Raw genomic sequence first — 55322 nt, forward strand, 5'->3', positions numbered from 1 at the left:
TGTCTCGCGGGGAGGTGTCGACCCCGCTGCCTCGACGGATGGTGCGGTGGTGGTGCGCATGTCGACTCCTTAAACGAGCGTTCGTTCTGTTTGCTGCTCCAGAGTGCTCCTCGATACCTGGCGTTGTCAAGAACGTTCATTCTGTTTTAAGGTGCGGCATGCCCAAGGTCACCGACGAGCACCGCGCTGCCCGCCGCGAGCAGATCCTGGCCGCCACCCTCCGGTGCGTCGCGGCAGAGGGCTTCCACCGCACCACGATGGCCGACGTGATCCGCGAGTCAGGCCTGTCCGCCGGGGCCGTCTACGGCTACTTCAAGAGCAAGGACGAGATCATCCTGGCCATCGCCGAGTTCGGGCTCGGCATGGTCGACGCCGAGATCACTGCGCTGTCGAGCCAGGACCCGGTCCCCTCCCCCGAGCAGGTGCTCGAGCACCTGGCCACGATGATCGTGGCCCAGGCCGAGTCGGGCGACGCCGATCTCACCAAGGTCCTCGTCGCGGTCTGGGCCGAGGCGGTCCGCGACGAGTCCGTGCGCGCCATCGTCAGCGAGCGGATCCGGCACCTGCGGAGCAGCTATGCCGCCCTCGTGCTCAAGCAGCAGAAGGCGGGGCTCATCGACCCGTCGGCCGACCCCCAGCACGTCACGCAGGTCCTCGTCGGCGCCATGCCGGGGTTCATCCTGCAGCGTCTCGTCCTGCAGGACATCGACCCCCAGGGGTATGCCGCGGGCCTGGCCGGCCTGCGCCGCCCCGGGGGCTGACGACAGTCACCTTCCGTTCAGGAAGGTGTCGATCTCACGGCGGGTCGGCGCCGTGGCGGGACCCTTCCGGGTCACCTTGATGGCGCCAGCGGCGTTGGCCCGGTGCGAGGCCTCGACGAGATCGGCACCTGCGGCGAGCTCGGCCACCAGGACACCGGTGTGGGCATCCCCCGCGCCGTTGGTGTCGACCGGTTCCTGGGGGAACCCGGGCAGGTGCACCACCTCGCCGGCCCCGGCGTCGAGGACGTAGCAGCCCTCGGGCCCGTCGCGCACGATGACCCTGGCGCCCGCGGGCAGCAGGTCGCGCACGGCCAGCACGGACCGTGCGACGTCCTCGACCCCGGTGAGCTCCGCCGCCTCCTGGGCATTGCTGGTCCAGACGGCGGTGACCGCCAGCGTCCGCTCCCGCACCGACTCCGGCAGCGTCGCGAACGCGGCACCGGGGTCCAGCACGACAGCGGCGTTCCCCTCAAGGGTCCCCAGCCAGGTCAGCAGCGGGTCGCGGGTGGGCTCAAGCAGGGTGTAGCCGGTCACGCACACGAGGTCGCCGCGCGCCGCCCGGGAGCCGGCCAGGCTCTGCGGCGTGATCTGCCGCTCGGCGCCCATCGTCGTCACGAAGGTCCGCTCGGCGCTCGGCTCCACCAGCACGACGCACACCCCGGTGTCCAGATCGGGGACCGGCTCGCTGGACAGCGTCACACCCTCGGCCGCCAGCACCTCCCGGATCAGGTCGCCGTTGGGGCCGGTCCCGTGGGCCCCGGCGTGCACCGCCTCGGCCCCGGACCGCGCGGCCGCAGCGAGCACGCTCACCGAGCCCCCGGCATACCGGGTGTGTGAGGCGGCCATCACGTTCCCGCCGCGCACCGGCAGACTTCCCACCTCCACCACGAGGTCGACGAGGGCCTGCCCCGTGTGGATCACCCTGCTCACCCGGGTGAGACTAGGGCATGCGCTTCTCCCAGGTCGACGTCTTCTCCGCCGAGCCCTGCCGCGGCAATCCCCTCGCCGTGGTCCACGACGCCCAGGAACTCACCGATCAGCAGATGGCGCGGTTCGCCCACTGGACCAACCTGTCGGAGACCACCTTCCTGCTGCCGCCCACCCAGGCGGGCGCGGACTACCGGGTGCGGATCTTCACGGTGGCGTCCGAGCTGCCGTTCGCCGGGCATCCCACCCTGGGCAGCGCCCGTGCATGGCTGAACGCCGGCGGCACCCCCGCGACTGACGGCGAGGTGGTCCAGGAGTGCGGGGCCGGACTGGTGCGGATCCGGCAGGAGGGCGAACGGCTGTCCTTCGCCGCGCCGGGCTTCCTCCGCGACGGGCCGGTGTCCGAGGAGGACCTCGGGCGGATCGTGAGCGCCCTCCGGGTGCGGCCGGAGCAGGTGCAGCACGCCCAGTGGATCGACAACGGTCCCGGCTGGGTCGGCGTCGTCCTCGGGTCTGCCGAGGAGGTCCTCGCACTGCGCCCGGACTTTTCCGAGATCGACGACCTCGACATCGGGGTGATCGGCCCGCACCCGACGGGCGGACCGGCCGACTACGAGGTGCGGGCGTTCGTCCCGGGGCAAGGAGTGGCGGAGGATCCCGTCACCGGCAGCCTCAATGCCGGATTCGGCGTGTGGCTGACCGGCGCCGACCTCGCCCCCACCTCCTTCACGGTCCGCCAGGGCACCGCCCTGGGCCGCGCCGGGAACGTCACGGTGCGTGCCGAGGACGGGCAAGTGTGGGTCGGCGGGGAGGCCCGCGTGCTCATCAGCGGGGACGTGTCCCTCGGATGACGGATCTGCACGCGCTGTTCAGCCGCGCGGCCGACGAGGCAGCGGCCATCCGCAGCGCGCTCCCGCACCGGCCGGTCCGTGCCTAGCCCATTTTCGTAGCGGGTTTGTCGTGCCAGAACGCGTTTTCGTAGCGATTCTGCGCGTCAGGCACCCACGCGGACGCCGTCGAGGTAGACACCCCGGAGGCGCTCCCGCAGCCCGGCGAGGTCGTCGAAGGCCCCGTCCAGCACCACCACGTCCCCGACCTTGCCGACCTCGAGGGTGCCGAAGTCCTCCGCCACCCCCAGCAGCTCGGCCGCCTCGCTGGTCGTCGCGACCCAAGCCTGCAGCGGGGTCATGCCGCAGTCCGCCATGTGGCCCAACTCCTCCAGGTTGGTGCCGTGCACGCCCACCCCGCTGTCGGTGCCCATCGCGACCCGGACCCCCGCCGCGACCGCCCGACGCACCGAGTCCTGGTGCGCCTCGTGGACCATCCGCGCCTTGGCGATCACCGCGTCGGGCATCGCTACCCCCTGGTCCACCATGTCCAGCACCGCCCGGGGCGCCGACAGGGTCGGCACGAGCCAGGTCCCGCGCTCCAGCATCAGCTCGATGGCCTCGTCGTCCAGGTAGACCCCGTGCTCGATCGACCGGACCCCGTGACGGGCGGCCGTCTTGATCCCGTCACTGGCCTGCGCGTGGGCCATGACGTGCAGCCCCGCCGCGTGGGCCTCGGCGACGAGCACGGCGATCTCCTCGTCCCGGAAGTGGCCGCGGCGCGGGTCGCTGCGCGGGGAGATCACCCCGCCGCTGGTCGCCACCTTGATCACGTCCGCCCCGGCTCGGATGATCTGCCGGACCACCCGCCGCATCTCCTCGGGGCCGTCGGCGACCGCGGACGGTCGGCCCGGGTGCGGGACCAGCAGGCCCGCGTGTCCCCCGCAGACCTGCCAGTCGTCCCCGTGACCGCCGGTTTGGCTGATCATGTCGATGGACAGCTGCATCCGTGGTCCGGGGACCAGCCCGGTGCGCACGGCCTCGGCCACCCCCAGGTCGGCACCCCCGGCGTCCCGCACCCAGGTGATCCCGGTCTCCAGCGTGCGGCGCAACCAGTGCACCGACTGGTAGTAGGCGTAGGAGAAGGGCGTCTGCAGTGCCGTGAGGACGTTCGCCTGCTCGAACAGGACGTGGACGTGGCAGTCGAACAGCCCCGGCAGCACCGTGGCGCCGGCGCAGTCCACCACCTCGTCGGCGTCCGCCCCCAGAGTCGGCCCGACGTCGACGATCCTTCCGTCCCGGACCAGGACGTCCGCTTCCCCCGGGTCCGCCCCCGTCCCGTCGAGGACCGTGCCGCCGCGGAACAGGATGCTCGTCATGGTCGCCACACTAGCCAGCGACAAAAATGGGTGGGAGGCGCGCCGTGGCGCGGCCGTGGGCCGGTCTCGGCATACGATCGAGGGCGATCCCCATCCAGCACGGCACCACCCAGCACGGCACCAGGAGTAGCACCGCATGGCGCGACGTCCCCGTTCGTCCGGACCCGACCTGTTCGACGTCGAGGAGAAGATCATCGACATCGACGTCCAGGAGGAGATGCAGGGCGCGTTCCTGGAGTACGCCTACTCCGTCATCTACTCCCGCGCCCTGCCCGATGCCCGCGACGGGCTGAAGCCGGTGCAGCGGCGCATCCTGTTCGGGATGCACGAGCTGGGTCTGCGACCCGACAAGGGCCACGTGAAGTGCTCCCGCGTGGTCGGCGAGGTGATGGGTAAGTACCACCCGCACGGTGACGGCGCGATCTATGACGCGATGGTCCGGATGGCGCAGCCGTTCACCATGCGGCTGCCGCTGGTCGACGGGCACGGCAACTTCGGGTCGCTGGACGACGGCCCGGCTGCCAGCCGCTACACCGAGGCCCGACCCGCCCCGGCCGCGCTGTTGATGACGGGGGGCCTGGACGAGGAGACCGTCGACTTCGTCCCCAACTACGACGAGCAGCTGATGCAGCCCGACGTGCTGCCCGCGGCCTTCCCCAACCTGCTGGTCAACGGCGCCTCGGGCATCGCAGTGGGGATGGCCACCAACATGGCGCCGCACAACCTGGCGGAGGTCATCGGCGCCGCCCGGCACCTGATCGCCCACCCCAAGGCCACGCTCGAGGACCTGATGCGGTTCGTCCCAGGCCCGGACCTGCCGCTGGGCGGCCGGATCGTCGGGCTGGACGGCATCCGCGACGCCTACGAGACCGGTCGCGGCTCGTTCCGCACCCGGGCGACGGCACGGATCGAGAACGTCACGCCGCGCCGCAAGGGCATCGTGGTGACCGAGCTGCCCTACCTGGTCGGCCCGGAGAAGGTCATCGAGAAGGTCAAGCAGCTCGTCCAGTCCAAGAAGCTGCAGGGCATCTCGGACATCAACGACCTCACCGACCGCAGCAAGGGCCTGCACCTGGTCATCGAGGTGAAGAACGGCTTCAACCCCGACGCCGTGCTGGAGCAGCTCTACAAGCTGACCCCGATGGAGGAGTCCTTCGGGATCAACAACGTGGCCCTCGTGGACGGCCAGCCGCGCACCCTGGGCCTGCGCGAGCTGCTCCAGGTGTATGTCGATTTCCGCACCGAGGTGGTGCGTCGCCGGACGGCCTACCGGCTCCGGCGCAAGCAGGAGCGGCTGCACCTGGTCGAGGGACTGCTCGTCGCGATCCTGGACATCGACGAGGTCATCCAGCTGATCCGCTCCAGCGACGACGCCGCGGCAGCCCGCGAACGGCTGATCGCGGTGTTCGACCTGTCCGAGCTCCAGGCCAACTACATCCTGGAGCTGCAGCTGCGCCGGCTCACCAAGTTCTCCCGGATCGAGCTGGAGTCCGAGCGGGATGAGCTGCAGCGGGAGATCGAGCGGCTCACCGCCCTGCTCGAGGACCACGACCTGCTCCTGACGCTGGTCTCCGACGAGCTGGCCGAGGTGGCCCGCGAGCACGGCACGCCCCGGCGGACCGTGCTGCTGGAGTCCGCCGGGGTCAAGGCGACCGCGGCCGCGGCCACCCCCATGGAGGTCGCCGACGACCCGTGCTGGGTGCTCCTGTCCTCGACCGGCCTGCTGGCCCGGACCTCCACCGACGAGCCGCTCGGCACCGGAGGGTGCGCGCCGCAAGCACGACGCGATCGTCTCCCGGGTCCGCGCGACCGCCCGGGGCGACGTCGGGTTGGTCACCTCGGCGGGGCGCCTGCTGCGTCTGTCCGCCCTGGAGCTCCCCACCCTGCCGCCGACCAACGGCGCCCCGACCCTGTCGGGCGGCGCCCCGCTGGCCGCGTTCGTCGACCTGCCCGCCGGCGAGGAGCCGCTGGCACTGTGCACCGCTCACCGGCGAGGGGCCGGGCCTGGCCCTGGGCACCCGCAACGGCGTGGTCAAGCGCGTCAACCCGGACTACCCGGGCAACAAGGACAGCTTCGAGGTCATCAGCCTCAAGGACGGCGACGCCGTCGTCGGGGCGGTCGAGCTGGCCACCGGCGAGGAGGACCTGGTCTTCATCACCTCCGAGGCCAGCCTGCTGCACTTCCCCGCCTCGGGAGTGCGTCCCCAGGGCCGGGCCGGCGGCGGGATGGCCGGCATCAAGCTGTCCGGCGGCGCGCGCGTCGTCGGCTTCTGGGCGGTCGACCCGCAGGCCGACAACGTGGTCGTCACGGTGGCCGGGTCCGCGGGGGCACTGCCCGGGACCGAGGCCGGGTCGGTCAAGGTGACGCCGTATGCCGAGTACCCCGCCAAGGGTCGGGCCACCGCTGGGGTGCGGTGCCAGCGATTCCTGCGCGGCGAGGACGCCCTGCTCGTCGGGTGGGCGGGGTCCGCTCCCCCGATGGCGGCCTCCGCCAACGGGGTCGCCGTCGAGCTCCCGCCCGCGACCGGCAAGCGGGACGGCTCGGGGACCCCGGCCAAGGCACCGATCGCCCGCGTCGCCGCCGGCTGAGCGCGGGTCGCACCAGGAGGCGGGTCCGCTTAGCGGACGCGTGCCTTCACCCACTCCCGGGTCCACGGACTGTCCGGCGGCACCTGCTCGAAGGTGTCGAGCACCACGAGGTGCCCGGAGATCCCGAGGCGGTCGCCGATCACCGGCAACACGTCCCGAGCGAAACCCGTCGGGATCGTCCTGGACGACGATCCACCCGTCCCGTTCCGGCCACTCTGCCCGCCCGTGCGCGACCACCCAACCGCCGGCATACCGCGGATCTCGAGACGGCCAGCGACCCCGTCGTCCTCGCCCGGCACCTGCCGGGTGATCAGCGGACGCTGGCCCGGGCGCCCGACCATGGCCAGTCCGTTGTTCAGGTCCTGCTCGACCTCCTCGTGACGACGTCGCAGGTCGGCCTCGGGCAGGTCGGCGGTGCCGGGATAGAGGACGCGCTCCTCGAGGCTGACCATGCCGAGGGCCCCGGAGGTAAGGAGCAGGTAGGGCTCCCGCACCATCGTGGCGGAGTCTGCCCGGAGCCCGCCCTGGTCGTCGGCCAGCAGGAACAGGTGCTCCCCCACCGTGTCACCTGCGCGGCTGATCGCCCGGCCGGCCCCGAACAGCCCCCACCCCACCAGCGCGGCGACCAGCACACCGAGCACCAGGTCACCCACGTCATACCCCATGGAGAGCAGCCACAAGGACGACGAGCAGCGTCAGCCCGCCCAGCACCCACAGCACAACCGCCGGGATGAGGCAGCACAGCGCGAACGGGCTGATCGGCTCGACCGTCGGGATCCCCCGGCCCGCCTGGCCCGGGCGTTCGCCGGCCCAGCGCACGGCATACCGGGCCTCGGACAGTGCGATGACCGCAGGCCACGACAATGGACACCCAGAGCAGCAGGACCGCGAGCCCCAGGGGCCCGAGCATCGCCAGTGCGACCCAGGCCTCGTCGATGTCGAGCCACACCACCAGTTCCTCGAAGATGAGGTCGGAATCCCCGCTCGGGGACACCGCGATGGCCAGCACCACGGTGGCCACCACCACCAGGGCGAAGAGCCCAAAGGCCCCGTTGCGCAGCAGCGACAACCATCGTCCCCACGCCTGGGACCTCAGCCCGCGCGGGTGGTCCCGGTGCATCGCCTCGAGGAGCTGCACCCCGTCCTGGTAGCTCGCCTCGCTCACCACCGGGTCGTTGGCCAGCAGGCGGTCCACGGCATCGCCGGGCCCTGCGGCGTCGAGCAGCCGGTCGATGGCGTCCGGCCCGAGCCAGTGCCGGGCCAGGGCAGCGGCCCGTCGTTGCTGCGCCGGAGTCATCTCGTCCCTCCTCGTCATGGACCCGAGTCTGCCGCACCCCGCCGAATTGCATAATCATGCACTGGCACGTATATCCTCTCTCCCGTGAGCAAGGTACTGAAGACACTTCCCGTCGGCGAGCGCGTCGGCATCGCCTTCTCCGGAGGGCTGGACACCTCCGTGGCGGTCGCGTGGATGCGCGACAAGGGCGCCATTCCCTGCACCTACACGGCCGACATCGGCCAGTACGACGAGCCGGACATCGACTCCGTGCCCAGCCGCGCCACGGCATACGGGGCGGAGATCTCGCGACTGGTCGACTGCAAGGAGGCGCTCGTCGAGGAGGGCCTGGCCGCGATCACCTGCGGGGCCTTCCACATCCGATCGGCCGGACGCGTCTACTTCAACACCACCCCGCTGGGTCGCGCCGTGACGGGCACCCTCCTTACCCGGGCGATGCTCGAGGATGACGTGCTGATCTGGGGCGACGGCTCGACTTACAAGGGCAACGACATCGAGCGGTTCTACCGCTACGGCCTGCTGACCAACCCGAACCTGCGGATCTACAAGCCGTGGCTGGACGCCGACTTCGTCAGCGAGCTGGGCGGGCGCAAGGAGATGTCGGAGTGGCTGGTCGACCACGACCTGCCCTACCGCGACAGCACCGAGAAGGCGTACTCGACCGACGCCAACATCTGGGGCGCCACCCACGAGGCCAAGACCCTGGAGCACCTGGACACCAGCCTGGAGACGGTCGACCCGATCATGGGCGTGAAGTTCTGGGACCCGGCGGTCCAGATCGCCCCCGAGGACGTCACGATCCGCTACGAGATGGGCCGGCCGGTCGCGATCAACGGTCAGACGTTCGGCTCGGACGTGGAGCTGGTCATGATGGCCAACGCGATCGGCGGGCGGCACGGCCTGGGCATGTCGGACCAGATCGAGAACCGCATCATCGAGGCCAAGAGCCGCGGCGTGTACGAGGCGCCCGGGCTCGCGCTGCTGCACATCGGCTACGAGCGGCTGGTCAACGCGATCCACAACGAGGACACGGTCGCCAACTACCACAACGAGGGTCGTCGTCTCGGGCGTCTCATGTACGAGGGCCGCTGGCTGGACCCCCAGGCGCTGATGATCCGGGAGTCGCTGCAGCGCTGGGTCGGCACCGCGGTGACCGGCGAGGTCACCCTGCGGCTGCGGCGCGGCGAGGACTACACGATCCTCAACACGGACGGGCCGGCGTTCAGCTACCACCCGGACAAGCTGTCGATGGAGCGCACCGAGGACTCGGCATTCGGGCCCACCGACCGGATCGGGCAGCTGACGATGCGCAACCTGGACATCGCCGACTCCCGCGCCCGGCTGGAGCAGTACTCCTCCGTGGGGATGGTCGGTCAGGTGCGGGTGGAGCAGATCGGCGAGGCCAGGACCGAGCTCATCGGCGTGATGACCGAGGGCGGCGCCGAGGCCATTGCCTCCCGCGGCAAGGTCAGCGGCGAGGACGAGTGGCTGGACCGGGCGGCGATGGAGTTCGGCACCGACTGACGGGCTCAGCCGGACTCAGCCGGACTCAGCCGGGCCAGGCGGCGCGACGTCGGCCACGTGGTCGCCTGCCCGGCCCGGAACCGCACCGGCCTACTCTCCCACCGCCGCCTGTGCCCGCAGGGAACGCAGGGCGTTGTCGGTCTGCTCGAGCACGATCCGGCGCAACGCGGCGGGCGACTCCTCGTGGGCTGCCAGCCACTCCTGGGCCGCCAGCACGACCGGGTGCTCCTCCGGCTGCTGGCCCTGACCCAGGTCGGCCCGGGGGAACAGACCGGTGACCAGGATGGTCGCCATCGTCATCGACCGACCCTCCCACCAGTCGGACAACGCCGCGAAGTAGGCCTCGGCATACCCGGCCGTCACCGACGCACCCGAGGGCTCTGCGAAACCCGCGACCAATGCGCGGAGCTGGTCGTTGGTGACCGTCTCGTCGGTGGTGGCCCGCTCCCACGCCTGCCGACGCGCCTCGGCACCCGGCCGGCTGGAGACGGCCCGCAGGTATGCCGTGCGCCCGCTCATCGTGTCGTCGGCGGCCAGCGCCGACTCCAGGTCGGCGACGGGGATCGCGTCCTGGGCGGCCAGGGCGCGGATCGCGGACCACCGCAGGTCGTCGTCCACCTCCAGTCCATCGGGGACCCCGCCCCCGTCGACCAGGGCCCGCAGGTCCGGGACACCGTCGGGGCAGGTCGCGGTCGCGCGGACCAGTCCGTTGGCCCACGTGCGCTGCAGGTCCGAGCCGGCGGGTGACTGGGCGAGCCCGGTCCGGCAGGCGGCCACGAGCTGGGCCCGCAGGTCGTCACGCTGCCCGGTGGGGGCGTACAGCTCGACGGCGTCGGCGGCGGTCCCGAGGGCCGCGGTGACGATCGAGGCATCCGGCTCCGCGAGCGCCTGCGGCAGCCCTCCGGCGAGGAACTCCCGGGCCGGCAGCAGCCCGTCGCGCAGCGTGTTCCAGCCGATCGACCAGAGCAGCCCCCGGGTGAGCGGTGAGTCGATGGTGGACAGGTGGTCCCGGACGGCGAGCGCCGACCGCTGGTCCAGCCGCACCTTGGCGTAGGTCAGGTCCTCGTCGTTGAGGAGCACCAGGTCCGCGGCGCGCCCGACCGCGTCCGGGACCTCGATCTCGCTGCCGGCGACGTCCTGCTCGATCCGGGCCGTGCGCACCAGCGCTCCGTCCACCACCTCGTAGAGGCCGATCACGAGCCGGTGCGGCCGGTCCACGGGCTGGCCGGTTGCCGGGTCCACCGCCACCTGGCGGACCACGAGCCGGGTGAGGGTTCCGTCCTCCCCCACCTCGGGCTCGGGCGTCAGCTCGGAGATGCCCGCGGTCTCCAGCCAGGCCTGCGCCCACGCGGAAAGGTCACGGCCGGAGGCACGCTCCAGCGGGGCCAGCAGGTCGGCGAACTCGGTGTTCCCGAACGCATGCTCGGCGAAGTACTCCCGCGCCCCGGCGAAGAACGCCTCCTGCCCCACGTAGGCCATCAACTGCTTGAGCGCCGAGGCGCCCTTGGCGTAGGTGATGCCGTCGAAGTTCTGCCGGGCCGCCTCCAGGTCCTCGATCCGGGCCACGACGGGGTGGGTGCTGGGCAGCTGGTCCTGTCGGTAGGCGAAGGTCTTGCGGTCGGCGGCGAACCGGGTCCAGGCGTCGTTGAACTGGGTCGCCTCCGCGGCCCCGTGCCAGCCCATCAGGTCGGCGAAGGACTCCTTGAGCCAGAGCCCGTCCCACCAGCGCATGGTCACCAGGTCGCCGAACCACATGTGCGCCATCTCGTGCAGGATCGTGGACGCTCGCCCCATGAGCTGCCCGTGCGTGGCCCGCCCGCGGGGCAGGAACTGCTCGGTGAAGGTGACCAGGCCCGGGTTCTCCATGGCGCCGATGTTGTACTCCGGCACGAAGATCTGGTCGTACTTGCCCCACGGGTAGGGGTACCCGAACGCCGCGTCGAAGAAGTCCAGCCCCTCCCGGGTGACCTCGAGCACGGCGTCCGCGTCCAGGTGCTCCACCATCGAGGCCCTGCACCACACCCCGAGCTCGATCTCCTGGCCGGTGCCATCCTCGCGGGTGGTCGCCCACCGGTCGGCGACCCGGTGGTAGGGGCCGGCCGCGACGGCGGTGATGTAGGTCGACAGCGGCGGTGTCGGGGCGAAGGTCACCGTCGCGCAGTCCCCGCGGACCTCGCGGTCGACCTCGGGCTGCCCGGAGAGGATCGCCCACCCCCGCGGGGCCGTCACCACGAACGTGAAGGCGCCCTTGAGGTCGGGCTGCTCGAAGTTGGCATACATCCGGCGCGCGTCGGTCGGCTCGAAGTGGGTGTAGAGGTAGGTGGCGCCGTCCGCCGGGTCGGTGAACCGGTGCAGCCCCTCGCCGGTGCGGCTGTAGGCACACTCGGCCTCCACCACCAGCTCGTTGCGCGACGCGAGACCGGGGACCGGCAGCCGGGCCCCGTCGTAGGCCGCCACGTCCACGGGCGCACCGTTCAGCGTGGCCCCGAGCACCCGGTCCGCGATCAGGTCGACCCAGGTGTCGGCGCCGCTGGCGTCGAAGACGATGGTGGTGCGTGAGCCGTAACTCGCGACGTCGGCGTCGCCCGCCCGGGTCAGGTCCAGCTCCACCCGGTAGCTCTCGACCGAGATCATCTGGGCGCGCGCCGCGCACTCGGCATGGGTCAGGTTGGTCGCTGGGGTCGCTGGGGTCTCGGGGGTCGTGGCAGTCACAACGCCCCAGTCAACCATCCCCCCATTTTCGTAGCGGGTTTGACGTCCCATCCCGCATTTTCGTAGCGAATCTGTCGCAGCGGAGCTACAGTCGAGCCATGCGCCACCAGCAGCAGACGACCACGCCGGATCCACTCCGGCGCTGACCTGCTGCATCCCACCAGGCCCCGGAGCGTGACTCCGGGGCCTTTGCCGTCCCCCTCGCGCTCCGGGCCACACCACCCTCAGGAGCACGAGATGTCCGACGCACCACACGACGACCCACACGACGACCCACACGACGAACCGCACGACAACCCCCTGGACCACCGCGAGATCAATCGCGACCTGCAGGTCTTCGCCACCGATCCCGACATCGGCTCGGGCCTACCCCTCTGGCTGCCGGCGGGCGCCGCCATCCGCCACGAGCTGGAACAGCTGGCCCGCGAGATCGCCCTGCGCGACGGGTGCCAGGGGGTCTACTCCCCCGTGCTGGCCAAGCGCGCCCTGTTCGAGCAGTCCGGGCACTGGTCGAAGTTCAGCGACGACATGTTCCCCCCGATGTCCCTCGGTGGCGGCGCAGCCGGTGACAACCCCCAACACCACCCCGGCGAGGACCTCGTGCTGCGGCCCGCCAACTGCCCGCACCACGCGAGGATCTACGCCGCCGGGCAGCATTCCTACCGGGAGCTACCGATCCGCCTCAACGAGATGGCCCCCATGTTCCGCGCCGAGCGCACCGGCGTGTTGTCGGGCCTGAGCCGGGTCCGCCAGATCACCCTCGACGACACCCACGTCTTCTGTCGCCCGGACCAGGTCGCCGAGGAGGCCGCCCGGGCGCTGCGGGCGGCGCTGCGGGCCCAGCAGGTCCTCGGCATGCGGGTGGACTACGTCCGGTTGTCCCTCGGCGACGACAGCGGCGCGTTCCTGGGCGATCCCCGACAGTGGGAGCACGCGGTGGCGGCGCTGCGGGAGGCTGCGGCGGCGGTCGACCTGGACTCCTGGGGTATGCCGTTGCGCGAGGCCGCGGGCGAGGCCGCCTTCTACGGCCCCAAGCTGGACCTTCAGGTCCGCGACGGACGGGGTCATGAGGAGACCATCGCGACCGTGCAGCTCGACTTCGTCCAGCCGGAGCGGTTCGACCTCGCCTACGACGCGGCGGACGGCAGCCGGGCGCGGGTGGTCATGATCCACCGCGGCACCGTCGGCTCCATGGAGCGCGTCGTGGCCTCCCTGCTCGAGCGCTACCAGGGCCGGCTCCCCCTGTGGCTCGCGCCCGTGCAGGTCTGCGTGCTGCCGGTCGGCCCCGACCAGGACCCGTCGGCGCGGGCGCTCGTCGAGGACCTGCGGGCCGCGGGGCTGCGGGTCCGCCTGGAGCAGGTCGGCAGCCTCGGTGCCCGCATCCGCTCCGCCCGGCAGCGGCGGGACTGCCTGCTCGCCGTCCTGGGCCCCCAGGAGGACGTCCGCCGACAGCGTGCAGATCACCGATGTCGCAGCCGGGTTCCGGGGGCAGGTGGCCCGCGGATCCCTGGTCCACCTGCTGCAGGACGCGTATGCCGATCGCCTGCCCCTGGTGCCCTGGTCGCCCGACCCGGCGCACGGCATACGACAGGAGGGTCCCTGAGAACTCGCGTGGAACTTGGAGGGGCCTATCACCCCCGAGATCCTCCACGCGAGATCAGAGCAGCGAGCCCTCGTCGGCGACGAGCCGCCCCGCGTGGATGACTGTGCGGCGACTCGGCCGGTCCATGACCGCCGACGTGGGGGTCTCGGCGTCGAGCAGGACGACGTCGGCGACGGAGCCCGGCTGCAGCTCCTGGTAGGACGCGTCGACTGGGTCCTGGGGTAGGCGGGCTGCGGACGGGTCGAGCACGGAGCGGCCGCCGAGCGTGGACACGGCCAGGGTGCGCTCGATCTGACGGTCCGCGCGGAAGCCGCCGGTGAACGCCAGCTGCCAGGTGCGGTCGAGCATGTCGGCGTTGCCGTAGGGCGACCAGTAGTCCCGTTGTCCGTCCTCCCCCAGACCCAGCCGGATCCCCGCGTCGAGTAGCTCGACCAGCGGCAGCGTCTTGGTCCCCGCCGGAGCCACCGTCGTGACGGCCACGTCCTGCCCGGCCAGGCCCTCGATGAGGTGGGCCCGGGTGGCGGCGTCCACCTGACCGAGCGCGAAGGCGTGGGCGAGCGTCACCCGGCCCTGCATTCCCGCGGCCCGGGTGTGCTCCAGGATCAGGTCGATCGTGAAGGCCCCCAACTCCCCCGGCTCGTGCAGGTGGATGTCGACCGGCACCTGGTGCCGCTGGGCCAGGTCGAACACCGTCCGCAGGTGCGTCACCGGGTCGCGGTCCAGTCCGCAGGGGTCGATCCCGCCGACGAGGTCGGCACCCGCAGCCAGGGCCTCGCGGAGGACCTCGACGCTGCCCTGCTCGCGCAGCAGCCCCGCCTGCGGGAAGGCGACGACCTCGATCTGGCAGCGATCGGCATACGCCTCCCGTGCGGCGAGCACGGCCTCGAGCCGTTCCATCCGGCAGTCCACGTCGACCTGGGCGTAGCTGCGCATCCGGGTCGTGCCGCGGGCGATCATCAACTCCACGGCGTTCGCGACGCGGTCGCCGATAGGCACCTCCGCGTCGCGCCAGTGCTCCCGGTCGTTGAGCATCATCGCCCACACGCCCGGCGACCCGGTGTGCGGCCGGAACGGCAGGCCGAGGCGGTTGGAGTCCAGGTGCACGTGCACGTCGGCGAAGCTGGGCAGCAGGAGCCGGCCCTGACCGTCCAGCACGGTCGACCCCAGCGGCGCGCTCGCCCTCGGAGTGTGCGTGCTCGAAGACGGCGGCCACCACGCCCGTCCCGCACCGCCACGTCGCTGAGCGGGCCGCCCCACGGACGGACGTTGCGGATCAGGGATACCTCACGCATCCCGGAAGCATCCCACGGTCAGCCGAACCAGGGCTCCTCAGCGGCCTCGTAGGTGCCGTCCTGCAGGGCGATGTCCAGCCAGACGTCCACCAGTTGCTGCCAGGCCACGTCGCCGTGCGGCAACAGGTAGCCGTTCTGGAAGAAGGTGAACGGCTCGTCAGGGTTGACCGCGCACAGCTCGTCCTCGGTGTGCGCCACCCACTTGGTCTCCGAGGCATCGGTGACCATCACGTCGGCATTGCCGTCGATGATCTCCTGGAAGATCGTGTTGTTGTCGTCCCACTTGGTGACCTCGGCGTCCGGGAAGTTCTCGTCGGCGAACGCCTCGTTGGTGCCGCCGACCGGCGTGATGACCCGCACGCCCTCCTGGTTGATGTCCTCGACGGTCTGGTAGTCCTCGACCTCCTCGCACCGGACGATCGGGGCCTTCCCGTCCTGCACCGTGGCCTGGGTGAAGAAGACCTGCTGGGCGCGGTCGGTGTTGAAGGAGATCCCGCCCACCGCGATGTCGCACCCCGCCTCGAGGTCGGCGATCAGGTCGCCCCAGGAGGTCTGCACCATCTCGACCTCGACGCCCAGGTCCTGCGCCAGGTCCTCCGCCATGGTCACGTCGATGCCGCTCCACTGCTGGGTCTCGGGGTCCAGGTAGGTGTAGGGCCGGTAGTCCCCGGTCGAACAGACCCGCAGCACCCCTGCGTCCAGCACCTGCGCCGTGGTGTCCTGCCCGGCGGCCGTGTCCCCGGCTGCTTCGTCGGCGGCGTGCCCCGCGGTGACGGCGGCGTGGTCGTCCTCGGAGGTGGTGTCCGCTCCCAGGCCGGCGGGGCCGTCCACCAGAGCGCACCCGCCGAGGGACAGGCCCGCCCCGAGCAGGGTGAGGGTTGCCAGCGTGCTGCGTGTCCTACGGTGTCGCACAGTGCCTCCTACGGCGCAGGGTCGGGACCGCCAAACTATCGCCTCCGGCGACAAGGGCTGGGAGGATGGCCCCGTGGAACACACCCTCGTCGTGGTCCGCCACGCCAAGTCGGACTGGGACGTCCCCGTCGGGGACCGCGAGCGTCCGCTGGCGCCCCGGGGTCGGCGACAGGCCCCCGAGACCGGTCGCTGGATCGCTGCCAACCTGGGGCCTGTGGACCTGGCCGTGGTCTCGGTGGCGGTGCGGGCCAGGCAGACCTGGGAGTTGGTGGCGGGCGAGCTGCCCCGGGCGCCGGAGGAACGCGTCACCGAGGACGCCTACACCTTCTCCGGGCACGACCTGGCCCGGGTCGTCGCCGGCCTGCCCGGCGAGCGTCCGCACCGCGCTGCTGGTGGGCCACAACCCGGCGGTCGCCGAACTGGTCGAGGACCTGACGGGTCGCTGGGTCCGGCTGCCGACCTCCGCCCTCGCCGTCGTGGCACTCCCCGCCTGGGACACGCCGCCGGGTGCCGGGAGGCTGCGCACGGTGGGACGCCCCGCGGACGAGGGCCTGACCCTCAGCTGAACGTGGTCCGGATCTGCCCGACCCCCTCGATCGTGCTGACCACGACCTCGCCGCGGGACAGGTAGCGCCGCGGGGAGCGGACGGCACCGACACCGGCGGGCGTGCCGGTGAAGATCAGGTCGCCGGGCAGCAGCCGGACGATCGCCGACAACCGCGCGACCAGCTCGGCGACGGGGAACACCATGTCGGCGGTCGTGCCGTCCTGCAGCACCTCCTCCCCCGAGGTGCACCCGATCGCCAGCCGGTCCCGGTCGGCCAGCTCGTCGGGCGTGACCAGCGCCGGACCGATCGGGGAGAACCCCGGGTAGGACTTGCCCATCGAGAACTGCGGCGGCTTGCCCCGGAACTGGACCGCCCGGTCGCTGACGTCCTGCCCCACGGTCAGCCCGGCCACGTGGTCCCACGCCTGCTCCGCCGATACCTCGAAGCACTCCTGTCCGATCACCACGACGAGCTCCACCTCGTAGTCGCACCGGTCGCTGGGCAGCCGCACCTCGGCATACGGGCCGGTCACCGAGGAGGGGAACTTGGTGAAGACCATCGGTTCGTCGGGCAGGTCCAGGTCGGCCTCCTCGGCGTGGTCGCGGTAGTTGAGGCCGATGCCGAAGACCTGTGGCGGCCGGGGCACCGGCGGACCGAGCCGCTCGGGGGCGAACGGCTCGCCTGCCGTGGCATCGGTGTCGGCCGACCCGGCGGCCCACTCCGTGAACTCCGCCCACCGCTCGAACACCGCCTGCGGTGACGCCCCGAACCGCCCTCCGCTGGCCCGTTCGACGTCCAGCGCACGATCCCCCTGCGACCAGCACCAGCCGTCCGTCCAGGTTCCCGATCCGCATCCCGCTCCTCCTCGTGGTGAGCTGCGCTCCATGCTGCCAGGGCACGCCCTACACCGGCTCGGCCACCCTCACCAGCAGGGCCCGCCCCGCCATCCCGACCGTGCGGGACAGCGTCTGGCGGAACTCGGTGTCCAGCTCCGGCACCTGCCGCAACCGCCACAACACCTCGGTGTTCACCCACGCGGCGTCCCGCGCCCTGGCCACGCTCCAGGTGCCGACCAGCGTCGCGACGGGCGACAGTTCCCGGTCCACCTCGAGCGCGATCCCGCGCAGGAACGACTGCCGCACCTCCTCGTGGACCTCGGCCAGCACCTGCGTCACCCGGTCGTAGTCGGCACGCACCCCGGGCGCCGACGGGTGCGTGCCCAGCTGCCGGCAGGTGTCGACGACGGCGACCGGCAGGTCGTGGTTGATGTGGGCGTTCATCCCGGCGATGGCGAACTGGATCGGGGCCAGCGGCTGGTCGCGGCACTCGAACAGGGGCGCCCAACAGCTCGGGGCCTGCGCCTGGCCGCCGCGAAGGGTGTCCAGGTAGAGGTGGGCGAAGACGATGTCCAGCCGCGCCAGGAACTCCCGGTCGCCGAAGTAGCCCCCGTCGATCCGGGCCTCGACCAGCTCGGTCACCCGCAGATACATGCGGTTGAACTCCCGTATGCCGTCACCCGGCGCGAGCTGCTCGCCCGCCTCCCGCAGTGCCTCCACGACCGCGTGCACCGTGGGCAGCTGGTGCGGCGGTGGTTCCATCCGGCCGGGCGCGGGGCGGAACCGCTTCCGCACGCCCTCGACGAGGTCTCGCCATCCCATGGATGATTCGACCACCGCGCAGGCTGCACCACAAGGCCCTGGCTCAGCCCCGGGGTGGCGCGTGGATCCCGGCCAGCATGCAGCGGGCGGACCCGCCGGCGTGCTCGATGGTGGGGACCTCGACGGGCAGGATCGCGTGCGCCGCCTCCAGACGGCGTTGCTGCCGCGGTCGCAGCGAGCGCCAGCCGCGGGCCGACATCACCAGCACCGGGTGGTCCCCGGCCCACACCTCCAGGGCGTTGCCGGCGAACTCGCCGACCTGCTCCTCGGTGATCGGCACCACCTCGCGGCCGGAGGCCTCCAGCTCCCGCACGAGTCGGGCCTGCTGGGCGGGGTCGCGCACCGTCTCCAGTGCGACAATCGCCAGCCGCCGACCGACGGCCATCATGACGTTGGTGTGGTAGATCGGCACCCCGTGCCGGTCCGTCGCGTCGAACACGACCGGCCGGTACCCGTGGTCGGTGCAGAACAGCTCGAGCAGCTGCGGGTCGGCGCGTCCGGAGCGACAGACGTAGGCAATCCGGTGCACGTGGTCGAGCACCATCACCCCGGTGCCCTCCAGGTAGCAGTCGATCTCCTCCCACAGGGAGTAGTCACGGTGCCGCGAGATCTCGTAGTCGGCACAGACCTGGCGGATCACGTCCTCGCGGCGCTCCAGGCGTCGGACGGAGGCACGCATCGGGTAGAGCGCCAGGCTCCCGTCCGGGTGCGTGGTGAACCAGTTGTTGGGGAACACCGAGTCGGGGGTGCGCCGACCCAGGTCCTCAAACAGGTGCACCCGGACCCCCTCCGCGCCCAGCCGCTCGGCCATCGCGGTCACCTCACGGTATGCCGAGCGGGCCACCTCGTCCGGGTCGCCCGGTGGCACCGTCATGAATCCGTTGTCCGCCAGGGTCTGCGGGTTGGGGGTGAAGAAGTGGGGACGCACCATGACGACGGCCCCGGGCGCCTGCAGCGGGGCCGTCCCGGAGGCAGCCACGCGGGGGGCGGCGGCCTCGATCCGGTGTGCCGTGGTCGTCATGCTCCGGATGCTAGGCCCTCGTGGTGATCAGCAGAATGTCCAGAGTCTCTCTCACTATCCCGATTCCCTGAGCGATTCTGCCCAGCCTGATATACATACTGATCATGCGAGGCCTCGACGACATCGACCGTGCCCTGCTGACCCGGCTGCGGGACGACGGCCGCGCCGCGGTCTCCACGCTGGCGCAGGAGCTGCACGTCGCCCGCGGCACGGTGCAGACCCGGCTGAACCGACTCGTCGCCGAGGGCGTCATCCGCCGCTTCACGATCGAGCTGGACCCTGATCACGAGCACCAGCTGGTCCGCGCCGTGAGCCTGGTGCGACTGCACGGGGTGACGACCACGGTGGCCGCCCGGTCCCTGCAGCGCATCCCGGAGGTGGCCGAGGTGCACACCACCAACGGGGAGTGGGACCTGGTCGCGGAGGTGCGCGCGGCGTCCCTGGAGGACCTCGACCGCGCCCTCGTGGACCTGCGCGCCGTGCCCGGGGTCGTCAACACCGAGAGCTCGATCCTGCTGCGCACCTTCTGACCCGCGTGACAAAAGTCCCTGTCGCCGGCTGCGCCGCGGTCCTAGCCTGGAGGCGACAGGGGACCACGTCACAGGAGAAGTCATGGCAGTGCAGGAGACACCGCGGGCCGCCGACACGGGGGGCCGCACCGAGGACGTCCTCGTCGTCGAGGGGCTGCGGCGCAGCTTCGGGGACCTGGTCGCGGTCGACGGCGTGACCTTCCGCATCGCGCCCGGGGAGACCTACGGGCTACTGGGCCCGAACGGCGCCGGCAAGACCACGACCATCTCGATGGTCGCCGGGCTCATCCCCGCGGACGCGGGCACCGTCACCGTCGCGGGAGCGCGGATGGGCCCCCGCGAGGTCGCCCCCAAGCGGCACATCGGGCTGGTGCCCCAGGACCTGGCGATCTACCCCGAGTTGACCGCCCGGGAGAACCTCGCCTTCTTCGGCCGGCTGCAGGGCATCACCGGCGGCGACCTCACGCGGCGCGTCGCCGAGGTGCTCGAGCTGATCGGCCTGCGCGATCGGGCCAAGGAGGCCAGCAAGAACTTCTCCGGGGGCATGAAGCGGCGCCTCAACATCGGGATCGGGCTGTTGCACCAGCCGACCCTGCTGATCCTGGACGAGCCGACGGTCGGGGTGGACCCGCAGTCGCGCAACTCGATCCTGGAGTCGGTGGAGGCGCTCTCCGGCGAGGGGATGGCGGTGCTCTACACCACGCACTACATGGAGGAGGCCGAGCGCCTGTGCGACCGGATCGGGATCATCGACTCCGGTGCCATCCAGGCCGAGGGCACCCGCGACGAGCTCATCCGGCTGACCGGTGGGGTGGACCAGATCCGGCTGAGCGGGTCCGGCGACACCGAGGCCGCGGCAGCCGCCCTGCGCCGTATGCCGAAGGTCGAGCAGGTGGACGCGGACCGCCACTCCCTGCGGTTGACGGTGCGGGAGGCACCGACCGCCGTGGCCGACATCGTGACGGGGGCGAGCGCGGCGGGGATGAGCCTGGCCGACGTCGAGATCACCCGGCCCAACCTGGAGTCGGTGTTCCTGCACCTCACCGGCAAGGCCCTGAGGGACTGACATGCGGGCGCTCTGGACCATGATCGCCTCGGACCTGCGGCAGCGGATCCGTGACAAGTCCGTCATCATCTTCGCCGTCGTCGTGCCGCTGGCGCTGATGTTCGTCCTGGACCTCGTCGTCGGGGGTGCGATGGACACCGAGATCGAGCCCATGACGGTGGCCGCCGCCACACCGGCCGACGACGAGCTCGCCGCAGCCCTGGTCGGCGTCCTCCCCAATATCGAGGGGCTGGACATCACCATCGAGGAGGTCGACGAGGAGCAGGCCCGGGCGATGGCCGAGGACGGCTCGGCCACCATCGGGCTCGTGGTCCCGGAGGGGTTCTCCGACGGCCTGAGGTCCGGGCAGGGCCTGGACGTGACGATCATCGACGGCGGCTCGGCCGGGCTGGAGGGCCAGATCCTCACCTCGGTGGTCCAGGGCACCGTCACCCGCTTCGGGGCCGCGGCAGTCGCCACGGTTGCAGGCGCGGAGTCCGGGGTCGCCCCCGCGGACCTGGCCGCGATCGGCGAGGCGGTGGCCGCGGCCCCGCCCACCGTGGCACTCACCGAGGGCACGGCCTCCGAGGAGCAGTTGAGCAGCTCCGCGTCGCTGGTGGCCGGTCAGGCCGGCCTGTTCCTGCTGTTCACCGTCGGGTTCGGCGTGCTGGCCCTGGTCTATGAACGGGAGAACGGCACCCTGGCCCGGTTGCGGTCGATGCCGATGAATCCCTCCATGGTGCTGCTCGCCAAGGCCGCCACGAGCTTCATCCTCGGGGTGGTAGCCACCACGATCCTGCTGGTCGTGGGCGGGCTGCTGTTCGACGTGGACTTCGGCTCCCCCCTCGCGGTCGGCGTGCTCGTGGTGACCGTGGTGACGGCGGGCACCTCGTTGATGCTGGTGGTGGCCCGGGTCGCCAAGACGTCCGAGCAGGCCAACATCGCCCAGTCCATCGTGGCGATGGTCCTCGGCATCGCCGGGGGCGCGTTCTTCCCGATGTCGGCCAGCGGGTTCCTCGGCACCCTGCTGGACCTCAACCCGATCGCCGCCTTCCTGCGGGGCCTCGGGATCACCTCCGGCGGGGGCGGGGTCGCCGACATCGGCACCCCGGTCCTGATCATGGTCGGCTTCGCCGTGGTGGTCACGGCGCTGTCCCGGCTGGTGCCGGAGAGGGGGACCGCGCTGTGAGACCCGTCATCACGATCACCGGCGCCGAGCTGCGCCGCTTCCTGCGCGACAAGTCCAACATCTTCTTCGTCTTCATCTTCCCGCTGCTGCTGGTGCTCGTCCTCGGGTCCCAGTTCGGCGGCTCCGGGGGCAACGGCCAGGTCGCAGTCGCCGGGGAGGACGGCCCGCTGCGCGACGCGGTGATCGCCCAGTTGGAGAGCCAGGACGTCGGCGTCAGCTCAGGGGACCGCGAGGAGGTCCTGGAGCAGGTGTCCCGGGGACGCACCGGGGCGGCGCTCCTCCTGCCCGAGGGGGCGGACACGGCATACCAGTCCGGCGATCCCGTCACCCTGGAGATCGTCCCCGGCAACACCTCCAGCGGGATGCTCACCCAGCAGCAGGTGTCCACCGCCGTGGAGGCCCTGCAACTGGAGCGCGCACAGGAGGGGGCGCTCACCGACCTGGGGGTCGAGCCGGCCGACGCGCGGGCCGCCCTCGACGCGGCCGAGGACCGCCTCACCCTCCCGGCCGTGCAGGTGGTGGACCTCGACTCGGTGGCCCAGGAGTTCGCCGGGGTCGGCCAGTTCGACGTGGGCGCGTCCTCGCAGCTGCTCCTCTTCGTCTTCCTGATCTCGCTGGCCGGCTCCGCGACCCTCATCCAGGCCCGGCGCGAGGGCGTCATCGCCCGGTCCCTGTCCGCACCCGTGAGCACCCGGCAGGTCCTGCTCGGGCACGCGGGCGGCAGGTTCGTCATCGCGGCGTTCCAGGGCGTCTACATCATGGTCGCCACGTGGCTGCTGTTCGGCGTCGACTGGGGCAACCCGCTGGTCAGCATCCTGGTGCTGCTCGTCTTCAGCGCCGTCGCCGCCGGGGCCGCGATGCTCCTGGGGTCGGTAATGGACAACGAGGCCGCGGCCTCGGGTGTCGGCGTCGGGTTGGGGCTGGTGCTGGCGGGGATCGGTGGCGGCATGGCGCCCCTGGAGATCTTCTCCGACACCATGCGCCAGGTCGCCCACATCACGCCTCACGCCTGGGCCTACGACGCCCTGGCCAAGGTCACCCGGCACGACGCGGGCGTGGTTGACGTGCTCCCGGAGCTGGGCGTGCTGGCCGCGATGGCGGCTGCCGTGCTGTTGCTGGGCGGCTGGGCACTGCGGCGCAGCGTCGCCCGTTCGCTCTGACCCACGCACGTTCGCCCTGACCCGGGCCCCTCACCGGACCGGCCACCACCCCCCACCCGGCCGGCACTCTGCATACCCTTGACAACAGAGCCAACCCTCCCTCAAACTCTGTCATACGAAATCGAGTTCTCGCATCGCGAAAGCAGAGACCATGTCGCTCCAGCAGTTCAACGACGCCCCACCCGAGGAGGCGACCTCGACCGTCCGGGCCTGCCTGGATATCCCCCGGTGGGTCGAGGAGGTCGTCTCCGCCCGACCCTATCGGGCTGTGGAGCAGGCCGTCGCGGTCGCCGAGGGCGCCGCGGACCCGTTCACCGCCGAGGAGGTGAGCCGGGCGCTGTCGCACCACCCGCGGATCGGTGAGCGCGCCGAGGGTGAGTCCCGGGAAGCCAGCTTGTCCCGCTCGGAGCAGGCCGGCCTCGGGATCGACGCGGACGCCAAGGCCCAGCTGCGGGAGGCCAATCGCGCCTACGAGGAGCGCTTCGACCAGGTCTTCCTGATCCGCGCCGCCGGGCGCACCACGCAGGAGATCCTGGCCGAGTGCCGGCGCCGCCTCTCCAACGACCCGGAGCAGGAAGCCGGCGAAGTCGCCGACCAGCTCCGACAGATCGCCGTCCTCCGACTCCAGGGAGCCCTCTCATGAGTTTCGTCACCGCCCACGTCCTCGACGCCACGGCCGGCACGCCCGCCCGCGGCATCAGCGTCACCCTCGCCGACGCGGACGACCAGGTGATCGCCGAGGCGGTCACCAACGACGACGGCCGGGTGCCCGAGCTCGGCCCCGAGTCCCTGGCGTCCGGCCACTACCGGATCACCTTCGGGACCGGCGACTACTTCGCCGCCAGGCAGAGCGCCACGTTCTACCCGTTCGTGCGGGTGGACTTCCTGGTGGACGAGCAGCAGGCGCACTACCACGTGCCGCTGCTGCTGAGCCCGTTCGCCTATTCGACCTACCGCGGCAGCTGAAGCCACCGCCCCTCCCCCGACCCGCCGCACCCGCGGCAGACAAAGGAGTCTGACAATGAGCACGGTCACCCTGACCAGCAACCAGTACGGCAAGGCCGAGAACCGGGTCGTCCGGATCACCCGGGACACCGCCCGCCACGAGATCGAGGACCTCAACGTCACCTCGCAGTTGCGGGGGGACTTCAGCGCCGCCCACTACGACGGCGACAACGCCCACGTCGTGGCCACGGACACCCAGAAGAACACCATCTTCTCCTTTGCCCGCGACGGCGTCGGGTCCCCCGAGGAGTTCCTGCACCGGCTCGCGGAGCACTTCACCTCCTCCTTCGACTGGGTGAGCGGGGGCCGCTGGGCGGCCGAGCAGTACGGGTGGTCCCGGATCGCCGACCACGACCACTCCTTCTACCGGTCGGCACCCGAGGTGCGCACGGCCGTGCTCGTCCGCGACGGGGACGACGACACGTTCATCAGCGGCTTCTACGGCCTGACCGTGCTGAAGTCGACGGCATCCGGCTTCGTCGGCTACCCCAAGGACCCCTACACCACGCTGCCGGAGACCGAGGACCGCATCCTGGCCACGGACATCGCCTGCCGCTGGCGGTACAACACGACCGACATCGACTACAACGCCTCCTACGAGGCCATCAAGGCGACGACCATGGAGGCCTTCGGCGCCGAGTACTCCAAGGCGCTGCAGCAGACCCTCTACCAGATGGCCCAGGCCGTGGTGGAGAACCACCCGGAGGTGGACGAGATCCGGTTCTCCTGCCCGAACAAGCACCACTTCCTGTCCGACCTGAGCCACACCAACCAGGACAACCCGAACGTCGTCTTCTTCGCAGCGGACCGGCCCTACGGGCTGATCGAGGCCACCTTCGCCCGGGAGGGCGCGGCCAGCAAGGACGAGGCCTGGGTGGGGATCGCCGGATACTGCTGAGGCGCCCACTGCGCATACCTCGAACGGCCGGGTCCCCTGTGGACCCGGCCGTTCGTTCGGATGTGCTCGGGTCACCCGATAGTCCTGCCGGGCCCGAAGGGCCCGTCAGCCGAAGAGGCGGCCCAGGGGTGCGTGCCGGTTGACGTCCTTGTAGAGCAGGTAGCGGAACGGCTCGGGGCCGCCGGCGTAGCAGGCCTGGGGGCAGAAGGCGCGCAGCCACATGAAGTCGCCCGCCTGCACCTCGACCCACTCCTGGTTCAGCAGGTAGACGCCCTTGCCCTGAAGCACGTAGAGCCCGTGCTCCATCACGTGCGTCTCCGGGAACGGGATCGAGCCGCCGGGCTGGAAGGTGACGATGTTGACGTGCATGTCGTGGCGCACGTCGGAGGGGTCGGCGAACCGGGTGGTGGCCCACCGACCGTCGGTATCCGGCATCACCGAGGGCTCGACCTCGGCGTCGGAGGTGACGAACGACTCCGGCGCGGCAAGCCCCTCCACGACCTGGTAGTTCTTGCGTACCCAGTGGAAGGTGGCCGGCCCGGCCCCGGTGGAGCGCACGGTCCAGGGCTCCCCGGGCGCGAGGTAGGCATAGCCGCCCTCGTCGAGCACGTGCGGGGTCTGGCCGATGGTGACGGTCAGCTGGCCGGCGACGACGAAGAGCACTGCCTCAGCGCGCGGGTCGTCCTCCGGGCGGTCACTGCCGCCACCGGGCTGGACCTCGACGACATACTGCGAGAACGTCTCGGCCATCCCGGTGAGGGGGCGGGCCAGCACCCACATCCGCATCCCCTCCCAGTGCGGCAGCAGGCTCGCGGTGATGTCGCTCAGGGTCCGCCGCGGGATCACGGCGTAGGCGTCGGTCACCACCGAGCGGTCGGTGGTCAGCTCGTGCTGGCCCGGCAGTCCACCGGTCGGAACGTAATAGGTCATGCGCGGGCCTCCTGGGCGAGTGCGGCGGTGTCGGATCGGGGGCGGGCAAGGGCCTGTATGCGGAGCGCGTCCAGCCCGGTGCGGCTCACCAACTCATCCTCCCCTATGGCCCCGCAGCTGTGGCCGCGGTGCAGGTAGCGGGCGAGGGCACGGAGGGTGGCCGGCTCGTCCATCACCTCCCCCTGCACCTGGGCCACGTAGCGGCCGATGCGGTCTCCCGCGGCCGGGAGCCCCTCGCGGTAGAAGGCGTAGGTGGCCACGTATCGGGTGATCAGGTGGCCGGGGTGCATGTCCCAGCCCTGGTAGATGCCCTGCCGCAGGGACCGGGTGACCAGCCGGTGGTGCAGCGCCCGTGCGTCCCGCCGCTGGGCGGCGTCGCCGGAGGGGACCACGTTGGTCGATCCGTCGCTGAGCTCGACCGCGGTCCCGGCGGCGACCAGTTGCATGACCGCCTTGGCCTGGTCCGCAACGGGGTGGTCCATCGCCTGGTGGGCCGCCGCCACCTGCATCGAGGCCGAGTAGTCGTAGGTCCCGTAGTGCAGCCCGCTGACCCGGTCGCCCCCGGCCCGGACGGCGGCGGCGAGCTCGTGCCGGCCGTCGCTCCCCAGGATCAGGGGCGGCGTCTCGACCTGGATCTCGAAGGTGAGCCGTCCCTGCGGCAGCCCGAGCGCCGCCTCGGCCTGTTCCAGGGCCATCACCAGCGCCTCGACCTGGGTGGCCGTGCTGACCTTGGGGAAGGTGAGGCGCAGTCCGTCCGGCAGACCGGGACCGTCCGCCGCGCCCAGCCCGGCGAGGAGCCGGCCGAGGGTGCGCAGGCCACGGGCCCGGGTGTCCTCCTCGAAGCACTTGAACCGCACCCCCCAGAAGGGGGTTGCGGTCCCGTCGGCCTGATCCGCGGCCCGTGCCGCAAGGGCCGCGTCGACCGCGGCGTCCTCGACGTCGTCCGGGGGGCTCCCGTAGCCGTCCTCGAAGTCGACCCGGAGGTCCTCGACGGGCTCGGTCGCCAGCTTCTCCTCGACCCGTGGCGCGACCTCGTCGGCCAGGGCCGGGGGCAGGCCGAGCTCCTCACAGATCCGCGCCAGCCCACCGTCGCGGGCCGCCAGCTCCCGGGCCTGCTCACCCCACGCGGCGGCGGTGCCGGCCGCGATGGCGTCCGCCGGGACATAGACGGTGTGCACGGGCTGGCGCCCGTCGCCGGGCCCGGGGTAGGCCGCCGCCAGCAGGGCGTCGGTCGGCGCCAGGTGCTCCTCGACCCGGCGCAGCAGCGCGTCGTCGAACAGGGCGGCGCCCCCCGCGGGGGTGCGGTCGGGGACTGTCATCTCAGTGCGTCACCTCCGGCAGCGGCTGGGCCGCCTCGGGTGCCTGCGGCAACTCCTGTCCGGTGGCCCGTGCCGCCTGCTGGACCGCTGCGGCGACGGACTTGGCGACCTCGGGGTTGAAGACACTGGGCACGATGAAGCTGGCGTTCAGCTCCTTCTCCTCCACACAGTCCGCGATGGCGGTCGCGGCGGCGACCAACAGCTCGGTGCTCACGTGGCTGGCGCCCGCGTCGAGGAGCCCGCGGAACAGACCCGGGAACGCGAGCACGTTGTTGATCTGGTTCGGGAAGTCCGAACGTCCGGTGGCCACGACGGTGGCGTGCTTCGCCGCCTCGACCGGGTGGATCTCGGGGTCGGGGTTGGCCAGGGCCATCACCACGGCACGCTCGTTCATCGTCGCGATGTCCTCGGCGGTCAGCAGGTCCGGGGCGCTCACACCGACAAAGACGTCGGCACCCGCCACGGCCTCGGCCAGGGTCCCGCTGAAGTCCTCCTCGTTGGTGTGCTCGGCGATCCAGGAGCGGTGCTCGTCCTCGTAGGTCTCGCCACGGTGCAGCGCACCCTTGCGGGCCACGCCGACGATGTGGCGGGCACCGTGGGCCAGCAGCAACTGGATGATCGCGTGACCGGCGGCCCCGACCCCCGAGACGACGATCCGCACGTCCTCGATCTCCTTGTCGACCACCCGCAGCGCGTTGATCAGCGCGGCCAGCACCACGATCGCGGTGCCGTGCTGGTCGTCGTGGAAGACCGGGATGTCCAGCTCCTCCCGCAGCCGCCGCTCGATCTCGAAGCAGCGCGGCGCCGCGATGTCCTCCAGGTTGATCCCGCCGTAGGTCGGCGCGATGGCCTTGACGATGCGGATGATCTCCTCGGTGTCCTTGGTGTCCAGACACACCGGCCAGGCATCGACCCCGGCGAACTGCTTGAACAGCACCGCCTTGCCCTCCATGACCGGCATCGCGGCGGCCGGGCCGATATCGCCCAGACCCAGGACCGAGGTGCCGTCGGTGACCACGGCAACGGTGTTGCGCTTGATGGTGAGGCGGCGCGCGTCCTCGGGGTTGGCCGCGATCGCCTTGCAGACCCGGGCGACCCCCGGGGTGTAGGCGCGGGACAGGTCGTCGCGGGTGCGCAGCGGTGACTGCGGCTCGACCGCGAGCTTGCCCCCGAGGTGCAGCAGGAAGGTCCGGTCGCTGGTGTGCTGCACGGTCACCCCGTCGAGGGCGCCGAGGGCCTGCGCGACACGGCCGGCATGGTCGTCGTCGACCGTGTTGCAGCTGACGTCGACGATCATCGCGTCGGGAGTCGACTCCACGATGTCCAGCGCGGTGACCGCCGCGCCGGCCTCGGTCGTGGCGACCGCCAGTTCGGAGGTGGACGTGATGCCCGGAGGGGCCGAGACCCGGAGGGTGATCGAGTGTCCGGGGTTGGGATGACCTGCCATGAAATGCCTCCTCGAATTTCGTATTGCGGAGTCTACAGTTCGCACAGCAGAATCGACAAGGGTGCTACGCCATCAGCGCGGCAATCCTGCGGGCCGCCTCGTGCAACCTCGGCACGGCGACCGCGGCGAAGTCGTCCCCGACCCGGGTGACCGGCCCGATGACCGAGACCGCCATCGGGGCGGGAGCCCCCTCGACCGCGACCGCGTAGCACCGCACCCCGGCCTCCTGCTCCTGCTCGTCCACGGCAAACCCGCGCTCCCGGATCACGGAGAGCTCCTCGCGCAAGACCTCGAAGTCGGTCATGGTCTGCGGCGTCGCGGCCGGCATCCCGGTGCGCCCGAGGATGGCCCGCACCTGCTCCTCGGGCAGCCCCGACGCCACGACCTTGCCGACACCACTGTTGTGCAACAGCGCCTGGCGTCCGACCTCGGTGAACATCCGCATCGCGTAGGGCGAGGGCGACTGGGCGATGTAGACCATGTGGTCTCCGTCCAGCATCGCCAGGTTGGCGGTCTCGGACAGGTCCTTGACCAGCTCCACCAGCTCGGGGCGGGCGACACCCCCGAGCTGCTTGGAGGCGTGGTCGCCCAGGCGGACCAACCGTGCCCCGAGTGCATACCAGCGGGAGGGCAGCTGGCGCACGTAGCCCAGCGCGAGCAGGGTCTGCAATTGGCGGTGGATGGTCGGGACCGGCAGCCCCGAACGCGCCGACAACTCGCTGGTCGAGATCTCCCCGCCCGCGTCGGCGATCGCTTCCAGCAGCGCGAATGCCCGTTCGACCGACTGGATCTTGCCGTTCCGCCGCTGCCGATCGCCCGGCTCTGCCTGCTCACTCATGCGACGCAGTCTACGAAGACCTCTTGACACCCCGGCGCCGGTTCCCCTAGTTTCCATATTGCAAGATCACTTTTTCGCATCGTGGAGGTTGAGATGGTTCGGTACACCGTGAACGCGTCGATCCTGCTGACCGACCGGCCGCTGCTGGAGCGCCCGGCAGCGGTCGCGGAGGCAGGGTTCGGGGCCGTCGAGTTCTGGTGGCCCTGGGCCACGGCCGTCCCCGGCGACGCCGAGGTGGAGGCCTTCGTCAGCGCCGTGCAGGACGCCGGCGTGCAACTGACCGGGCTGAACTTCTTCGCCGGCGACATGCCGGGCGGGGAGCGCGGACTGGTGTCCCAGCCGGCGCGCGCCAGCGAGTTCCGCGACAACATCGACGTCGTCGTCGAGATCGGGCGCCGCCTCGGCTGCCGCGCCTTCAACGCCCTCTACGGGCTGCGCTCCGCCGACGCGGACGTGGCGGCCTCGGAGGAGGCCGCGCTGGAGAACCTGCTGGCGGCCACCGAGGCTGTGGCCGCCATCGACGGGACCGTGCTGATCGAGCCGGTCAGCGGCGCCGCCGGCTACCCGCTGCTCACCGCCCGCGACGCCCTCGACGTGGTCGACCGGGTCCGCGCCGGAGGCGGCGGCAACATCGCCCTCCTGGCCGACTTCTTCCACCTGGCCACCAACGGCGACGACGTCGCCTCCGTGGTCGACCAACACGCCGCCGACTTCGGCCACATCCAGATCGCCGACGCCCCGGGGCGCGGCGAGCCCGGCACCGGCGAGCTGCCGTTGTCGGACTGGATCGAGCGCAGCTATGCCCTCGGCTTCGACGGCTGGGTCGGGTTGGAGTACAAGACCGACGCAGCCGACCCCTTCGCCTGGCTCCCCACCTCCGAAAGGACCTCCTCATGAGCACCCACGACACCACCGTCGCCGTCATCGGACTCGGCATCATGGGCGGCCCGATGGCCGCCAACCTGGTGCAGGCCGGCTACGACACGGTCGGCTACAACCGCACCCCCGAGAAGGTCAGCGCCCTCGAGGCGGCCGGCGGCCGCGGCGCCACCTCGGTGGCCGAGGCGGTCGCCGAGGCCGACGTCATCATCACGATGGTCCCGGACTCCCCCGACGTCGAGGACGTCGCGCTGGGTGAGGACGGCATCGTCGCCTCCGCCAAGAAGGGGGCCATCTGGATCGACGCCTCGACCATCCGCCCGGACGTCGCCGTGCGCGTCGCCGAGGCGGCGACCGAGGCGGGTCTGCGCCCGCTGGACGCCCCGGTCTCCGGCGGTGAGAAGGGCGCCATCGAGGCGGCCCTGTCGATCATGGTCGGCGGCGAGGCCGCGACCTTCGAGGCTGCCCGGCCGGTCCTCGAGGCCGTCGGCAAGACCATCGTCCACGTCGGTCCCGCCGGGTCCGGCCAGACGGTCAAGGCCGCCAACCAGCTCATCGTCGCCGGCACCATCGAGCTGGTCGCCGAGGCCCTGGTCTTCCTGGAGGCCTACGGCGTGGACACCGAGGCCGCCATCACGGTGCTGGCCGGTGGCCTTGCCGGCAACCGGATCCTGGACAACAAGGCCGCCGCCATGGCGCAGCGCTCCTTCCAGCCCGGCTTCCGGGTCGACCTGCACCACAAGGACATGGGCATCGTCACCGCCGCGGCCCGCGAGGCCGGCGTCGCGATCCCCCTCGGTGCCGTCACCGCCCAGCTCATGGGGTCGCTGCGCCAGCTCGGCCACGGCGACCTCGACCACTCGGCCCTGCTGCTCCTCGTCGAGCAGCTCTCCGGCCGCACCCAGCAGGACTGAGCGCCCGCCCGGGGAGCTCACCCACGACCAAAGGACGAACCGATGACCACCATGCGCGCCGTCGATGCCGCCATGCTGATCCTGGAGAAGGAGGGCGCCACCCAGACCTTCGGGGTCCCGGGCGCGGCGATCAACCCGTTCTACTCCGCGATGCGGGCCCACGGCGGGATCCGCCACGTCCTGGCCCGACACGTCGAGGCCGCCTCCCACATGGCCGAGGGGTACACCCGCGCCGCCGCCGGCAACATCGGCGTCTGCGTCGGGACCTCCGGCCCGGCCGGCACCGACATGATCACCGGCCTGTACTCCGCCAGCGCGGACTCCATCCCGATCCTGGCCGTCACCGGCCAGGCCCCGGTGGCCAAGCTGGACAAGGAGGACTTCCAGGCCGTCGACATCGCCTCGATCGCGGCGCCCGTCACGAAGTGGGCCGTCACCGTGATGGAGGCCGGGCAGGTGCCGGGCACCTTCCAGCGGGCCTTCTGGCTGATGCGGGAGGGACGACCGGGGCCGGTCCTGATCGACCTGCCGATCGATGTCCAGCAGGCGCAGATCGAGTTCGACATCGACACCTACGAGCCCCTGCCGGTCGCCCGGCCCGAGGCGACGCCCGGCCAGGCCGCCAAGGTGCTGGACCTCCTGGCCCGGGCCGAACGCCCCGTGATCGTCGCCGGCGGCGGCATCATCAACGCCGACGCCGCGGACCTGCTCGTGGAACTGGCCGAGACCCTCCAGGTGCCGGTGATCCCCACGCTGATGGGCTGGGGCGCCATCCCCGACGACCACCCCCTGCACGCCGGCATGGTGGGCCTGCAGACCTCGCACCGGTACGGCAACGCCACCTTCCTGGAGTCCGACCTGGTGATCGGCATCGGCAACCGCTGGGCCAACCGGCACACCGGCGCCCTCGACGTCTACACGGCGGGCCGCACCTTCGTGCACATCGACATCGACCCGACCCAGATCGGCCGCGTGCTGGCCCCCGACTACAGCATCGTCTCCGACGCCGGGGCCGCCCTCCGGGCGCTGCTCGCCGGTGCCCGGGAGCGGCAGGAGGCCCGCAGCCTCCCCGACTTCGGCGTCTGGGTCAAGGACTGCGCGCAGCGCAAGGCCACGCTGCAGCGGCGCACCCACTTCGACGACATCCCGATCAAGCCGCAGCGGGTCTACCAGGAGATGAACCGGGCCTTCGGTCGCGAGACGGTCTATGTCTCCACCATCGGGCTGTCCCAGATCGCCGGGGCCCAGCTGCTGCACGTGTTCGGTCCCCGCCGCTGGATCAACTGCGGGCAGGCCGGCCCGTTGGGCTGGACCATGCCGGCCGCCCTCGGGGTCGCCACCGCCCGTCCCGACGCGGACGTCGTCGCGCTGTCCGGGGACTACGACTTCCAGTTCCTGGTCGAGGAGTTGGCGGTGGGGGCGCAGTTCAAGATCCCCTACGTCCACGTCCTGGTCAACAACTCCTACCTCGGCCTGATCCGTCAGGCCCAGCGGGCGTTCGAGATGGACTACCACGTCTCGTTGGCGTTCGAGAACGCCAACGCCCCGGACAACGGCGGCTACGGCGTCGACCACGTCCGCGTGATCGAGGGCCTCGGCTGCCGCGCCATCAGGGTCACCGACCCGGCGGAACTGGGCGACGCGCTGGCCCGTGCGCAGGAGCTGGCCAGGCAGGAGAGCGTGCCGGTTGTCGTCGAGGTCATCCTGGAGCGGGTCACCAACATCTCGATGGGGGCCGCCGGGCTGGACTCGGTCAACGAGTTCGAGGCGCTGGCCGCGACCGGGACCGACGCCCCGACGGCGATCTCGATCATGGACTGACAGACTGCCGCCATGCGTGTGGTGCTCGCTCCGGACAAGTTCAAGGGCTCCCTGACCGCGGCCGAGGTGTCCGCGGCACTCGCCGAGGGGCTGCGCCGGGAGGTGCCCGACGTCGAGGTGGTCACCGTGTCGGTCGCCGACGGCGGCGACGGCACGGTGGCCGCCGTGCTGGACCAGGGCTGGGCCCCGGTCACGACGCAGGTGCCCGGCCCCTGGGGCGACCCCGTGCCGGCCACCTGGGCCCGGGAGCCCGACGGCCCCGGTGCCGTCATCGAGCTCGCGGCCGCCTCGGGGATCGCGTTGCCTGCCGCACAGGTCCCGTCGCGCCCCGAGGACGGACCGACGAGGGCGCTGAGCGCCTCCACGGCCGGGACGGGCGCCCTGGTCGCCGCTGCCCTCGACCAGGGATGCACCACGATCGTCATCGGCGTCGGCGGCAGCGCCACCAACGACGGGGGCTCCGGCATGCTGACCGCGCTGGGCGCCCGGCTCCTGGACGGCGCGGGCGACCCCGTGCCACCCGGCGCCGGCGGCCTGGAACACCTCGCCGAGGTCGACCTGTCCGGGATGGACTCCCGGCTGGCCGGGGCGGAGCTGCTGCTGGCCAACGACGTGGACAACCCCCTGCTCGGGACGGACGGCGCCGCCGCGGTGTTCGGCCCGCAGAAGGGCGCCGACGAGCCGACCGTCGCACGCATCGACGCGGCCCTGGCCCGGTGGGCCGACCTGCTCGACGCCGCGCTGCCGACCCTGCCCGGCACGGGCTCCGGTATGCCGGGTCAGGCCACCGCGCGCGGGTCCGGCGCCGCGGGTGGGGCCGGTTTTGCGGCGATGGCCGTCGGTGCCCGTCAGGTGTCGGGCGTGGACCACGTGCTGGACCTGGTCGGTCTGGACGCCGCGCTGGAGGACGCCGACCTGGTCGTCACCGGCGAGGGGCTGCTGGACCGGCAGACATTGTCCGGCAAGGCCCCGGTGGGCGTGCTCGCCCGAGCCCGGCGGCACGGCATACCGGTCGTGGCGGTCTGCGGCCACCGCACCCTGGACGACGAGGAGGTGCGGGAGGCCGGGTTCACGGCCACCTATGCCCTCACCGACCTGGAGCCCGACGTCGAGGCGTGCATCGCCGACCCCGTCCCGCTGCTGCGCCGCCTGGGCGCCGGGCTGCGCCAGCACCTCCGGACCCCCGATACCCCCACGGCAGCTACCCCCACGGCAGAGGAGTCCCCATGACCTCGCACGCGGCAACCCCGCGCCTGGAGCCGGTGAACCGGCCCGAGTCCTTCCGGGAGGAGCTCGAGGGGCTGCGTGCCGCCCACGAGACCGACCCGACCGACTCCGGCGCCTCCCCCGCCTCCTCCGACGCCTCGGCCCGGACCACCGACCTCGACCTGGTGGTGCGCGGGGGCAGGGTGCTGGTCGACGGCGTCTTCGGCCCCCACGAGGTCGGTGTCCGTGACGGCCGGATCGTGACGATCGAGGCGCTGGGGGCCGGCCTCACCGCGGAACGGGTCGTCGAGCTCGCGCCCGACGAGGTGCTGCTCCCCGGTCTGGTCGACACCCACGTGCACGTCAACGAGCCGGGACGCACCGAGTGGGAGGGATTCGCCACCGCCACCCGCGCGGCCGCAGCCGGTGGGGTGACCACGATCCTGGACATGCCGCTGAACTCGATCCCCTCGACGGTGACCCCCGAGGCGCTGGAGCTGAAGCGACTGATCGCCGCACCGCAGGCCCACGTCGACGTCGGCTTCTGGGGCGGCGCCGTCCCCGGGAACCTGGACCTGCTCCGTCCGCTACAGGAGGCCGGCGCCTTCGGTTTCAAGTGCTTCCTGCTGCACTCCGGCGTCGATGAGTTCCCGCCCCTGGGTGCCGACGAGCTCGAGGACTACCTGCGCGAGGTGGCCACCCTGGACGGGCTGATGATCGTGCACGCGGAGGACTCCCACGCCATCGACCGGGCGCCGCAGTGTGACGGCGACGTCTATGAGCGCTTCCTGGCCTCCCGACCCCGGGGTGCCGAGAACCTGGCCATCGCGTTCGTGATCGAGCACGCCCGGTGGACCGGCGCCCGGGCCCACGTGCTGCACCTGTCCTCCTCCGACGCGCTGCCGATGATCACCAGCGCGAAGGCCGACGGCGTCGACCTGTCGGTGGAGACCTGCCCGCACTACCTCACCCTGACCGCGGAGGAGGTGCCCGCGGGAGCCACCGCCTACAAGTGCTGCCCGCCGATCCGGGAGGATGCCAACCGCGACCTGCTCTGGCAGGGGCTGGTCGAGGGCACGATCGACTACATCGCCTCCGACCACTCCCCCTCGACCCCGCAGATGAAGGGCGTGGACCACGGCGACTTCGGCCGCGCCTGGGGCGGCATCGCCTCCGTGCAGTTGCAGCTACCCGTCGTGTGGACGGAGGCGCGGCGCCGCGGCATCTCCCTGGAGCAGGTGGTCGGCTGGATGGCGACCAAACCCGCGGCCCGGGTGGGACTGTCCCGCAAGGGTGCCATTGAGGTGGGCCGGGACGGGGACCTCGCGGTCCTGGCCCCGGAGGAGACGTTCGTGGTCGACGCCGCGGGCCTGCACCACCGGCACGCCGTCAGTCCCTACCACGGGCGCGAGCTCATCGGCGTCGTCCGGCGGACGTTCCTGCGGGGGATCCCCGTCGGGGACCAGCCGCACGGTCGTCTGCTCACCCCGGGCTGAGCAGCGTCCGCTCGAAGAGTCCCTGCACCCGGTCCGGCAGCGCCGGCTCGGGCACAGTGACGTCCACTGCGACGTCCTCGCAGCACACCCGGTAGCTGAACCCGTCGGCCCCGCCTGACTGCGTCGCCAGGTCCTGCAGCGTGCGGCCCGTGAGGAGCTCGCGCCAGTCCTCCGCGTCCTGGGCCGGGAGCTGACCGAACTGCAGGACGCGCTCACGCACGGTGCCCGCCAAGCCGCCCGTCCGGCGCAGCAACAACTCGGCCTCCTGGCGCGGCGCCTCCGGCTGAGGTGTGGCGTCCCCGCCGGCCGCGCTCTCGGCGGGAGCCGCATCGTCCCGAGGCTGGTCCGCGGCACCGTCAGCCTCGAGCACCCCGACGGTCATCCACCCGTGCCGCACCGCCCCGGCCTCGGGCGAGCCCGCCCCGTAGCGGGCGACGGCCGCGTCCACCGTGAGCGCGGCGAAGGTCACGAAGTCGCAGTCCGCGCTGATGTCGCCGGTGAGCACGTCGTACCAGATCTGTCCCGGCGCCTCCCAGGCGTAGCCGCCCAGGGTCACCGCCGCCTCGCAGAAGGCACGGTTGGGGATGCCCGAGTTGATGTGCACCCCGCCGTTGTCGTCGGTGGTGCTGACGTAGTCGTCCATGTGTCCCGGCTGGGGATCCCGCCCCAGGAGCGGGTCGTCGTAGGCGGTGCCGGGCGCGCGCATCGAGCGCAGCGCCTCCCCCTGCACTGTCTCGGTGAACAGGTCCGCCCCGATGAGCCAGTCGGCCTGGTCGGCGGTCTGCCCGAGGGCGCGTTGGCGGACCAGCACCCCGAACACGTCGGAGATGCTCTCGTTCAGCGCGCCCGACTGGTCCCGGTAGAGCAGGCCGGCGGTGTGCTCGGTCACCCCGTGGGTGAGCTCGTGCCCGATGACGTCCAGGCTGAGGGTGAACCGGCGGAAGATCTGCCCGTCACCATCACCGAACACCATCTGGCGGCCGTCCCAGAAGGCGTTGTCGTAGTCGCGGTCGTAGTGCACGGTGGCCAGCAGCGGCATCCCACGCCCGTCGAGTGAGTCCCTGTCGAAGCTCTCGAGGAACAACTCCCAGGTCAGCCCCAGCCCGTCGTAGGCCTCGTCCGCGGCCGGGTCGCCGGTCGCAGGCTCCCCCTCGCGGCGCACCGGGTCCCCCGGCAGTGTCCGGGCGCCCCGGGCGTCAGAGACCACACGGTCGGGGGACGCGGCCACAGCGCGCGGCGTTTCGTCGCCGGCCACCGTCTCGCGACGGGCCCGTGCGGTGCGCAGGGCCTCGTCCTGCAGCAGGGTGCGGCGGGCGCACGCCGCCACGGCAGGGTCGGCCGCCGAGGCCAGACGCTCCAGCAGGTACGGCGGCACGAACCCGGCGCAACCCTCGTGCAGCCCCAGGATCGGCTGGGCTGACTGCTCGGACATGTCGGTACCCTTCCCTGTCGTGCCTCCAGTCTCCCCCCGGCCACCGACACTCGCACTCCGGACCGGGCACGCCGACTGCTCCGTCAGCCGAGCAGGTCCCCCGTCGAGACCACCGTCGCGAACTCTCCGTGCAGGTTGGCCGCGGTGACCCTCATCAGCTCCCCGGCCGGGATCACCTGCCCGTCCGGACCGGTCAGGTCGAAGGTCCGGGTGGCGTCCAGGGCCACCACGACGCGATAGCCCAGGTTGCCACCCACCCGCGCGGTCGTCTCGACGCACTTGTTGGTCTGGATGCCGCACAGCACGATCTGGCCGATCTGTCGCTCCTGCAACCAGGCGTGCAGGTCGGGGTCGCCGTGGAAGGAGGAGTTGACGTCCTTGGTCACCAGGAGCGCCGCTCGCGCGGCCGCGACGGCCGGCACCAGGGCGTTGCCGGCACTGTCCGGGTGCAGCGGCGAGTCCCGGTGCACGCTGTCGTGGCGCACCACGACCACCGGCCTGTCCGTCTGCCGCCAGGCGGTGACGAGGCGGGCGACGTTGTCCTCGCAACCCGGGTGATTGGTCGTGGTCCCCCACGACGAGTCCTCGAACCCGCGCTGCATGTCGACGACGACGGGGGCCGCGTCGGCATCCAGCGTGGTCACCGCCCCACCGCCCCGTAAGTCCGCTGGACGTGCAGCCGCAGCAGGAGCCGGCGCTCGGCGACCTGCGCCGCGCGGTACTCCTCCCAGTCGGGGTGCTCCCCGCTGAGGGTCCGGTAGTAGTCGACCAGCTCCTCCACCACCGCGTCCTGAGGGTCCTGCGCGACCTCGGTGAGCTCGGCGCGGCCCTCGGCCACGGCATACCCCCAGAAGTCGTCGGAACTCACGTGCAGCGCGACCCACGGCTCCCGGCGCGCGTTGCGGGTCTTGGCCCGGTCGTCGGTGACCGAGACCCGCGCGATGTCCGTGGCCGGGTCGTAGTGGTAGAGCACGTTGGAGAGCTGGGGACGGCCGTTGCGGCGCACGGTCGTCAGCACCGCCTTGCTGTGGGAGGCCAGGAAGTCACGGTGTGCGGTCCGGATGTCGTCGCTCATAGGGGGGCAACACCCCGGAGGCCGGATCCGTTCCGCAGGGCTCCGTGGGCCGATGTTCTCAGGCCGCGGCGGAGACGGCTGGCCGACCCCCGAGCGCTGCGCCGTCGGGGACGGCGTCGTCGGCCTCGACGGTCACGCGGTCCCCGAGCCGTGCCCGGTCCCCGACCTTGGCGCGCGGCCCCAGCCGCACCCCGCGGCCCAGCACCGCCTCACGCCCGACGCGGGCGCAGGTGCCGACCACGCTGTCCTGTCCCACGACGGCTCCCGCGTCGACCCAGGCACCGGTGCCGATGCGGGCGCCACGGGACACCCGGGCACCGGGGTCGACGTAGGCGGACTCGTGCACGAAGGCGGAGGGGTCCACGTCGGCACCCTCGGCGACGAAACCTCCACCGTGGACGTGCTTGTAGTAGCGCAGTGCCTTGCCCGGCACCTCTTCGATCTCGATGTAGTTCTTCTGCTTGCGCATCGTGATCCCTCCCCTCGGGGGTTGTTGGCGGGTCGACTCCCTCGTGGAGTCCTTCGGACGTGGCCGGGGTCACGGGTCCCGGTCCGCACTGGGAGAACGTGCCACCGGGCGGCACTGTTCCCGCCGGACGTTCCCGCGGCACAGTGCTCGGTGGCACGCCGACGCCCGCCCCACCGTGGCGGGGCGGGCGTCGGCGGTGTGTCTCAGGAGCTGGGCGACAGCGTGAAGCCCACGCCCTGCTCGGTGGGGGTCGCGTCGAGGGTCTGGCCCTCCAGCAGCGTGGCGGCCTCCTCGGCGAGGTAGACCTTGCCCTCCCCGGCGTCCACCACCACGTCGGTGGCCTGCGGCTCGGGGACGACGCTGACCTGCAGCTGGGTGGCGTCCTCCCCCATCGCCAGGCGCAGCCCGGCGGTGGCGGGCAGTTCTTCGGAGTCGGTCAGGCCCTTGACGACGGCCTGGGCGTTCTCGGTCACGGTGAGCATCTGCGGCTCTCCTGTCTTCGGTGCGGTCGCCGGCGGAGAGGCCGCCGGCGTCGACGCCTACGACCACCTGGTGGGCAATGCGCACGCGCCTCGGACCTGTTCCACACTGGTCGACCGACGGGGGGCGCTGTCAAATCGAGGGCACGCGCGCGGCAATAGCGTTGCGGTCCGCGGCGGGCTTTGGCAGCGTGGGCCCATGGCTGAGGACGACGCGCAGGCGCCGGGGGTGGTCGTCCGGGTCAAGGACCTGCAGATGACCTACGGCACCAAGCAGGTGCTCCACGGGGTGGACCTGGAGGTGCGGCGCCAGGAGGTCGTCGCACTCTTGGGGCCCAACGGTGCGGGCAAGACCACCACCATCGAGATCCTGGAGGGGCTGCGGGGCCCGTCGGGCGGCACCGTCGAGGTGCTCGGGGTCGACCCGATGCAGGCGGACGAGGACTGGCGGGGCCGTGTGGGCGTGGTGCTCCAGTCCTGGCGGGACCACGGCCGGTGGCGGGTGCGGGCGCTGCTGGAGCACTTCGGGTCCTACTACCTGCCGTATGCCGAGGGAGACCGCCCCGGCCCCTATCCCGTCGACGAGTTGCTGGACCGCGTCGGGCTCACCGAGCAGGGTGACAAGAAGGTCATGAGCCTGTCCGGCGGCCAGCGCCGCCGACTCGACGTGGCGGTCGGCATCGTCGGCCGCCCCGAGCTGCTCTTCCTGGACGAGCCGACCGTCGGCTTCGACCCTGTGGCGCGCCGTGACTTCCACACCCTGGTGCGCCAGTTGGCCCGGGAGGAGGACACCACGGTGCTGTTGACCACGCACGACCTGGCCGAGGCGGAGAAGCTGGCCGACCGGATCCTGATCCTGGACCAGGGGCGGATCGTCGCCGACGGCACCTCCGCCGAGCTGGCCCGGATCGTCGCCGGCGAGGACGAGGTCCGCTTCGCCCTCGGCGGCGAGCCGACCGTGGTCCACACGGCCGACAGCACGGCATACGTGCGGCAGTTGTTCGCCGAGCACGGCGAGGCGGTCCGCGACCTGGAGGTGCGGCGGGCCAGCCTGGAGGACACCTACCTGACCATGGTGACCCGCAGCGAGGCCGGACAGGAACCGGTCGACCTGCTCGAGGGGGCGGCCGGATGAACCGCACGCTGCACGCCGTCCGCTGCGGGGTCCGCCGCGGGTGGACCGAGTTCCTGAACTCGCTGAAGACGCCGGCCGACATCGGCTACTACATCATCGGCACCGCCGTGTTCGTCGTCATCCTCTGGTTCAACCGCGACGGCGACGTCGAGGGTGCCCCGATCTCGGCCGCGGTGATGATGTTCCCGGGGATGCTGGCGATGGTCGCCAGCTTCGGCTCCCTGATGGGGCTGGCGACGCTGGTCTCGACCGAGCGGGAGGACGGCACCCTGTTGCGCTGCAAGTCGCTCCCGCGCGGCATGCAGGGGTATGTCGTGGGTCAGCTGACCCGGGTGTCCCTGGAGACCCTGTTCAGCCTCGCGATCCTGGTCATCCCGGCCAGCATCCTGATCGCCGGGTTGTGGTCCCAGGCCGAACCCGGCGGCATCCTGCTCATGCTGGCGGTGCTGACGCTGGGCCTGGCCGGGTGCGTGGCCATCGGGCTGGCGATCGGCTCCTTCTTCAAGAACCCGCGGTCCGTCGGCGGGTGGGGCTTCCTGATCATGGGTGGACTCGTCGTCGTCTCCGGCATCTTCTTCCCCCTGGGCGTCATGCCCGGTTGGATGCAGATCCTGGGGCAGCTCTTCCCGCTCTACTGGATGGGACTGGGCATGCGCTCCGGGATGCTGCCGGACGAGGCAGTGGTCATCGAGATCGGCGAGAGTTGGCGCACGCTGGAGACCTTCGGCGCGCTCGGTCTCTGGGCGGTCATCGGTATGGTGCTCGCGCCGATCCTGCTGCGCCGGATGGCCCGCCGCGAGTCCGGATCGGGGGTCGAGAGTCGGCGACAGGCTGCGATGCAGAGAGTATGAGGCATGCCTGCCCACCACTCTCCGCTCCTGTTCCGCCCGCTCCGCATCCGCGACGTCGAGTTCCCGAACCGGATCTGGGTGTCCCCGATGTGTCAGTACTCCTGCGAGGACCGTACCGGTGAGCCGCACGACTGGCACCTTGCCCACCTCGGCGGGTTCGCCCGCGGCCGCGCCGGTCTCGTCCTGACCGAGGCGACGGGCGTCAGCCCCGAGGGGCGGATCTCCCCGCAGGACACCGGGATCTACACCGACCGGCAGAAGGCCGCGTGGCGTCGGATCACCGAGTTCGTGCACGGCCAGGGGGTGCCCATCGGGATGCAACTCTCCCACGCGGGACGCAAGGCCTCGGCCTACCGCCCCTGGGACGGCCGCCGCGAGACCCTGCCCGCTCAGGAGGGCGGGTGGACCCCGCTGGCCCCGAGTCCGATCCCCCACGACGGTCGCGACGTCCCCCGGGAGCTGTCCAGCGACGAGGTCGCCGGTGTCGTCGCCGACTTCGTGGCGGCGGCCCGCCGCGCGGTCGCGGCCGGTTTCGACGTGCTGGAGGTGCACAACGCCCACGGCTACCTGCTGCACCAGTTCCTCTCCCCGCTGTCCAACCAGCGCACCGACCGGTACGGCGGCACCCTGGAGGGACGGTCCCGGGCGCTGCTGGAGGTCGTCGCCGGGATCCGGGCGGCCGTCGGCGAGCAGCTGCCGCTCTTTGTCCGCTTCTCGGCGACCGACCACGCCGAGGACGGCCTGACCCCGGAGGACGTCGCCACCGTGGCCGGGTGGGCCCGGGATGCCGGCGCCGACCTCTTCGACATCTCCTCCGGGGGGCTGGTGCCCGCCGCCATCAGCACCGGCCCCGGCTACCAGGTGCCGTATGCCGAGGAGATCGCCGCGCGCGCCGGCGTCGCTGTGAGCGCGGTCGGGATGATCACCACCCCGCAGCAGGCCGAAGACATCCTGGCCTCGGGCCGGGTCCAGGCGGTGATGTTGGCCCGGGCGCTGCTGCGGGACCCCCACTTCCCGCTCCGGGCCGCGCACGAACTGGGGCACGAGATCGCCTGGCCCCCGGCATACGAGCGGGGGCGCTGGCAGCAGGGCACCCACCCGGGTCCGGCCTGACCCTGCGGCCCCCGCGGGGCGTAGGTTGCCCCCGTGGACGCTGTCGTGCTGGGCCTCACGCTGGGCGCCGCCGCCGGGATCAGCCCCGGCCCGCTGCTCGTGCTCGTCGTGACGTCGGCGCTCCGTGGAGGCTGGCCGGCGGGGGTCCTCGCGGCCTGCGCACCGCTGGTCTCCGACCTGGTCGTCGTCGCCGGCACCCTGCTGGTGCTCAACCAGCTCCCGGAGCGGGCGATGGGGTGGCTCGCCCTCGGCGGGGCGCTGTTCATCGCCTGGACCGGGATCGGCACGATCCGCGACGCCCGCGGCGCCACCCTCACCCCGGACGCGGCGACGCAACGCGCCGTCGCCCGTCAGGCGCTGGGCCAGGCCGGCCTGGTCAACCTGCTCAGCCCACACCCCTGGCTGTTCTGGGGGACCGTCCTGGGCCCGCTCACCCTGGCCACCTGGCGCGCCGGCCCGGCGGGTGCCGTGGCGCTGGTGGCCGCGTTCTACGTCGCGATCGTCGGGTCCAAGGCCCTCCTCGCGGTGCTGGTCGCCCGGGGCCGCCACCTGCTCACCGACCGCGCCTACCGCCGGTCGCTGGTCGCCGCCGGCGTGTTGCTCCTCCTCGCCGCGGTGGCCCTCGCCGTGGAGTTCTGGCCGGTCGCGGTCGGTTGACCCCGGGGCGCCGACCCGTGCATCCACCACGGGGCACGGGCACGGCATACGGTGGTCCCGTGCCCGAGGACTTCCTGATCGCGCGCAACCCCGAGGAGGGCACCTCCCTGCCCTACCTGCTGCGCATCCCGCTGGGGCCGGACGGCATCGTGCTCAAGGCGCGGGAGATGTGGCCCCGCACCAGCAAGGTCTACTGCCACCGGGCCGTCGGCTGGCCCCGGGACCCGGAGGTCCTGGAGCGGGTGCCGGTCCGCTCGTGCGTGCGGCGTGGCGCGGCGATCGATCTGGTCCTGGCCCGGGGGCGGGAGAACCGCTCCCAGTTCGTGCTGACCCGGGTGCGGGGCGGCCGCGAGGCCATTTTCTGGCAGACCGCCCGCACCTCCAAGCAGGCCCGCCCGGCCGTCGCCCTGCCCACCGCCCGCGCCGCCGGGGTGAGCGACCTGCCCATCCTGGTGGACTCCCACGAGCGGTACGCCTGGCAGTTCTCCCACCAGCAGGCGTCCACGACCGTCCGCGCGCTCTCCGCCGGTGACTACGCGGTCGAGTGGAACGGGCAGGTCGTGGCGTCGGTGGAGCGCAAGAGCCTGCCCGACCTGGTGTCGACGCTGACCGGCGGGCGGATGCGTTACCTGCTGGCGGCGCTGGCCGAGCTGCCGCGGGCCGCTGTCGTGGTCGAGGAGCGGTACTCGCGGGTGTTCCAACTGGACCGGGTGCGTCCGGCGGTCGTGGCCGACGGCCTGGCCGAGTGCCAGGCACGGTTCCCCCAGGTGCCGATCATGTTCTGTGAGACCCGGGCGCTGGCGCAGGAGTGGACCTACCGGTTCCTGGCCGCCTCGCTGCGGGAGGCCGTGGACGAGGCGGGAGGCGACCTGCGGATGGCGTCCCTCCCGGCCGCCGTGGTCCCGAGCGCAGCCCAGATCCGGGCCTGGGCACGGTCGCAGGGCCTGGAGGTCTCCGACCGCGGACGGATCCCTGCGCAAGTGCTGGCGGCCTTCGAGCGGCGCCACGACTGACATCCCGCGCGGGAGCGTGTGTATCATCAACCCATGCTCATCGCGCGTTCGTATTGGTTCTTTGTGTCGGCTCCGGCCGGCGCGGCGAACGACTGACGCGCACCCGGAGCCGACACGGGCGTGGACCATCTGGTCCGCGCCCTTCGCCTTTCCACCAGGCGGACGCTCCGGGACATGGGGTGCCGCCACCGACCAGGAGGACACCCCGATGACACCCGCCAGCCTCGCCGCGGCCCAGCGCACCGACAACCTGCGCGTGCTGCGGATGGATCCGCTGCCCACCCCCGCACAGGTGCGCGCCGAGCTCCCGCTGCCCGAGCACCTCTCCGAGCGGGTCGCCCGGTCCCGCAGCCAGGTGCAGGACGTGCTGCGCGGCCACGACGACCGCCTCCTGGTGGTGGTCGGCCCCTGCTCCGCCCACGACCCGGACGCGGTCCTCGACTACGCCCACCGCCTGGCCCGCGCGGCGCAGACCCACGAGGAGGACCTCGTGCTGGTGATGCGGGTCTACTTCGAGAAGCCGCGCACCACCACCGGGTGGAAGGGCCTGATCAACGACCCGGATCTGGACGGGTCATACGACATTCCCCGCGGTCTGCGCCTGGCGCGGCGGGTGCTCCTGGACGTGCTCGACGCCGGGGTCCCGGCCGGCTGCGAGTACCTCGAGGCGACCACGCCGCAGTACCTGGCCGACACCGTCACCTACGGCGCTATCGGCGCCCGCACCGTGGAGTCCCAGGTCCACCGCCAGCTCGCGTCGGGGGTGTCCATGCCGGTGGGCCTCAAGAACGGCTCGGACGGCGACGTCCAGGTCGCGGTCGACGGGTGCATCGCCGCGGCCGCGCCCCAGACCTTCCTCGGCGTCGACCTGGAGGGCCGGGCCGCCCTGGTGGAGACCGCGGGCAACCCCGACGGCCACGTCATCCTGCGAGGCGGCCGTGGCGGCCCCAACCACGACGCCGGGTCGGTCGCCGAGGCGTCCGAGCTGCTCGCCCGGGCGGGCCTCCCGCAGCGCGTGGTCATCGACGCCAGCCACGGCAACAGTCGCAAGGACCACGTCCGTCAGGCCCAGGTCGCCAGCGAGATCGGTGACCAGGTGGCCGCCGGCAGCCGGGAGGTCGTCGGCGTGATGCTCGAAAGCTTCCTGGTCGAGGGTCGCCAGGAGCCCGCCCCGACGGGCCTGGTCTACGGGCAGTCGGTGACGGATGCCTGCATGTCGTGGGAGACCACCGAGGGTGTCCTGGCCGACCTCGCCGGTGCCGTCCGGCAGCGGCGGACCTCCTAGACCTAGGCTCCGGTGTCATGCGCCTGTGGACCCTGCACCCGAGGTACCTGGACCGTCAGGGGCTGACCGCCGCCTGGCGCGAGGCACTGCTGGCGCAGGCGGTGTTGGCGGGCCGGACCCGGGGCTACACGCGCCACCCCCAGCTCGCGCGGTTCCGCGGAACCGCCGACCCGCTCGCGGCGGTGGGCGCCTACCTCGGCGGGCTGCACGCCGAGGCGACCACGCGCGGTTACTCATATGACGAGACGCGGGTGGATCGTCCGGACCCGGCCGGGCGGTGGGTCGGCTCGGTCGAGGTCAGCACCGGACAGCTCGCGCACGAGTGGCAGCACCTGCTCGGCAAGCTCACCGTGCGTAGCCCGGAACGAGCCCGGGAGCTGGAGCGCGAGGGCCCTCACGTCCCCGACGTGCACGCCCTCTTCACCGTCGTCCCCGGCCCCGTGGCCGACTGGGAGGTCGTCGGCCCACGGTGAGGGGCCCTCGACTCAGGACTGCTCGCAGGTCGCGAGCACCATGGGCACGAGCAGCTCGGCGATGTCGTACTCCGGCTCGCTGGCCAGGTAGCGACCGTTCACCCCGAAGGACAGCTGGCGGCTGCCGTCGGCCGAGGTCAGGGCCATGCTGATCGTGCCGTAGGACCCTCCGTCGTGCCCGTAGAGCCACTGCGTCGGCTCGCCCTCGGGGGTGCAGGGATCGGGCAGGCGGTAGACGCCCAGGCCGTACTCCATCACGGTGTCGGAGCGCGGCACGATCATGTCCTCCACCAGTGCCGGGTCGACCAGGTCGCCGCTGATCAGCGCCTCGGTGAAGCTGTTCAGGTCCCGCGTGGTGCTGGTGGCCGCCCCCGCGGCGGAGAAGACGTCGGGGTCGAACTCGGCCAGGGACACCCAGCCGAGGCCGCCCTCCTCCTCCGCGCCGGTGTGCGCCGCGTCGACCAGGAACGGGCCGCGGGTGTCGGCGTCGTCGGGGAAGGAGGTATGCCGCATGCCGGCCGGCGCGAACACCCGCTCCTCGAGCAGGTCGGCCAGCTCCTGCCCGGTCACCTCCTCCAGGATCACCCCGAGGGCGATGTAGCCGGCGTTGGAGTACCCGAAGTCGGTGCCGGGCTCGAACAGCCACTCGGCCGCGTTCACGTGGGCGAGGTGCTCCTCGTCGGTGTAGTCCTGGGTGAGCGCGTCCAGGAACTCGGTCAGGGAGTTCGGGTCCTCCATCCGGGCCGCCACGGAGAGCTCGGTCCCCGTCTGGGCACCCGACCGGTGCGTCAACAGGTGCTCGACGGTCACCTCAGGGTGGTCCGGAAACAGGCCCGGCACGATCTCCTCCACGGGGGTGTCCAGGGCGAACGTCCCGGCCTCGACCTCCTGCATCACCACGGTGGCGACCATCGCCTTGGTGATGCTGGCCACCCGGAACCGGTCGTGCGGACTCGCCGGGGGTCGACCGTCCACTTCGCTCGCCCCGGCAGCCCCGCGCCAGTCGAGACCGGGCGTGTGCACCCGTGCCGTCACCCCGACGGCCCCGTCCTCCACCAGCGTCCGGGTGGCCTCGTCGAGCGCATCCGACGCGTCACTGCGGACTCCGGCGCCGGCGTGCCGCTGCTCCCCCGCCCGGGCCAGGGCCGTGGCAATCTCGTCGTGCAGCTCGGTCGGCTGGTCGGTGGCCTGGGCCTGGGCCCAGTGGTCCTCGGGCGTGCTGTCCGCTCCGGTCGTGGTGGCGGTGGTGGCGGACGCGGCGGCCCCCATCGGCAACACCAGGGCGGCTGCGGCCCCCAGGGACAGGACGGTGCTTCTGCGGCGGGACATGGTGTTCCTCTCCTTCGGCTTCGTCTGTGCTCCTTACTCTTCCTGCCGGGGCAGGGCGCCACATCCCCCGGCGGGAGGGACTTGCCGGACACCGGCCTCCTCCCCGCGGTGGAGGCCGCGAACCGGCCGCGCCACCTATCGGCGGACGCCGACGGCCAGGAACAGGGGGTAGGAGCGCCCGTCCTTGACGACGTCGTAGGCGTGCCGCACGGACACCTCGCCGCAGCCGGCCGCCTCCAACCAGCCGGTGACCTGCTCAGGTGCGAATCCGTGGTGCACGTCACGATGCGGTGCGTCGTGGAACGACCCGTCCTCGGCCACCAGGTCGACCAGGCACAGCCGCCCACCCGGCTCGAGAAGCCCGGCGCACCCCCGAAGTGCCGCTGGGACGTCCAGGACGTGGTGCAGCGCCATCAGGCTCACCACGAGGTCGAACGCCGCGCCCGGGGGCGGCTCGGAGGTCGACAGGTCGACGTCCCAGATCTGCGTGCCGGCCGGCAACGCCCCCGAGGCCACCTTGTCGGCGAGCACGGCCCGCATCCCGGCGGAGGGGTCGGCCACCGTGATCGGGCCGACGGCCCCGGCCAGCGCCTGCGACAACAGGCCGGTGCCGGCCCCGTACTCCAGTATCCGGGTCGTCGGGTCGGGACGGACGACGTCACGGATCAGGTCGGCCACCGCCCGTGCCCGCTCCGCCCGCTCCGGGTTGTCGTCCCAGGTCGCCGCTCGGGCGTCGAAGCTCTCGCGAGTCATACCCCTATTTTCAGCACACCCAGGTGTACTCCCGAGGCTCCTCGGTCAACCAGGACTCGTTCCCACTGTCCGACACGAACCTGGCATACCCGTCGCTGTAGACCGTCAGGGTCCCCGTGTCGTCCCCCGGACCGGGCGGCGCGACCGCAGGCAGCAGCCCCGGGCCCATCGCATACGGCGTCGGGTCGAGCTCCTCCAACTCTTCCGGAAGCAACTGATAGAGGACCAGGTCCTCGTGGTGCAACACCTCGTTGCCACAAGCCCCGTAGAACCGGACATCCTCGTAGACCTCGACCACGGTCGCGCCGGTCGGTGATCTGCTCGGATCCGCCGGTTGGCTCCCCGGCGACTCCTCCCCACACCCGGATAGCCCCGCGGTGAGCCCGAGCACGAGGACAGGAACGGCAAGTCGGCCGGGCAGGGACACAGAGAGCCTCATGCTGGTATGACGCGAGGGCGTCCCCTGCTCGTTCCACGGCCGCGCCGATGAGTCCCGCATCCGGCACTGGTCAGTCCCGGGGAACAGCCCACGACCGAACGGAGTCAACCAATGTGTGACCTCACGCCCGCCACGCAGACGCTGAGCCGGGTCGTCGCAGGAGTCGGTGAGGACCAGCTCACCGGCCCGACTCCCTGCTCGGGGATGTCCGTGGCCGACCTGCTGGACCACGTTGCCGGGCTGGCACTGGCCTTCACCAGTGCGGCGGGCAAGGACGAGACGGCCGGCGGGGACCCGCCGCAGCCCGACGGGGCGAACCTGGGCCCGGAGTGGCGCAGCGTGATCCCGAGTCGGCTCACCGCCCTGGCCCAGGCCTGGCGTGCCGAGTCGGCGTGGACCGGGATGACCCGTGCGGGCGGGATCGACATGCCGGGCGAGGTGGCCGGGCTCGTCGCCGTCAACGAGGTGCTGGTCCACGGCTGGGACCTCGCGGTCGCGACCGGGCAACCGTTCCGGGCGGACGCCGAGGCGCTGACCGCGGCCGGCGGCTTCGTCCGGGCCTCCGTCGCGGAGAACCCCGACGGGACGCCGGGCCTGTTCGGACCGCCGGTCCCGGTGCCCGCGGACGCCTCCCCGCTGGACCAGCACCTGGGCCTCACCGGTCGGGACCCGGGGTGGCGCCCGTAGAGTCCCTCCCATGGAGCGGCTGACCACCAGGCCGGGAGGGCCCACGGTGCTGGTCACCGCGGTGCTGGCGGGTCTGGCGATGATCGGGCCGTTCACCATCGACACCGTCTTCCCCGGCTTCACCGCGATGGGGCAGGACTTCCGCGCGAGCAGCACCGCGATGCAGCAGGTGACCAGCGTCTACCTGCTCTCCTTCGCGGTGATGAGCCTGTTCCACGGGCCATTGTCGGACGCCGTGGGCCGCAAGCCCGTCATGATCGGCGGACTGATCGGCTACGTCCTGGCCACGGTCGGGTGCGCCCTGTCGCCGTCGTTGGGGATGCTGCTGGTCTGCCGGGCGCTGCAGGGCACCTTCGCAGGGGCCGGCACGATTGTCAGCCGCGCGGTGATCCGGGACATGTACTCCGGCGCCGACGCCCACCGGTTGATGAGCCGGGTGATGATGATCTTCAGCCTGGCGCCCGCCATCGCCCCCGTCGTCGGCGGCTGGCTCCTGGTCGTCGGGCCGTGGCCGGTCATCTTCTGGGCGATCGCGGGCTACGGGCTTCTCATCGCGCTGCTCACCGCCGTCGTGCTGCCCGAGACGCTTCCCACCGAGCGACGCCAACCCCTCCGGGCGCGACCAATGCTGACCGGTCTGGGCCAGGTGGCACGTCACCCGGCGTTCGCCCGCCTGGCGCTGGCGACCACGTTCACCTTCGCGGCGCAGTTCCTGTATGTCGTCTCCGCCCCGATCTTCGTCGTGGACCTCCTCGGCAAGGGCGAGCAGGACTTCTGGCTGCTGTTCGTGCCGATGATCGGCGGGTTGATGCTCGGCGCCTGGGTGTCGGGGCGTCTTGCCTCCCGGGTCGAGCGCGCGCGCCTGGTCGACGCGGCGATGGTGGGGTCGCTGGGAGCCGCCGGGGGCAACGTCCTCCTGATGTGGCTGGCGCCGGCCCTGCCCTATGCCGTCATCGCCCCCGGGCTCATCGCGCTCTGCGTGGCGATCGCGTTCCCCGTCCTGCAACTGGCCATGCTCGACCTCTTCCCCCACCACCGTGGATCTGCGGCGTCCATGGCGACCTTCGCCTCCCTGGTCTTCAACGCGCTGCTCGCCGGTGTCATCGCTCCGGTCGTCACCGGGTCCCTGGGACAGATGGCCCTCTACAGCTGCGGGTTCGCCCTCCTGGGGGCGCTGTTCTGGGGCTGGCACCGCCGTGAGGCGGCACGGGTCGTCGTCTCCTCCCGCTGAGGATCGCCGGGTCACGGAACGACGGGGCCGCGCGCTGCGTCCCATCCCCATGGGACGTCGTCGTCACCGACCGCAGACACTCGTGGCCGCCCTCTCGGTGGCCCTGTGCTTCCTGGCCGCCTGCGGGAGCGAGCCCTCCCCCCAGATGGCGGTGCGGACCGGGCCCGACGACGCGGCCAGCACGGACAGCGCGACCGGCACGGACGATGCGGGCACCGGAGGGGCCACGCTCACCGACGAGGCCTCGGCCGACGTTCTCCTCTACGTCAGCAACCAGTCCTTCGAGGACGACCCCGTGCGGATCACCGTGCATCTCGACGGGCAGCTGCTGCTCGAGGAGGACTTCGCCGTCGAGGGCCAGCACAACTGGGTCCTCTTCCCGCTGGACCTGGACCCCGGTGACCACCATCTCCGGGCGACCTCGGACACGGGCGTGACGATGGAGGAGACCTTCTCGCTCCCGGAGGGAGAGCGGCGGTGGACCGTGCTGGACTACTGGTACTACCCCGACGGCAGTGACGGCAGCGACGGCACCCCACGGCAGTTCACGTTCTCGGTCCACGACGAGGCGATCGGGTTCGCCTGAGCCCGCCCCGAGGTGCGGCTCACAGCACCGGGGACGGCACGCGCCGCCACTCCTGGAGCATCGGTGCCAGGCCGTCGGCAAGCATCGGCAGCTGCGGCACGAGCGAGAGCGCCGCCACCATCTGCAGGCTCCGCGCCCCGTCCATCACCCGCTGCAGGTCCGGGTCGACCGTGCGCAGCCCGAGCGGCCCCGCGGCCGCGTCGTAGGCAGCGACCGCCTCGGCCCCGTGGCCGGCGAGATCCCACTCGATGGGCCCCAGACAGACGTCCTCGAAGTCGCCGAACTTCAGGCCGCTGCGTGACCGGATGACGTTGTGTGACGGGGCGTCACCCTGGATCGGCTGCACGTCGACCTCGGGGAAGCGGTCCTGGAACGCCGTGGCGCTGGCCAGCACAGGCCGCAGCGCGTGCCACTCGGCGAACGCCCTGTCCAGGTCGTCGTCGGTGAGCAGGCTGCACCCCTCGAGGGCATCCATCATGGCCGGCAGCGGCTCGTTGAACGGGGTCAGGAAGGGCAACAGACCGGGGTATGCCGAGAGCGCGGCGTGCAGTGCCGCGCACACCGCGTGGTCGGCCCCCGCATACGGCTGGTGGTCGTCGGCGACGTCAACCAACTCCCAGAAGGTCATCGAGAAGTCGTCCTCGCGGACCGGCTCCTGCGGGACGAGCCGCGAGGGCCGGACCACGGGCACGTTCTCGCGGGCCAGCCAGTCCGCGACATCGATCTCCCGCTGCTGCCGGAGGGTGAGGGCCTCCGGGGTGGTCCCGGGGGGCAGCACCACGGGGATGCGGGCGACCACGGGTGAGGGGTGCAGGTGCACCACGACGGAGAACACATCGTGCAACACACGGGTCTCCTCGACCTTCAGACCCAGGTCGGTCGCCGCGTTGAACGCGGCCTCGGTGGCCAGCCGAGTGCGATCCGCCAGTTCCTCGGAGCTCAGCGCTGCGTCAGGCATACCCCATCGTGTCAGGAACGGGCCGGGAGCGCAGCACACCCGAGTTCGTCCGCGCGCCCCGACCGCCTACCGTGAGTTCCCCCACCTCGTGCCCCCAGGAGGAGTGCTCATGGCGTTCACGGTCCACGTGCCGATCCGGTTCAGCGACATCGACTCGATGCGGCACGTCAACCACGCCCGGTACCTCAGCTACTGCGAGGACCACCGCCTCGCGACCCTGGCCGCCATGGACGAGGCGGCCCCCGAGGCCCCGCCGCTGCAGGGCATCGTGGTCCGTCGTCTCGAGGTCGACTACCTGATGCCGGCGCTGCTGGCCGACCGGGAGATCGAGGTGCGCGCCAGCACCGTGCACGTCGGGCGCACGTCATTCCGGGTCCGCTACGACCTGCACACCACCCGGGGACACTGCGCGACGCTGGACACGGTCCTAGTCCACCTCGACGAGACCGGCGCCCCGGCGCCGCTCCACCCCGCCCACGTCGACTGGCTGGAGCAGCACCGCTGAGTGCTACTCCTGCCCGGGGTCCCTCCGGCGCCCGATAGCCAGACCCAGGAGAAGCCCGGCGAGGCCGACCGCGGCGTAGCCGCCGTACCGCCTGGCCAGGACGGGCAGCACCGCGCTGCCCAGGTCGATCGCGTCGTCCTCCTCCGTGTGCCAGCCCGGCTCCGGCCGTTGCGGGGCGGAGCGCGGGGTGGGCGGCGCCGTGGTGGTCGGGGTCGTGGTGGCCTCCGCAACCGGAGTTCCTGCCGCCTCCTCGGCCGCCGGCGCGCCCTGGGCGACACCCGTCCCGTCGTCACCGGGCGGCTCGGTGTCGTCCGACCCGCCCTCGTCGAGCTGCTGCTCGACGCAGGCGATGAACTGCTGCAGGAGCTTGTCGGAGACGTCCTGCATCACCCCGCGGCCGAACTGGGCGGGCTTGCCGGTGACGTTGAGGTCGGTGCCCACCTCCGCCCGGCTGCCGGAGCCGTCGGGCACGAGGGTGAGCGTGACCGTGGCCCCGGCGGTGCCGTTGCCACGCTTGTCCTTGCCCTGGGCCTCGATGACCGCGGTGTGGGCGGCGTCGTCCCGCTCGACGAACCGGCCCGTGCCGGCATACATCATCGCGATCGGGCCGAGTTTGACCTTGACCGTGCCGGCGAAGTCCTGCTCGGTCGCCTCGGTGACCGTGGCACCGGGGAAGCAACTGCCGACCCGGTGCAGGTCGGTCAGCAGCGCCCAGGCGCGGTCGGGGTCGGCGGGGACGGTGAACTGGTGCGACAGCTGCACGGCCTCACGCCCCCGCGGCTGTGAGGACGGCGCGCCGGGTGAGCACACCCGCGACGTGCTTGCGGTAGTCGGCGGCGCCGTTCAGGTCCGAGGGCGGGTCGGTGCCCTCCCCGACCCGGGCGCAAACCTCGCGCAGCGTGTCCGCCGAAGCGGCGCTGCCGACCAGTGCCTCCTCGACCGCGGGAGCCCGCAGCGGGGTCTGACCCATGTTGGTCAGCCCGACCTTCGCCTCGGCGATGGTGCCGCCCTCGGCGCGCACACACGCCGCGACCCCGACGATCGCCCACTGGTGGGAGACCCGGACGAACTTCTCGTAGGCGCTGCCCCACCCGGTGTGCTTGGGCACCCGGATCGCGGTGAGCAGTTCCCCCTCCTGCACGGCGGTCTCGAAGAGTCCGACGAAGAACTCCGCGGACGGGACCGTCCGTTCGCTGCCGTCGGATCCAGCGATCACCATCTCCGCGTCCAGGGTCAGGACCGGGGCTCCGACGTCACCGGCGGGATCGGCGTGCACGAGAGCCCCGCCGACCGTGCCGCGGTGGCGGATCTGCGGGTCGGCGACCTCGCCGACCGCCTGCACCAGGAGGCCGGCGTGCTCGGCGACCAGGCCGTCGCCGAGCAGGTCGTGGTAGGTCGTCATGGCGCCGATCCGCAGGGCGTCACCGTCGTCGGTCACGCCGCTGAGCCCGGGGATCCGCCCGAGGTCGACGAGGACCTCGGGCGCGTTGAGGCGCATCCGCAGGATCGGCAGGAGGGACTGCCCCCCGGCTATCACCTTGGCGTCGTCGCCGTGCTCGGCGAGCACGGCGAGCGCCTCGGCGACGCTCGCGGGGGCGACGTACTCGAACGGTGTGGGGATCACTGCACACCTCCTGGGGTGTCGCCGGTGCCGCTCTCAGGTCCGGGTGGGTCCTGGTTGGGTGCCGAGGGCTCGAAGTGGGGCGCGGCCGAGTCCTCGGTCTCGGTCTGTCCGCCGGCCGTGCCGGCCTGGATTGCCCGCCACACCCGCTCGGGAGTGCACGGCATCAGGATGTCGTTGACCCCGAAGTGGCGGATCGCGTCCACGACCGCGTTGACCACGGCCGGGGTGGAGGCGATGCAGCCGGCCTCGCCCACGCCCTTGGCGCCGAGGTCGTTGCTGGTCGCCGGCGACACCGTCCGGTCGGTGACGAAGGAGATCGTGTCGGCGGTGGTGGGGAGGGTGTAGTCCACGAACGACCCCGAGACCAGGGTGCCGTTCTCGTCATACACCGCCTCTTCCCAGAGCGCCTGCGCGATGCCCTGGACCAGGCCGCCGTGCACCTGGCCCTCGACGATGAGCGGGTTGACCACGTTGCCGATGTCGTCGACGGAGACGTAGGAGCGCATCCGCGAGGCGCCGGTCTCGGTGTCGATCTCCATCGCGCACAGGTGGGTGCCGTGCGGGAAGGAGAAGTTCACCGGGTCGAACGTCGCGTCGGCGTCCAGACTCGGCTCCATCCCGTCGGGCAGGTCGTGCGCCGCGAACGTGGCCAGTGCCAGGTCGGTCAGGCCGACGCTGCTGTCGGTGCCCCGCACCTGGAACCTGCCGTTGCTGAACTCCAGGTCGTCCACGCTGGCCTCGAGCTGGTGCGCCGCGAGCGGCTTCGCCTTCTCGATGACCTTCTCGGCGGCCTTGATCACTGCCTGGCCGCCGACGACGAGGGACCGGGACCCGTAGGTGTCCATCCCCTTCGGTGAGATCTGCGTGTCACCGTGCAGCACCTCGACGTCCTCGAACGGCACGCCCAGGGTGTCCGCCACGATCTGGCTCCACGCCGTCTCGTGGCCCTGGCCGTGTGCCGAGGAGCCGGTAATGACCTCGACCTTGCCCGACGGCAGCATCCGCACGGACGCGTGCTCCCACCCGCCCGCGCCGTAGTTCAACGAGCCCAGGACCCGGGACGGCGCCAGGCCGCACATCTCGGTGAACGTCGAGATCCCGATCCCCAGCTGCACCGGGTCGCCGGACTCGCGCCGCTCCTGCTGCTCGCGCCGCAGCTCGTCGTAGCCGAACAGCTCCTTGGCCCGGGCCGTGGCTGCCTCGTAGTTGCCGGAGTCGTACTCCAACCCGCACACGGTGGTGAAGGGGAACTCCTCGTGGGTGATCCAGTTCTTCTCCCGGATCTCCATCGGGTCCACGCCTACCTCGACCGCGAGCTCGTCCATCAGCCGTTCGATGGCGTAGGTGGCCTCGGGCCGCCCGGCGCCGCGGTAGGCATCGGTCCAGGTCTTGTTGGTGAAGATGTTCTTGCAGGTGAAGTGGTAGGCGGGGAACTTGTAGATGGCGTTGAACATGAACGCCCCGAGGATCGGCACGCCGGGCGTGACCAGGCCCAGGTAGG

The 55322-nt window shown here is 71.9% G+C and carries 55 protein-coding genes and 1 pseudogene (2 of these 56 running past the window's edge); 29 read left to right on the forward strand and 27 right to left on the reverse strand.

Going from position 1 to position 55322, the window contains the following annotated elements; translation table 11 throughout:
- A protein-coding gene (locus AC1QRC_RS14030) for an ABC transporter permease (protein WP_484203897.1) crosses the window boundary here: on the reverse strand, window positions 1-60 show its beginning. It extends 954 nt beyond the left edge of the window; the window shows 60 of its 1014 coding nt (coding positions 1-60); its start codon is at window positions 58-60; the stop codon falls past the left edge of the window.
- Between the two features lie 98 nt (window positions 61-158).
- On the opposite strand from AC1QRC_RS14030, the gene AC1QRC_RS14035 reads away from it, so the two are divergent.
- On the forward strand, window positions 159-761 hold the full coding sequence (locus tag AC1QRC_RS14035; RefSeq protein WP_484203898.1) for a TetR/AcrR family transcriptional regulator: 603 nt from the start codon (window positions 159-161) through the stop codon (window positions 759-761).
- Window positions 762-767: 6 nt separating this feature from the next.
- Here AC1QRC_RS14035 and AC1QRC_RS14040 read toward each other — a convergent pair whose 3' ends face one another.
- Window positions 768-1691 (reverse strand): PfkB family carbohydrate kinase, encoded by a 924-nt coding sequence (locus tag AC1QRC_RS14040; RefSeq protein WP_484203899.1) that lies wholly within the window; start codon window positions 1689-1691, stop codon window positions 768-770.
- A 17-nt stretch (window positions 1692-1708) separates the two neighbouring features.
- On the opposite strand from AC1QRC_RS14040, the gene AC1QRC_RS14045 reads away from it, so the two are divergent.
- A complete protein-coding gene (locus AC1QRC_RS14045) occupies window positions 1709-2539 on the forward strand; it encodes a PhzF family phenazine biosynthesis protein (RefSeq protein WP_484203900.1) in 831 nt (276 codons plus the stop codon).
- Window positions 2540-2682: 143 nt separating this feature from the next.
- Here AC1QRC_RS14045 and AC1QRC_RS14050 read toward each other — a convergent pair whose 3' ends face one another.
- Window positions 2683-3894 carry a metal-dependent hydrolase family protein gene (locus AC1QRC_RS14050; protein ID WP_484203901.1) on the reverse strand — a complete coding sequence of 404 codons (1212 nt, stop codon included), beginning with the start codon at window positions 3892-3894 and terminating at the stop codon, window positions 2683-2685.
- Window positions 3895-4030: 136 nt separating this feature from the next.
- On the opposite strand from AC1QRC_RS14050, the pseudogene AC1QRC_RS14055 reads away from it, so the two are divergent.
- Window positions 4031-6483 (forward strand): annotated as a pseudogene (locus AC1QRC_RS14055) (DNA gyrase/topoisomerase IV subunit A).
- A 29-nt stretch (window positions 6484-6512) separates the two neighbouring features.
- Here AC1QRC_RS14055 and AC1QRC_RS14060 read toward each other — a convergent pair.
- Both AC1QRC_RS14060 and AC1QRC_RS14065 read right to left on the reverse strand, forming a co-directional pair.
- A complete protein-coding gene (locus tag AC1QRC_RS14060) occupies window positions 6513-7148 on the reverse strand; it encodes a hypothetical protein (RefSeq protein WP_484203902.1) in 636 nt (211 codons plus the stop codon).
- Complete coding sequence (locus AC1QRC_RS14065; protein WP_484203903.1) at window positions 7138-7347, reverse strand: hypothetical protein; 210 nt, start codon at window positions 7345-7347, stop codon at window positions 7138-7140. Before AC1QRC_RS14065 ends, AC1QRC_RS14060 begins: the two co-directional genes overlap by 11 nt.
- A 517-nt stretch (window positions 7348-7864) precedes the next feature.
- Between AC1QRC_RS14065 and argG the strand changes: the two genes are divergently transcribed.
- Window positions 7865-9304 (forward strand): argininosuccinate synthase, encoded by a 1440-nt coding sequence (gene argG, locus AC1QRC_RS14070; RefSeq protein WP_484203904.1) that lies wholly within the window; start codon window positions 7865-7867, stop codon window positions 9302-9304.
- Window positions 9305-9394: 90 nt separating this feature from the next.
- On the opposite strand, the gene pepN is transcribed toward argG, so the two are convergent.
- Window positions 9395-12016, reverse strand: a complete 2622-nt coding sequence (pepN, locus tag AC1QRC_RS14075; RefSeq protein WP_484203905.1) for an aminopeptidase N — start codon at window positions 12014-12016, stop codon at window positions 9395-9397.
- A 237-nt stretch (window positions 12017-12253) separates the two neighbouring features.
- On the opposite strand from pepN, the gene AC1QRC_RS14080 reads away from it, so the two are divergent.
- On the forward strand, window positions 12254-13720 hold the full coding sequence (locus AC1QRC_RS14080) for an aminoacyl--tRNA ligase-related protein (protein WP_484203906.1): 1467 nt from the start codon (window positions 12254-12256) through the stop codon (window positions 13718-13720).
- Here the strand turns inward: AC1QRC_RS14080 and AC1QRC_RS14085 are convergent.
- The gene (locus AC1QRC_RS14085) at window positions 13674-14774 is read right to left on the reverse strand and encodes an amidohydrolase family protein (protein ID WP_484203907.1); all 1101 of its coding nucleotides are present in this window, start codon (window positions 14772-14774) and stop codon (window positions 13674-13676) included. The two genes, AC1QRC_RS14080 and AC1QRC_RS14085, sit on opposite strands and share 47 nt — an antisense overlap.
- A gap of 155 nt (window positions 14775-14929) precedes the next feature.
- On the reverse strand, window positions 14930-15823 hold the full coding sequence (locus AC1QRC_RS14090) for a transporter substrate-binding domain-containing protein (protein ID WP_484203908.1): 894 nt from the start codon (window positions 15821-15823) through the stop codon (window positions 14930-14932).
- A gap of 73 nt (window positions 15824-15896) precedes the next feature.
- Between AC1QRC_RS14090 and AC1QRC_RS14095 the strand changes: the two genes are divergently transcribed.
- Window positions 15897-16454 carry a SixA phosphatase family protein gene (locus tag AC1QRC_RS14095; protein WP_484203909.1) on the forward strand — a complete coding sequence of 186 codons (558 nt, stop codon included), beginning with the start codon at window positions 15897-15899 and terminating at the stop codon, window positions 16452-16454.
- Here AC1QRC_RS14095 and AC1QRC_RS14100 read toward each other — a convergent pair.
- The 3 genes from AC1QRC_RS14100 to ctlX all read right to left on the reverse strand — a co-directional run bounded on the left by AC1QRC_RS14100 (window position 16382) and on the right by ctlX (window position 19050).
- Entirely contained in the window at window positions 16382-17257 is an 876-nt protein-coding gene (locus AC1QRC_RS14100; protein ID WP_484203910.1) for a fumarylacetoacetate hydrolase family protein, read from the reverse strand. The two genes, AC1QRC_RS14095 and AC1QRC_RS14100, sit on opposite strands and share 73 nt — an antisense overlap.
- A gap of 16 nt (window positions 17258-17273) precedes the next feature.
- Window positions 17274-18002 carry a DUF5995 family protein gene (locus AC1QRC_RS14105; protein ID WP_484203911.1) on the reverse strand — a complete coding sequence of 243 codons (729 nt, stop codon included), beginning with the start codon at window positions 18000-18002 and terminating at the stop codon, window positions 17274-17276.
- Window positions 18003-18072: 70 nt separating this feature from the next.
- A complete protein-coding gene (gene ctlX, locus AC1QRC_RS14110; protein WP_484203912.1) occupies window positions 18073-19050 on the reverse strand; it encodes a citrulline utilization hydrolase CtlX in 978 nt (325 codons plus the stop codon).
- A 104-nt stretch (window positions 19051-19154) separates the two neighbouring features.
- On the opposite strand from ctlX, the gene AC1QRC_RS14115 reads away from it, so the two are divergent.
- The 7 genes from AC1QRC_RS14115 to pucL all read left to right on the forward strand — a co-directional run bounded on the left by AC1QRC_RS14115 (window position 19155) and on the right by pucL (window position 24877).
- Window positions 19155-19580, forward strand: coding sequence for an Lrp/AsnC family transcriptional regulator (locus AC1QRC_RS14115; protein ID WP_484203913.1), 426 nt, complete (start codon window positions 19155-19157; stop codon window positions 19578-19580).
- An 82-nt stretch (window positions 19581-19662) separates the two neighbouring features.
- Window positions 19663-20646, forward strand: a complete 984-nt coding sequence (locus AC1QRC_RS14120) for an ABC transporter ATP-binding protein (protein ID WP_484203914.1) — start codon at window positions 19663-19665, stop codon at window positions 20644-20646.
- Window position 20647: 1 nt separating this feature from the next.
- Window positions 20648-21814, forward strand: coding sequence for an ABC transporter permease (locus AC1QRC_RS14125; RefSeq protein WP_484203915.1), 1167 nt, complete (start codon window positions 20648-20650; stop codon window positions 21812-21814).
- Window positions 21811-22974 carry an ABC transporter permease gene (locus AC1QRC_RS14130; RefSeq protein WP_484203916.1) on the forward strand — a complete coding sequence of 388 codons (1164 nt, stop codon included), beginning with the start codon at window positions 21811-21813 and terminating at the stop codon, window positions 22972-22974. Before AC1QRC_RS14125 ends, AC1QRC_RS14130 begins: the two co-directional genes overlap by 4 nt.
- A gap of 151 nt (window positions 22975-23125) precedes the next feature.
- Window positions 23126-23617 carry a 2-oxo-4-hydroxy-4-carboxy-5-ureidoimidazoline decarboxylase gene (uraD, locus tag AC1QRC_RS14135; RefSeq protein WP_484203917.1) on the forward strand — a complete coding sequence of 164 codons (492 nt, stop codon included), beginning with the start codon at window positions 23126-23128 and terminating at the stop codon, window positions 23615-23617.
- The gene (gene uraH / locus AC1QRC_RS14140; RefSeq protein WP_484203918.1) at window positions 23614-23940 is read left to right on the forward strand and encodes a hydroxyisourate hydrolase; all 327 of its coding nucleotides are present in this window, start codon (window positions 23614-23616) and stop codon (window positions 23938-23940) included. The genes uraD and uraH overlap by 4 nt, the downstream gene beginning before the upstream one ends.
- A 55-nt stretch (window positions 23941-23995) precedes the next feature.
- Window positions 23996-24877, forward strand: a complete 882-nt coding sequence (gene pucL, locus AC1QRC_RS14145; RefSeq protein ID WP_484203919.1) for a factor-independent urate hydroxylase — start codon at window positions 23996-23998, stop codon at window positions 24875-24877.
- A 105-nt stretch (window positions 24878-24982) separates the two neighbouring features.
- On the opposite strand, the gene AC1QRC_RS14150 is transcribed toward pucL, so the two are convergent.
- The 4 genes from AC1QRC_RS14150 to AC1QRC_RS14165 all read right to left on the reverse strand — a co-directional run bounded on the left by AC1QRC_RS14150 (window position 24983) and on the right by AC1QRC_RS14165 (window position 29411).
- Window positions 24983-25807, reverse strand: a complete 825-nt coding sequence (locus AC1QRC_RS14150) for a bifunctional allantoicase/(S)-ureidoglycine aminohydrolase (RefSeq protein WP_484203920.1) — start codon at window positions 25805-25807, stop codon at window positions 24983-24985.
- Entirely contained in the window at window positions 25804-27126 is a 1323-nt protein-coding gene (locus tag AC1QRC_RS14155; RefSeq protein ID WP_484203921.1) for a DUF6986 family protein, read from the reverse strand. Before AC1QRC_RS14155 ends, AC1QRC_RS14150 begins: the two co-directional genes overlap by 4 nt.
- A gap of 1 nt (window position 27127) precedes the next feature.
- Window positions 27128-28573 (reverse strand): NAD-dependent malic enzyme, encoded by a 1446-nt coding sequence (locus AC1QRC_RS14160; RefSeq protein WP_484203922.1) that lies wholly within the window; start codon window positions 28571-28573, stop codon window positions 27128-27130.
- Window positions 28574-28637: 64 nt separating this feature from the next.
- Window positions 28638-29411 (reverse strand): IclR family transcriptional regulator, encoded by a 774-nt coding sequence (locus AC1QRC_RS14165; protein WP_484203924.1) that lies wholly within the window; start codon window positions 29409-29411, stop codon window positions 28638-28640.
- A 93-nt stretch (window positions 29412-29504) separates the two neighbouring features.
- On the opposite strand from AC1QRC_RS14165, the gene AC1QRC_RS14170 reads away from it, so the two are divergent.
- From AC1QRC_RS14170 to allB, 5 genes are read left to right on the forward strand one after another with little or no spacing between them, the layout of a single operon-like run.
- Entirely contained in the window at window positions 29505-30308 is an 804-nt protein-coding gene (locus AC1QRC_RS14170) for a hydroxypyruvate isomerase family protein (protein WP_484203925.1), read from the forward strand.
- A complete protein-coding gene (locus AC1QRC_RS14175) occupies window positions 30305-31204 on the forward strand; it encodes a 2-hydroxy-3-oxopropionate reductase (RefSeq protein ID WP_484203926.1) in 900 nt (299 codons plus the stop codon). Before AC1QRC_RS14170 ends, AC1QRC_RS14175 begins: the two co-directional genes overlap by 4 nt.
- 42 nt (window positions 31205-31246) lie before the next feature.
- Entirely contained in the window at window positions 31247-33025 is a 1779-nt protein-coding gene (gcl, locus tag AC1QRC_RS14180; protein ID WP_484203927.1) for a glyoxylate carboligase, read from the forward strand.
- Between the two features lie 12 nt (window positions 33026-33037).
- Window positions 33038-34255 carry a glycerate kinase gene (locus AC1QRC_RS14185; protein WP_484203928.1) on the forward strand — a complete coding sequence of 406 codons (1218 nt, stop codon included), beginning with the start codon at window positions 33038-33040 and terminating at the stop codon, window positions 34253-34255.
- Window positions 34252-35727, forward strand: a complete 1476-nt coding sequence (gene allB / locus AC1QRC_RS14190) for an allantoinase AllB (protein WP_484203929.1) — start codon at window positions 34252-34254, stop codon at window positions 35725-35727. Before AC1QRC_RS14185 ends, allB begins: the two co-directional genes overlap by 4 nt.
- On the opposite strand, the gene AC1QRC_RS14195 is transcribed toward allB, so the two are convergent.
- The 5 genes from AC1QRC_RS14195 to AC1QRC_RS14215 form a co-directional block, all read right to left on the reverse strand.
- On the reverse strand, window positions 35714-37159 hold the full coding sequence (locus tag AC1QRC_RS14195) for a protealysin inhibitor emfourin (RefSeq protein WP_484203930.1): 1446 nt from the start codon (window positions 37157-37159) through the stop codon (window positions 35714-35716). The two genes, allB and AC1QRC_RS14195, sit on opposite strands and share 14 nt — an antisense overlap.
- Window positions 37160-37242: 83 nt before the next feature.
- A complete protein-coding gene (locus AC1QRC_RS14200; protein ID WP_484203931.1) occupies window positions 37243-37803 on the reverse strand; it encodes an isochorismatase family protein in 561 nt (186 codons plus the stop codon).
- Window positions 37800-38234, reverse strand: a complete 435-nt coding sequence (locus AC1QRC_RS14205; protein ID WP_484203932.1) for a PPOX class F420-dependent oxidoreductase — start codon at window positions 38232-38234, stop codon at window positions 37800-37802. The genes AC1QRC_RS14200 and AC1QRC_RS14205 overlap by 4 nt, the downstream gene beginning before the upstream one ends.
- Before the next feature lie 58 nt (window positions 38235-38292).
- On the reverse strand, window positions 38293-38703 hold the full coding sequence (locus AC1QRC_RS14210; protein ID WP_484203933.1) for a transferase: 411 nt from the start codon (window positions 38701-38703) through the stop codon (window positions 38293-38295).
- A 203-nt stretch (window positions 38704-38906) separates the two neighbouring features.
- On the reverse strand, window positions 38907-39185 hold the full coding sequence (locus AC1QRC_RS14215) for an iron-sulfur cluster biosynthesis family protein (protein WP_484203934.1): 279 nt from the start codon (window positions 39183-39185) through the stop codon (window positions 38907-38909).
- 196 nt (window positions 39186-39381) lie between these two features.
- On the opposite strand from AC1QRC_RS14215, the gene AC1QRC_RS14220 reads away from it, so the two are divergent.
- The 7 genes from AC1QRC_RS14220 to AC1QRC_RS14250 all read left to right on the forward strand — a co-directional run bounded on the left by AC1QRC_RS14220 (window position 39382) and on the right by AC1QRC_RS14250 (window position 45709).
- Entirely contained in the window at window positions 39382-40317 is a 936-nt protein-coding gene (locus AC1QRC_RS14220; RefSeq protein ID WP_484203935.1) for an ABC transporter ATP-binding protein, read from the forward strand.
- Window positions 40314-41168 carry an ABC transporter permease gene (locus AC1QRC_RS14225; RefSeq protein WP_484203936.1) on the forward strand — a complete coding sequence of 285 codons (855 nt, stop codon included), beginning with the start codon at window positions 40314-40316 and terminating at the stop codon, window positions 41166-41168. Before AC1QRC_RS14220 ends, AC1QRC_RS14225 begins: the two co-directional genes overlap by 4 nt.
- A 3-nt stretch (window positions 41169-41171) precedes the next feature.
- Complete coding sequence (locus tag AC1QRC_RS14230; protein WP_484203937.1) at window positions 41172-42281, forward strand: NADH:flavin oxidoreductase/NADH oxidase; 1110 nt, start codon at window positions 41172-41174, stop codon at window positions 42279-42281.
- Between the two features lie 33 nt (window positions 42282-42314).
- Window positions 42315-42938: a LysE family translocator gene (locus AC1QRC_RS14235; protein ID WP_484203938.1), complete on the forward strand. Its 624-nt coding sequence runs from the start codon at window positions 42315-42317 to the stop codon at window positions 42936-42938.
- Between the two features lie 59 nt (window positions 42939-42997).
- On the forward strand, window positions 42998-43951 hold the full coding sequence (locus AC1QRC_RS14240; RefSeq protein WP_484203939.1) for an Lsr2 family DNA-binding protein: 954 nt from the start codon (window positions 42998-43000) through the stop codon (window positions 43949-43951).
- 208 nt (window positions 43952-44159) lie between these two features.
- Window positions 44160-45236, forward strand: a complete 1077-nt coding sequence (locus AC1QRC_RS14245) for a 3-deoxy-7-phosphoheptulonate synthase (protein WP_484203940.1) — start codon at window positions 44160-44162, stop codon at window positions 45234-45236.
- 17 nt (window positions 45237-45253) lie between these two features.
- Window positions 45254-45709 (forward strand): pyrimidine dimer DNA glycosylase/endonuclease V, encoded by a 456-nt coding sequence (locus AC1QRC_RS14250; protein WP_484203941.1) that lies wholly within the window; start codon window positions 45254-45256, stop codon window positions 45707-45709.
- A 12-nt stretch (window positions 45710-45721) separates the two neighbouring features.
- Here AC1QRC_RS14250 and AC1QRC_RS14255 read toward each other — a convergent pair whose 3' ends face one another.
- The 3 genes from AC1QRC_RS14255 to AC1QRC_RS14265 form a co-directional block, all read right to left on the reverse strand.
- Window positions 45722-47038, reverse strand: coding sequence for a serine hydrolase domain-containing protein (locus AC1QRC_RS14255; RefSeq protein WP_484203942.1), 1317 nt, complete (start codon window positions 47036-47038; stop codon window positions 45722-45724).
- Between the two features lie 135 nt (window positions 47039-47173).
- The gene (locus tag AC1QRC_RS14260; protein ID WP_484203943.1) at window positions 47174-47791 is read right to left on the reverse strand and encodes a class I SAM-dependent methyltransferase; all 618 of its coding nucleotides are present in this window, start codon (window positions 47789-47791) and stop codon (window positions 47174-47176) included.
- Window positions 47792-47801: 10 nt separating this feature from the next.
- Complete coding sequence (locus AC1QRC_RS14265; protein WP_484203944.1) at window positions 47802-48230, reverse strand: hypothetical protein; 429 nt, start codon at window positions 48228-48230, stop codon at window positions 47802-47804.
- A gap of 111 nt (window positions 48231-48341) precedes the next feature.
- Between AC1QRC_RS14265 and AC1QRC_RS14270 the strand changes: the two genes are divergently transcribed.
- The 3 genes from AC1QRC_RS14270 to AC1QRC_RS14280 all read left to right on the forward strand — a co-directional run bounded on the left by AC1QRC_RS14270 (window position 48342) and on the right by AC1QRC_RS14280 (window position 50734).
- A complete protein-coding gene (locus AC1QRC_RS14270; protein ID WP_484203945.1) occupies window positions 48342-48917 on the forward strand; it encodes a TIGR03086 family metal-binding protein in 576 nt (191 codons plus the stop codon).
- A gap of 10 nt (window positions 48918-48927) precedes the next feature.
- Window positions 48928-50148: a multidrug effflux MFS transporter gene (locus AC1QRC_RS14275; RefSeq protein ID WP_484203946.1), complete on the forward strand. Its 1221-nt coding sequence runs from the start codon at window positions 48928-48930 to the stop codon at window positions 50146-50148.
- An 82-nt stretch (window positions 50149-50230) separates the two neighbouring features.
- Window positions 50231-50734: a hypothetical protein gene (locus AC1QRC_RS14280; protein WP_484203947.1), complete on the forward strand. Its 504-nt coding sequence runs from the start codon at window positions 50231-50233 to the stop codon at window positions 50732-50734.
- 19 nt (window positions 50735-50753) lie between these two features.
- Here the strand turns inward: AC1QRC_RS14280 and AC1QRC_RS14285 are convergent, their stop codons facing one another.
- Complete coding sequence (locus tag AC1QRC_RS14285; RefSeq protein WP_484203948.1) at window positions 50754-51692, reverse strand: phosphotransferase; 939 nt, start codon at window positions 51690-51692, stop codon at window positions 50754-50756.
- Between the two features lie 109 nt (window positions 51693-51801).
- Between AC1QRC_RS14285 and AC1QRC_RS14290 the strand changes: the two genes are divergently transcribed.
- The gene (locus tag AC1QRC_RS14290) at window positions 51802-52197 is read left to right on the forward strand and encodes an acyl-CoA thioesterase (protein WP_484203949.1); all 396 of its coding nucleotides are present in this window, start codon (window positions 51802-51804) and stop codon (window positions 52195-52197) included.
- 3 nt (window positions 52198-52200) lie between these two features.
- On the opposite strand, the gene AC1QRC_RS14295 is transcribed toward AC1QRC_RS14290, so the two are convergent.
- The 3 genes in view from AC1QRC_RS14295 to AC1QRC_RS14305 are tightly spaced (at most 4 nt apart) and all read right to left on the reverse strand, a layout consistent with a single transcriptional unit that may run on beyond the window.
- Window positions 52201-52959: an SRPBCC family protein gene (locus tag AC1QRC_RS14295; RefSeq protein WP_484203950.1), complete on the reverse strand. Its 759-nt coding sequence runs from the start codon at window positions 52957-52959 to the stop codon at window positions 52201-52203.
- Window positions 52960-52963: 4 nt separating this feature from the next.
- Complete coding sequence (locus AC1QRC_RS14300) at window positions 52964-53821, reverse strand: FAD binding domain-containing protein (RefSeq protein WP_484203951.1); 858 nt, start codon at window positions 53819-53821, stop codon at window positions 52964-52966.
- Window positions 53818-55322: the 3' portion of a xanthine dehydrogenase family protein molybdopterin-binding subunit gene (locus AC1QRC_RS14305; protein WP_484203952.1), read on the reverse strand. 994 nt of this gene lie beyond the right edge of the window; the window shows 1505 of its 2499 coding nt (coding positions 995-2499); the start codon falls outside the window, past its right edge — the gene reads right to left on this strand; the stop codon is at window positions 53818-53820. The genes AC1QRC_RS14300 and AC1QRC_RS14305 overlap by 4 nt, the downstream gene beginning before the upstream one ends.

Source organism: Ornithinicoccus sp. (assembly GCF_057176825.1).

Bases quoted from the DNA above. Each gene is read 5' to 3' on its own strand.
- AC1QRC_RS14035 (WP_484203898.1), top strand. From the start codon at position 159: ATGCCCAAGGTCACCGACGAGCACCGCGCTGCCCGCCGCGAGCAGATC.
- AC1QRC_RS14285 (WP_484203948.1), bottom strand. From the start codon at position 51,692: ATGCCTGACGCAGCGCTGAGCTCCGAGGAACTGGCGGATCGCACTCGG.
- allB (WP_484203929.1), top strand. From the start codon at position 34,252: ATGACCTCGCACGCGGCAACCCCGCGCCTGGAGCCGGTGAACCGGCCC.
- AC1QRC_RS14290 (WP_484203949.1), top strand. From the start codon at position 51,802: ATGGCGTTCACGGTCCACGTGCCGATCCGGTTCAGCGACATCGACTCG.
- AC1QRC_RS14205 (WP_484203932.1), bottom strand. From the start codon at position 38,234: ATGAGCGACGACATCCGGACCGCACACCGTGACTTCCTGGCCTCCCAC.
- AC1QRC_RS14175 (WP_484203926.1), top strand. From the start codon at position 30,305: ATGAGCACCCACGACACCACCGTCGCCGTCATCGGACTCGGCATCATG.
- AC1QRC_RS14150 (WP_484203920.1), bottom strand. From the start codon at position 25,807: ATGACCTATTACGTTCCGACCGGTGGACTGCCGGGCCAGCACGAGCTG.
- AC1QRC_RS14225 (WP_484203936.1), top strand. From the start codon at position 40,314: ATGAACCGCACGCTGCACGCCGTCCGCTGCGGGGTCCGCCGCGGGTGG.
- AC1QRC_RS14125 (WP_484203915.1), top strand. From the start codon at position 20,648: ATGCGGGCGCTCTGGACCATGATCGCCTCGGACCTGCGGCAGCGGATC.
- AC1QRC_RS14080 (WP_484203906.1), top strand. From the start codon at position 12,254: ATGTCCGACGCACCACACGACGACCCACACGACGACCCACACGACGAA.
- AC1QRC_RS14215 (WP_484203934.1), bottom strand. From the start codon at position 39,185: ATGCTCACCGTGACCGAGAACGCCCAGGCCGTCGTCAAGGGCCTGACC.
- AC1QRC_RS14165 (WP_484203924.1), bottom strand. From the start codon at position 29,411: ATGAGTGAGCAGGCAGAGCCGGGCGATCGGCAGCGGCGGAACGGCAAG.
- AC1QRC_RS14210 (WP_484203933.1), bottom strand. From the start codon at position 38,703: ATGCGCAAGCAGAAGAACTACATCGAGATCGAAGAGGTGCCGGGCAAG.
- uraH (WP_484203918.1), top strand. From the start codon at position 23,614: ATGAGTTTCGTCACCGCCCACGTCCTCGACGCCACGGCCGGCACGCCC.
- AC1QRC_RS14045 (WP_484203900.1), top strand. From the start codon at position 1,709: ATGCGCTTCTCCCAGGTCGACGTCTTCTCCGCCGAGCCCTGCCGCGGC.
- AC1QRC_RS14115 (WP_484203913.1), top strand. From the start codon at position 19,155: ATGCGAGGCCTCGACGACATCGACCGTGCCCTGCTGACCCGGCTGCGG.
- uraD (WP_484203917.1), top strand. From the start codon at position 23,126: ATGTCGCTCCAGCAGTTCAACGACGCCCCACCCGAGGAGGCGACCTCG.
- AC1QRC_RS14170 (WP_484203925.1), top strand. From the start codon at position 29,505: ATGGTTCGGTACACCGTGAACGCGTCGATCCTGCTGACCGACCGGCCG.
- ctlX (WP_484203912.1), bottom strand. From the start codon at position 19,050: ATGACGACCACGGCACACCGGATCGAGGCCGCCGCCCCCCGCGTGGCT.
- gcl (WP_484203927.1), top strand. From the start codon at position 31,247: ATGACCACCATGCGCGCCGTCGATGCCGCCATGCTGATCCTGGAGAAG.
- AC1QRC_RS14255 (WP_484203942.1), bottom strand. From the start codon at position 47,038: ATGTCCCGCCGCAGAAGCACCGTCCTGTCCCTGGGGGCCGCAGCCGCC.
- AC1QRC_RS14250 (WP_484203941.1), top strand. From the start codon at position 45,254: ATGCGCCTGTGGACCCTGCACCCGAGGTACCTGGACCGTCAGGGGCTG.
- AC1QRC_RS14160 (WP_484203922.1), bottom strand. From the start codon at position 28,573: ATGGCAGGTCATCCCAACCCCGGACACTCGATCACCCTCCGGGTCTCG.
- AC1QRC_RS14260 (WP_484203943.1), bottom strand. From the start codon at position 47,791: ATGACTCGCGAGAGCTTCGACGCCCGAGCGGCGACCTGGGACGACAAC.
- AC1QRC_RS14155 (WP_484203921.1), bottom strand. From the start codon at position 27,126: ATGACAGTCCCCGACCGCACCCCCGCGGGGGGCGCCGCCCTGTTCGAC.
- AC1QRC_RS14060 (WP_484203902.1), bottom strand. From the start codon at position 7,148: ATGGGGTATGACGTGGGTGACCTGGTGCTCGGTGTGCTGGTCGCCGCG.
- AC1QRC_RS14050 (WP_484203901.1), bottom strand. From the start codon at position 3,894: ATGACGAGCATCCTGTTCCGCGGCGGCACGGTCCTCGACGGGACGGGG.
- AC1QRC_RS14270 (WP_484203945.1), top strand. From the start codon at position 48,342: ATGTGTGACCTCACGCCCGCCACGCAGACGCTGAGCCGGGTCGTCGCA.
- pucL (WP_484203919.1), top strand. From the start codon at position 23,996: ATGAGCACGGTCACCCTGACCAGCAACCAGTACGGCAAGGCCGAGAAC.
- AC1QRC_RS14120 (WP_484203914.1), top strand. From the start codon at position 19,663: ATGGCAGTGCAGGAGACACCGCGGGCCGCCGACACGGGGGGCCGCACC.
- AC1QRC_RS14265 (WP_484203944.1), bottom strand. From the start codon at position 48,230: ATGAGGCTCTCTGTGTCCCTGCCCGGCCGACTTGCCGTTCCTGTCCTC.
- AC1QRC_RS14245 (WP_484203940.1), top strand. From the start codon at position 44,160: ATGACACCCGCCAGCCTCGCCGCGGCCCAGCGCACCGACAACCTGCGC.
- AC1QRC_RS14195 (WP_484203930.1), bottom strand. From the start codon at position 37,159: ATGTCCGAGCAGTCAGCCCAGCCGATCCTGGGGCTGCACGAGGGTTGC.
- AC1QRC_RS14275 (WP_484203946.1), top strand. From the start codon at position 48,928: ATGGAGCGGCTGACCACCAGGCCGGGAGGGCCCACGGTGCTGGTCACC.
- AC1QRC_RS14100 (WP_484203910.1), bottom strand. From the start codon at position 17,257: ATGGAGCGCAGCTCACCACGAGGAGGAGCGGGATGCGGATCGGGAACC.
- AC1QRC_RS14230 (WP_484203937.1), top strand. From the start codon at position 41,172: ATGCCTGCCCACCACTCTCCGCTCCTGTTCCGCCCGCTCCGCATCCGC.
- AC1QRC_RS14185 (WP_484203928.1), top strand. From the start codon at position 33,038: ATGCGTGTGGTGCTCGCTCCGGACAAGTTCAAGGGCTCCCTGACCGCG.
- AC1QRC_RS14220 (WP_484203935.1), top strand. From the start codon at position 39,382: ATGGCTGAGGACGACGCGCAGGCGCCGGGGGTGGTCGTCCGGGTCAAG.